At 72.7% G+C, this 57,147-nt stretch carries 48 protein-coding genes and 1 pseudogene; 15 read left to right on the top strand and 34 right to left on the bottom strand.

What is annotated here, in order from left to right:
• Nucleotides 1-224 precede the first annotated feature (224 nt).
• The 4 genes from ACFYL4_RS13810 to ACFYL4_RS13795 all read right to left on the bottom strand — a co-directional run bounded on the left by ACFYL4_RS13810 (nucleotide 225) and on the right by ACFYL4_RS13795 (nucleotide 2,503).
• Entirely contained in the window at nucleotides 225-482 is a 258-nt protein-coding gene (locus ACFYL4_RS13810) for a hypothetical protein (RefSeq protein WP_357768694.1), read from the bottom strand.
• 74 nt (nucleotides 483-556) lie between these two features.
• A complete protein-coding gene (locus ACFYL4_RS13805) occupies nucleotides 557-1,363 on the bottom strand; it encodes a polyprenol monophosphomannose synthase (protein WP_387518580.1) in 807 nt (268 codons plus the stop codon).
• 140 nt (nucleotides 1,364-1,503) lie between these two features.
• Complete coding sequence (locus ACFYL4_RS13800; protein WP_387518579.1) at nucleotides 1,504-2,310, bottom strand: DeoR/GlpR family DNA-binding transcription regulator; 807 nt, start codon at nucleotides 2,308-2,310, stop codon at nucleotides 1,504-1,506.
• 58 nt (nucleotides 2,311-2,368) lie between these two features.
• Complete coding sequence (locus tag ACFYL4_RS13795; RefSeq protein ID WP_387518578.1) at nucleotides 2,369-2,503, bottom strand: hypothetical protein; 135 nt, start codon at nucleotides 2,501-2,503, stop codon at nucleotides 2,369-2,371.
• Between the two features lie 102 nt (nucleotides 2,504-2,605).
• On the opposite strand from ACFYL4_RS13795, the gene ACFYL4_RS13790 reads away from it, so the two are divergent.
• A complete protein-coding gene (locus tag ACFYL4_RS13790) occupies nucleotides 2,606-3,385 on the top strand; it encodes a 4'-phosphopantetheinyl transferase family protein (RefSeq protein ID WP_387518577.1) in 780 nt (259 codons plus the stop codon).
• A 22-nt stretch (nucleotides 3,386-3,407) separates the two neighbouring features.
• On the opposite strand, the gene ACFYL4_RS13785 is transcribed toward ACFYL4_RS13790, so the two are convergent.
• On the bottom strand, nucleotides 3,408-4,562 hold the full coding sequence (locus tag ACFYL4_RS13785; RefSeq protein WP_387518576.1) for an acyl-CoA dehydrogenase family protein: 1,155 nt from the start codon (nucleotides 4,560-4,562) through the stop codon (nucleotides 3,408-3,410).
• A 265-nt stretch (nucleotides 4,563-4,827) separates the two neighbouring features.
• Here ACFYL4_RS13785 and ACFYL4_RS13780 point away from each other — a divergent pair, with 265 nt between their 5' ends.
• A complete protein-coding gene (locus tag ACFYL4_RS13780; RefSeq protein WP_387518575.1) occupies nucleotides 4,828-5,796 on the top strand; it encodes a LysR family transcriptional regulator in 969 nt (322 codons plus the stop codon).
• Nucleotides 5,797-5,823: 27 nt separating this feature from the next.
• Here ACFYL4_RS13780 and ACFYL4_RS13775 read toward each other — a convergent pair whose 3' ends face one another.
• From ACFYL4_RS13775 to ACFYL4_RS13760, 4 genes are read right to left on the bottom strand one after another with little or no spacing between them, the layout of a single operon-like run.
• Nucleotides 5,824-6,291, bottom strand: a complete 468-nt coding sequence (locus ACFYL4_RS13775; protein WP_387518574.1) for a hypothetical protein — start codon at nucleotides 6,289-6,291, stop codon at nucleotides 5,824-5,826.
• The gene (locus ACFYL4_RS13770) at nucleotides 6,288-6,905 is read right to left on the bottom strand and encodes a hypothetical protein (RefSeq protein ID WP_387518573.1); all 618 of its coding nucleotides are present in this window, start codon (nucleotides 6,903-6,905) and stop codon (nucleotides 6,288-6,290) included. The genes ACFYL4_RS13775 and ACFYL4_RS13770 overlap by 4 nt, the downstream gene beginning before the upstream one ends.
• Nucleotides 6,902-7,936 carry an enediyne biosynthesis protein UnbU gene (locus tag ACFYL4_RS13765; RefSeq protein ID WP_387518572.1) on the bottom strand — a complete coding sequence of 345 codons (1,035 nt, stop codon included), beginning with the start codon at nucleotides 7,934-7,936 and terminating at the stop codon, nucleotides 6,902-6,904. The genes ACFYL4_RS13770 and ACFYL4_RS13765 overlap by 4 nt, the downstream gene beginning before the upstream one ends.
• Nucleotides 7,933-9,837, bottom strand: coding sequence for an FG-GAP repeat domain-containing protein (locus tag ACFYL4_RS13760; protein ID WP_387518571.1), 1,905 nt, complete (start codon nucleotides 9,835-9,837; stop codon nucleotides 7,933-7,935). The genes ACFYL4_RS13765 and ACFYL4_RS13760 overlap by 4 nt, the downstream gene beginning before the upstream one ends.
• Nucleotides 9,838-10,059: 222 nt before the next feature.
• On the opposite strand from ACFYL4_RS13760, the gene ACFYL4_RS13755 reads away from it, so the two are divergent.
• Nucleotides 10,060-12,501 carry an ABC transporter gene (locus ACFYL4_RS13755; RefSeq protein ID WP_387518570.1) on the top strand — a complete coding sequence of 814 codons (2,442 nt, stop codon included), beginning with the start codon at nucleotides 10,060-10,062 and terminating at the stop codon, nucleotides 12,499-12,501.
• Nucleotides 12,502-12,611: 110 nt separating this feature from the next.
• Here the strand turns inward: ACFYL4_RS13755 and ACFYL4_RS13750 are convergent, their stop codons facing one another.
• The 3 genes from ACFYL4_RS13750 to ACFYL4_RS13740 are packed head-to-tail and all read right to left on the bottom strand — an operon-like array spanning nucleotide 12,612 to nucleotide 14,839.
• Nucleotides 12,612-13,379 (bottom strand): ABC transporter permease, encoded by a 768-nt coding sequence (locus ACFYL4_RS13750; protein ID WP_387518569.1) that lies wholly within the window; start codon nucleotides 13,377-13,379, stop codon nucleotides 12,612-12,614.
• Between the two features lie 44 nt (nucleotides 13,380-13,423).
• Nucleotides 13,424-14,407, bottom strand: coding sequence for an ATP-binding cassette domain-containing protein (locus ACFYL4_RS13745; RefSeq protein WP_387518568.1), 984 nt, complete (start codon nucleotides 14,405-14,407; stop codon nucleotides 13,424-13,426).
• Nucleotides 14,408-14,461: 54 nt separating this feature from the next.
• Nucleotides 14,462-14,839: a DUF3052 family protein gene (locus tag ACFYL4_RS13740; RefSeq protein WP_387518567.1), complete on the bottom strand. Its 378-nt coding sequence runs from the start codon at nucleotides 14,837-14,839 to the stop codon at nucleotides 14,462-14,464.
• A gap of 280 nt (nucleotides 14,840-15,119) precedes the next feature.
• Here ACFYL4_RS13740 and ACFYL4_RS13735 point away from each other — a divergent pair, with 280 nt between their 5' ends.
• Genes ACFYL4_RS13735 through ACFYL4_RS13705 form a run of 7 tightly spaced genes read left to right on the top strand, consistent with a single transcriptional unit; the run spans nucleotide 15,120 to nucleotide 22,661 of the window.
• Nucleotides 15,120-16,385 carry an ester cyclase gene (locus ACFYL4_RS13735; protein ID WP_387518566.1) on the top strand — a complete coding sequence of 422 codons (1,266 nt, stop codon included), beginning with the start codon at nucleotides 15,120-15,122 and terminating at the stop codon, nucleotides 16,383-16,385.
• Between the two features lie 13 nt (nucleotides 16,386-16,398).
• On the top strand, nucleotides 16,399-17,907 hold the full coding sequence (locus tag ACFYL4_RS13730) for a Dyp-type peroxidase (protein ID WP_387518565.1): 1,509 nt from the start codon (nucleotides 16,399-16,401) through the stop codon (nucleotides 17,905-17,907).
• Nucleotides 17,904-18,347, top strand: coding sequence for an SRPBCC domain-containing protein (locus ACFYL4_RS13725; protein ID WP_387518564.1), 444 nt, complete (start codon nucleotides 17,904-17,906; stop codon nucleotides 18,345-18,347). The genes ACFYL4_RS13730 and ACFYL4_RS13725 overlap by 4 nt, the downstream gene beginning before the upstream one ends.
• The gene (locus ACFYL4_RS13720) at nucleotides 18,344-19,567 is read left to right on the top strand and encodes an AarF/UbiB family protein (protein WP_387518563.1); all 1,224 of its coding nucleotides are present in this window, start codon (nucleotides 18,344-18,346) and stop codon (nucleotides 19,565-19,567) included. The genes ACFYL4_RS13725 and ACFYL4_RS13720 overlap by 4 nt, the downstream gene beginning before the upstream one ends.
• A 31-nt stretch (nucleotides 19,568-19,598) precedes the next feature.
• Complete coding sequence (locus tag ACFYL4_RS13715) at nucleotides 19,599-20,978, top strand: KR domain-containing protein (RefSeq protein ID WP_387518562.1); 1,380 nt, start codon at nucleotides 19,599-19,601, stop codon at nucleotides 20,976-20,978.
• Nucleotides 20,979-21,013: 35 nt separating this feature from the next.
• Complete coding sequence (locus ACFYL4_RS13710) at nucleotides 21,014-21,841, top strand: SRPBCC domain-containing protein (RefSeq protein ID WP_387518561.1); 828 nt, start codon at nucleotides 21,014-21,016, stop codon at nucleotides 21,839-21,841.
• On the top strand, nucleotides 21,831-22,661 hold the full coding sequence (locus tag ACFYL4_RS13705) for a helix-turn-helix transcriptional regulator (protein WP_387518560.1): 831 nt from the start codon (nucleotides 21,831-21,833) through the stop codon (nucleotides 22,659-22,661). Before ACFYL4_RS13710 ends, ACFYL4_RS13705 begins: the two co-directional genes overlap by 11 nt.
• A gap of 55 nt (nucleotides 22,662-22,716) precedes the next feature.
• Here the strand turns inward: ACFYL4_RS13705 and ACFYL4_RS13700 are convergent, their stop codons facing one another.
• The 4 genes from ACFYL4_RS13700 to ACFYL4_RS13685 form a co-directional block, all read right to left on the bottom strand.
• Complete coding sequence (locus ACFYL4_RS13700) at nucleotides 22,717-23,970, bottom strand: AarF/UbiB family protein (protein WP_387518559.1); 1,254 nt, start codon at nucleotides 23,968-23,970, stop codon at nucleotides 22,717-22,719.
• On the bottom strand, nucleotides 23,958-25,052 hold the full coding sequence (locus tag ACFYL4_RS13695) for an SRPBCC domain-containing protein (protein ID WP_387518558.1): 1,095 nt from the start codon (nucleotides 25,050-25,052) through the stop codon (nucleotides 23,958-23,960). Before ACFYL4_RS13695 ends, ACFYL4_RS13700 begins: the two co-directional genes overlap by 13 nt.
• An 83-nt stretch (nucleotides 25,053-25,135) precedes the next feature.
• Entirely contained in the window at nucleotides 25,136-25,771 is a 636-nt protein-coding gene (locus ACFYL4_RS13690; protein ID WP_387518557.1) for a DUF6073 family protein, read from the bottom strand.
• 57 nt (nucleotides 25,772-25,828) lie between these two features.
• Nucleotides 25,829-27,136, bottom strand: coding sequence for a HEAT repeat domain-containing protein (locus ACFYL4_RS13685; protein WP_387518556.1), 1,308 nt, complete (start codon nucleotides 27,134-27,136; stop codon nucleotides 25,829-25,831).
• Nucleotides 27,137-27,721: 585 nt separating this feature from the next.
• On the opposite strand from ACFYL4_RS13685, the gene ACFYL4_RS13680 reads away from it, so the two are divergent.
• From ACFYL4_RS13680 to ACFYL4_RS13670, 3 genes are read left to right on the top strand one after another with little or no spacing between them, the layout of a single operon-like run.
• Nucleotides 27,722-28,549: a helix-turn-helix domain-containing protein gene (locus ACFYL4_RS13680; protein WP_387518555.1), complete on the top strand. Its 828-nt coding sequence runs from the start codon at nucleotides 27,722-27,724 to the stop codon at nucleotides 28,547-28,549.
• A complete protein-coding gene (locus ACFYL4_RS13675) occupies nucleotides 28,546-29,502 on the top strand; it encodes a DUF1702 family protein (RefSeq protein ID WP_387518554.1) in 957 nt (318 codons plus the stop codon). Before ACFYL4_RS13680 ends, ACFYL4_RS13675 begins: the two co-directional genes overlap by 4 nt.
• Complete coding sequence (locus ACFYL4_RS13670; protein WP_387518553.1) at nucleotides 29,499-30,200, top strand: TetR/AcrR family transcriptional regulator; 702 nt, start codon at nucleotides 29,499-29,501, stop codon at nucleotides 30,198-30,200. The genes ACFYL4_RS13675 and ACFYL4_RS13670 overlap by 4 nt, the downstream gene beginning before the upstream one ends.
• Nucleotides 30,201-30,238: 38 nt before the next feature.
• On the opposite strand, the pseudogene ACFYL4_RS13665 reads toward ACFYL4_RS13670, so the two are convergent.
• The 3 genes and pseudogenes from ACFYL4_RS13665 to ACFYL4_RS13655 form a co-directional block, all read right to left on the bottom strand.
• Nucleotides 30,239-30,565, bottom strand: a pseudogene (locus ACFYL4_RS13665) (flavin reductase family protein); the annotation flags it as partial.
• A gap of 80 nt (nucleotides 30,566-30,645) precedes the next feature.
• Nucleotides 30,646-31,104 carry an acyl-CoA thioesterase gene (locus ACFYL4_RS13660; RefSeq protein WP_387518552.1) on the bottom strand — a complete coding sequence of 153 codons (459 nt, stop codon included), beginning with the start codon at nucleotides 31,102-31,104 and terminating at the stop codon, nucleotides 30,646-30,648.
• Nucleotides 31,101-36,983, bottom strand: a complete 5,883-nt coding sequence (locus ACFYL4_RS13655) for an SDR family NAD(P)-dependent oxidoreductase (protein WP_387518551.1) — start codon at nucleotides 36,981-36,983, stop codon at nucleotides 31,101-31,103. The genes ACFYL4_RS13660 and ACFYL4_RS13655 overlap by 4 nt, the downstream gene beginning before the upstream one ends.
• 373 nt (nucleotides 36,984-37,356) lie before the next feature.
• Here ACFYL4_RS13655 and ACFYL4_RS13650 point away from each other — a divergent pair, with 373 nt between their 5' ends.
• A complete protein-coding gene (locus ACFYL4_RS13650; RefSeq protein WP_357768707.1) occupies nucleotides 37,357-38,667 on the top strand; it encodes an ABC transporter substrate-binding protein in 1,311 nt (436 codons plus the stop codon).
• Nucleotides 38,668-38,695: 28 nt separating this feature from the next.
• Here ACFYL4_RS13650 and ACFYL4_RS13645 read toward each other — a convergent pair whose 3' ends face one another.
• The 13 genes from ACFYL4_RS13645 to ACFYL4_RS13585 all read right to left on the bottom strand — a co-directional run bounded on the left by ACFYL4_RS13645 (nucleotide 38,696) and on the right by ACFYL4_RS13585 (nucleotide 53,534).
• On the bottom strand, nucleotides 38,696-39,358 hold the full coding sequence (locus tag ACFYL4_RS13645; RefSeq protein ID WP_387518550.1) for a TVP38/TMEM64 family protein: 663 nt from the start codon (nucleotides 39,356-39,358) through the stop codon (nucleotides 38,696-38,698).
• A 32-nt stretch (nucleotides 39,359-39,390) separates the two neighbouring features.
• Nucleotides 39,391-40,485, bottom strand: coding sequence for an AI-2E family transporter (locus tag ACFYL4_RS13640; RefSeq protein ID WP_387518549.1), 1,095 nt, complete (start codon nucleotides 40,483-40,485; stop codon nucleotides 39,391-39,393).
• Nucleotides 40,482-41,900, bottom strand: coding sequence for a sensor histidine kinase (locus tag ACFYL4_RS13635; protein WP_387518548.1), 1,419 nt, complete (start codon nucleotides 41,898-41,900; stop codon nucleotides 40,482-40,484). The genes ACFYL4_RS13640 and ACFYL4_RS13635 overlap by 4 nt, the downstream gene beginning before the upstream one ends.
• A gap of 156 nt (nucleotides 41,901-42,056) precedes the next feature.
• Nucleotides 42,057-42,902 carry a TIGR03943 family putative permease subunit gene (locus ACFYL4_RS13630; RefSeq protein WP_387518547.1) on the bottom strand — a complete coding sequence of 282 codons (846 nt, stop codon included), beginning with the start codon at nucleotides 42,900-42,902 and terminating at the stop codon, nucleotides 42,057-42,059.
• The gene (locus ACFYL4_RS13625) at nucleotides 42,899-43,975 is read right to left on the bottom strand and encodes a permease (protein ID WP_357764288.1); all 1,077 of its coding nucleotides are present in this window, start codon (nucleotides 43,973-43,975) and stop codon (nucleotides 42,899-42,901) included. The genes ACFYL4_RS13630 and ACFYL4_RS13625 overlap by 4 nt, the downstream gene beginning before the upstream one ends.
• A 189-nt stretch (nucleotides 43,976-44,164) precedes the next feature.
• The gene (locus tag ACFYL4_RS13620) at nucleotides 44,165-44,464 is read right to left on the bottom strand and encodes a hypothetical protein (RefSeq protein ID WP_387518546.1); all 300 of its coding nucleotides are present in this window, start codon (nucleotides 44,462-44,464) and stop codon (nucleotides 44,165-44,167) included.
• Nucleotides 44,465-44,556: 92 nt separating this feature from the next.
• The gene (locus ACFYL4_RS13615; protein ID WP_387518545.1) at nucleotides 44,557-46,146 is read right to left on the bottom strand and encodes an alanine/glycine:cation symporter family protein; all 1,590 of its coding nucleotides are present in this window, start codon (nucleotides 46,144-46,146) and stop codon (nucleotides 44,557-44,559) included.
• A 184-nt stretch (nucleotides 46,147-46,330) separates the two neighbouring features.
• Nucleotides 46,331-47,977, bottom strand: a complete 1,647-nt coding sequence (locus tag ACFYL4_RS13610; protein WP_387518544.1) for a DEAD/DEAH box helicase — start codon at nucleotides 47,975-47,977, stop codon at nucleotides 46,331-46,333.
• Between the two features lie 344 nt (nucleotides 47,978-48,321).
• Nucleotides 48,322-49,164 (bottom strand): enoyl-CoA hydratase/isomerase family protein, encoded by an 843-nt coding sequence (locus ACFYL4_RS13605; protein WP_387518542.1) that lies wholly within the window; start codon nucleotides 49,162-49,164, stop codon nucleotides 48,322-48,324.
• A gap of 70 nt (nucleotides 49,165-49,234) precedes the next feature.
• The gene (locus ACFYL4_RS13600; RefSeq protein ID WP_357764302.1) at nucleotides 49,235-49,441 is read right to left on the bottom strand and encodes a helix-turn-helix domain-containing protein; all 207 of its coding nucleotides are present in this window, start codon (nucleotides 49,439-49,441) and stop codon (nucleotides 49,235-49,237) included.
• Nucleotides 49,442-49,722: 281 nt separating this feature from the next.
• Nucleotides 49,723-51,321, bottom strand: a complete 1,599-nt coding sequence (locus ACFYL4_RS13595; protein WP_387518540.1) for an ABC-F family ATP-binding cassette domain-containing protein — start codon at nucleotides 51,319-51,321, stop codon at nucleotides 49,723-49,725.
• A 266-nt stretch (nucleotides 51,322-51,587) separates the two neighbouring features.
• A complete protein-coding gene (locus ACFYL4_RS13590; RefSeq protein WP_387518538.1) occupies nucleotides 51,588-52,937 on the bottom strand; it encodes an AI-2E family transporter in 1,350 nt (449 codons plus the stop codon).
• A gap of 189 nt (nucleotides 52,938-53,126) precedes the next feature.
• Nucleotides 53,127-53,534 carry a YccF domain-containing protein gene (locus ACFYL4_RS13585; protein WP_357764308.1) on the bottom strand — a complete coding sequence of 136 codons (408 nt, stop codon included), beginning with the start codon at nucleotides 53,532-53,534 and terminating at the stop codon, nucleotides 53,127-53,129.
• A gap of 834 nt (nucleotides 53,535-54,368) precedes the next feature.
• Between ACFYL4_RS13585 and ACFYL4_RS13580 the strand changes: the two genes are divergently transcribed.
• Nucleotides 54,369-54,668: a WhiB family transcriptional regulator gene (locus ACFYL4_RS13580; RefSeq protein ID WP_017588640.1), complete on the top strand. Its 300-nt coding sequence runs from the start codon at nucleotides 54,369-54,371 to the stop codon at nucleotides 54,666-54,668.
• A gap of 128 nt (nucleotides 54,669-54,796) precedes the next feature.
• Here the strand turns inward: ACFYL4_RS13580 and ACFYL4_RS13575 are convergent, their stop codons facing one another.
• Both ACFYL4_RS13575 and ACFYL4_RS13570 read right to left on the bottom strand, forming a co-directional pair.
• Entirely contained in the window at nucleotides 54,797-56,113 is a 1,317-nt protein-coding gene (locus ACFYL4_RS13575; RefSeq protein WP_357764311.1) for a phosphoribosyltransferase family protein, read from the bottom strand.
• Between the two features lie 158 nt (nucleotides 56,114-56,271).
• Nucleotides 56,272-56,832 (bottom strand): GNAT family N-acetyltransferase, encoded by a 561-nt coding sequence (locus ACFYL4_RS13570; protein WP_357764313.1) that lies wholly within the window; start codon nucleotides 56,830-56,832, stop codon nucleotides 56,272-56,274.
• Between the last annotated feature and the right edge of the window lie 315 nt (nucleotides 56,833-57,147).

The following is a 57,147-nucleotide window of genomic DNA, read 5'->3' as shown; positions in this document are numbered from 1 at the left end:
GACCATGCGCGCGTCGGGTGACGGTCCGGGCGTCGCAGGACCGTCCGCGCGTCCGGGGCCCGGGCGAGGCGCCCGCACGGAGTAGCGCGGGTGCCCGGGGCCCGGGCGAGGCGCCCGCGCGGAGTAGCGCGGGTGACCGGCGGCGCCGGTGCGGCCCCCGCCGCCGGGAGACGGCGGACGCGGCCGGGCCCCGGGAACGCGGCGGTTCCCGGGGCCCGGCGGGCTCAGGACTCGTCCTCCTCGTGGACCGCCTCCGCCTCGGCACCGGGTTCGTCGAGCTCGAAGTCCTCGCGCGGGATGACGTCGTCGCGCTCCTCCCGCACCTCCTGGTCGATGCCGCGCTCGGTGGCGGCGCTCTCGTCCTCGAAGGTGTACCCGTACACGGGCGCGTCCGGGTTCTGGCGGCTCTCGGCCTCGGCGATCTCGCTCTCCTGGGGGTCCTCCCCCATGTCGGCGTCCACGTCGTAGGGCTGTTCGGACATGTGGTCCCCCTCGCTCATCGTCCCGACCCCCGCAGGATCGCAGGTGAAGGGGCGCGCGCCCAAGGGGGACACGGTCAGCGTCTGGCGTTCTCCGCACGGCGCAGGCGCAGCGGGCGCAGCGCCGCCTCCAGGGCGACCGCCCCGTCGAGCTTGCTCTGGCCGACGACGCGGTCCTCGAAGTGGATGGGGATCTCCATGATCTTCTGCCCGCGCCGGAACGCCCGGTAGTGCATCTCGACCTGGAAGGCGTAGCCGGTGCTCTCGATACTCGCCAGGTCCAGGACCTCCAGGGCGGGGGCGCGCCAGATCTTGAAACCGGCGGTGACGTCCTGGACGGGGATCGACAGCACCCGCTTGACGTAGGTGTTGGCCCACCCGCTGAGCAGGCGGCGGCGCAGGCCCCAGGCCTGGGAGAGGCTGCCGCCGGGCACGTACCGGCTGCCGATGACCACACCCGCGTTGGTGGAGTGCAGCGTGCCCAGGAGCTGGGGGACGTACCCCACCGGGTGGCTGAGGTCGGCGTCCATCTGCACGACGTACTCGGCCCCGTCGGCCAGGGCACGGGTCATGCCTTCCACGTAGGCGCGGCCGAGCCCGTCCTTGCGGGTGCGGTGCACCACGCAAAGCCGACCGCCGAGCTCCGCCGCGAGCTTGTCGGCGACCTCGCCGGTGCCGTCCGGGGAGTTGTCGTCCACCACGACGACCCGCAGCCGGGGCAGGTCCAGCGCCATGAGCTGCGCCACCAGGACCGGCAGGTTCCCGGCCTCGTCGTAGGTGGGCACGACCACGGTCAGGGCCGAGCTCCGCCAGGGCTCGGGCAGCGCCACCGGTTCGGGGGTGATCCGCACCGGAGCGGTCGGGGGCGTCGGGTCGGTGGGCATGCGCGGCGACTCCTGGGGTGGGTGGACGTCGGGTCTGGCAGGGGGCGTCCAGGATCACTCATGGAACGCTCACCACACAATAGGTGTGGCCGGTACGGTACGCGCCTGCCTCCAGGGCCGGACCGCGGGCCCCCGGTACGTCACTGGCCGCGTTCGCCGGCGACCACGGTGACGTGGACGAGGGCTCCGGTCTCCTCCAGGGTCATCAGCACCTCGGGGTCGGCGCTGCTGTCGGTGACCAGGTGGGCGATCTCCTCGGGGGCGACGGTCGGCACCATGGTGTCCGCGCCGACCTTGGTGTGGTCGGCGAGCACGATGGTCTCCTCCGCGCAAGCGGACAGCGCCCGGTCCACGCTGGCCACCGCGGGGTTGGGGGTGCTCAGCCCGCGATCGGCGCTGACCCCGTTGCCGGACAGGAAGGCGCGGTTGACCCGCAGGCCCGCCAGGGACTCCTCGGCGGCCGTGCCGACGAGCGCCCGGGTGGGGGCGTACAGGGTGCCGCCGGTCATCACGACCTCGATCCCCGTGGCCCCGGCGAGCACGTCGGCGACCCGGAGGGAGTTGGTGACGACGGTGAGGTCGCCGTGGCCCAAAAGCGCCCGGGCGAAGGCCTCGGCGGTGCTGCCGGGACCGATGGTGACGGCGTCGCCGGGACGTACCAGGCGGGCCGCGACGGCGGCGATGGCGGCCTTCTCGGCGGCGCACTGCCCGCTCTTGCCCGCATAGCTCTGTTCGTGGCCGATCCGGCCGGGCAGCGCCGCTCCGCCCCGGCGGCGGTCGAGCAGGCCCTCGGCCTCCATGGCGCGGACGTCGCGCCGGACGGTGACCTCCGAGGCGCGGACCTTGGCGGCGAGGTCGCGCAGGGACATGCTGCCGTTGGCCCGCACCAGTTCCAGGATGCGTTCCCGGCGTTCGGCGGCGAAGGCGGGACGGCTCTCTTCGGTCATGGGTACGGGCCCACCCTTTCCGTGCTGGTCGTGGCGCACGGCGGGGGGCCGCGCACACCTAGAGTACGGAGCGGTCCCGGGTGGGGTGCGCCTCGCCCTCCGGCCTGTCGGAGAGGAGGGTGACGAGGAAGAGCACGGTGAGGGCGACGAGGCCGACGAGTGCTCCGGCACCGAGCATCATGACGACGGACATCTGGGCCTCCAAGGGGGCGGGCTGACCTGCCACTTACCGGATGCCCCGTTTGGCTTGGGCTCACACCACCGATCGCCGGGAAGATCGGCGACAATGGGGGGCATGACGCTCAGCTCCGCGCCCCTCGACTCCACGGTGTGGTGGGCCCACACCTCCTCCGCGAGCGAACGCCTGCTGCGGTTGCTGGACCGCTCCGAACGCGAACGCCAGGAGCGCTTCCGGCTCCAGGCCGACCGCGACCGCCACCTGCTGGGGCGGGCCCTGTCCCGGCTGGTCCTGGCCGACCGGACCGGCTGCGCCCCGGAGCGGGTCGCCTTCGAGCTGCGCTGCCGGTCCTGTGAGGACAAGGCGCGGACCGGCGCGCAGGCGCCGCCGGGCGTGCGCGAGGAGCCGCACGGCAAGCCCGTGCCCACGGGAGCCGCCCTGGGGTGGGAGGTCTCGGTCAGCCACTCCGGTGAGTGGGTGGTGCTGGCCCTGGCCCGGGAGACGCCGGTGGGCGTGGACGTGGAACGGGTCTCGGAGGCGCGGGACCTGGCCGGGTTGGCCGGGTACGCGCTGGCCGACAGCGAGCAGGAGGCGTGGAAGGCCATGCCCGAGGCGGACCGGACGGCGGCGTTCTTCGGCTACTGGGCGCGCAAGGAGGCGCTGCTCAAGGCGACCGGGCTCGGACTGTCCGGCGGTCTGCGCCGGGTGGCGGTCAGCGCTCCGGACGCGCGGGCCCGGCTGCTGTCCTGGGAGGGCGGCGGCGGCCCGGGGGCGGCGTGGCTGTCGGACCTGGACGGGGGCCCGGAGTACCGCGCGGCGCTGGCGGTGCTCACCGATCGCGAGGTGCGGTTGACGGTGCACCCCGCCGACCGCACCGCCGACCTCCTGCGGGGGTGACCGGACCGGCCCCGGCCGGGCGTCAGCCCTCCTTGGCCAGGTGGCGGCTGATCACCAGGCGCTGCACCTGGTTGGTGCCCTCCACGATCTGGAGCACCTTGGCCTCGCGCATGTAGCGTTCGACCGGGAAGTCACGGGTGTACCCGTAGCCGCCGAACACCTGGACGGCGTCCGTGGTGACCCGCATCGCGGTGTCGCTGGCCATCAGCTTGGCCATGGCGGCCCGCTTGCCGAAGGGGCGGCCCGCGTCGCGCAGGCGTGCCGCGGACAGGTAGAGCTCCCGCGACGCGGCGACCTGCGTGGCCATGTCGGCCAGCAGGAAACCGATCCCCTGGAAGTCGCCGATCGCCCCGCCGAACTGCTGGCGCTCCCGGGAGTAGGAGACCGCGGCGTCGAGCGCGGCCTGGGCCAGCCCCACCGCGCACGCGGCGATGCCCAGGCGGCCGGAGTCCAGTGCGGCCAGGGCGATCCCGAACCCCTTCCCCTCCTCCCCCACCAGCGCGTCCCCGCCCAGCTCGACGTCGTCCAGGAGCACGCCCGCGGTGGGCGAGGAGCGCATGCCCATCTTGTGTTCGGGTGCGGCCGCCCCGAGCCCGGGGGTGTCCGCCGGGACGTGGAAGCAGCTGATGCCGCGCGGGCCCGAGTCCGGGGCGCCGGTACGGGCGAACAGCGTGTAGTAGTCGGCCCGGCCCCCGTGGGTGATCCACGCCTTGGCGCCGTTGACCCGGTAGCCCTCACCGTCGCGTTCGGCCCGGGTGGTCATCGCGGCGGCGTCGGAACCGGAGGAGGTCTCGGACAGGCAGTAGGCGCCCAGGAGTTCGCCGCCGACCATCGCGGGGAGGTGGGCGGCCCGCTGCTCCGCGCTACCGAAGGCGGCGAGCGGGTAGCAGGAGAGCGTGTGGACGCTGACGCCCAGGCCGACGGCGAGCCAGCCCCGGGCCAGCTCCTCCACGACCTGGAGGTAGACCTCGTAGGGCTGGTCGCCGCCGCCGTACTCCCCCGGGTACGGGAGCCCGAGCAGTCCGGCCCGTCCCAGCGTGGTGAAGACGTCGCGGGGGAAGACCGACCCCTCCTCGTCCCCGGCCGCACGCGGGGCGATCTCCTTGTCCACGAGTTCCCCGGTCAGCTCCAGGAGCTGTTCGGCCTCGGGTGTGTGCAGCGTGCGTTCGACCGCCATGAACTCTCCCACTGTCGCGCGCGCAGGTGCGCCTCGGACCGACCGGCTCCGCGGGTTCCCGTCGAAGTAGTAGGTCGTCCAACTATATGGTGACGCACGGCACCTTATCCCAACGAACCACGCGGAGGGCGCGTCAGGCCCTCCGGAACGGCCTCGTTGGACGAACACCGCCCGACAGGGACACATCACCAGACGGGACGCGCGCCCCACCGCGCCCGACCCCCACGTCTGTACACGGAGGCCCCCGGCGGCCTAGATTCCACGCATGGACCTCGAACTCCGCCATCTCCGTACGATCTGCCTCCTGGCCGACACCGGCAGCGTCACGAAGGCGGCCGCAGCGCTGTCCACGTCGCAGCCCGCGCTGACGACGCAGTTGCAAAGGATCGAACGCGAGGTGGGCGGGCCCCTGTTCCACCGGGGGCGCTCGGGCGTGCGCCCCACCGAGCTCGGCGATTTCGTCCTGGTCAGGGCCCGCGCGGTGCTCCTGTCCATGGACGACCTGACGCACGACATCACGGCGCGCGGGGCCTCGCCGAGCACGCTGCGCGTGGGCGGGGTCGGCCCGCTCACCGTGGAGCTGTCGGCCCGGCTGCCCGAGGTCTTCCCCGGCGTCCCCGTGCACGTGCGCACCGAGTACTCGCCCAAACTGGTCACCGACCTGGTACGGGCCGGCCGGCTGGACCTGGGCACCACCATCGACTACGTCGACCGCGACCTGCCCACTGACGGCCCGCTGGCCTGGGCGATGCTCGCGGTCGACCCCCTGCACGTGGCGCTGTGGGCCGACCACCCGCTGGCGCGGGAGACCTCCGTGCGCCTGGAGGACCTCGCCGAGTGCCCGTGGGCGCTGACCCCGCCGGACGGCACGGGGTGGCCCGAGTGCTTCTACCTGGCGTGCCAGCGGGCCGGGTTCAGCCCCGAGGTGCCCTACCGGCTGTACGAGAGGTCGGAGATCCGCGACCTCATCGCCCGCCGCCGGGCGGTCGCGCCGTGCCAGGCGGACTTCGAGTCGGGTCGAGGCGTGGTCGTCCGACCGCTGGAGGGGGCGCCCATACAGCTACGGCACCTACTGGTCTGGCGCCGCGACAGCCCGGTCGACCAGGCCTCGGACGGCGTCGCCCGGATCGCCCGCGAGATCCTCGACCGCACGCCCCTGGGCGGTGCTCCCCACGGGAACCGGTACGCGCACGACGCCGACGAGCGCCCGACCGTTCGGCCCGACCGTCCGTGACCGGTGGGTCAGCACCGCCTCCGTCCCTCAGGTCCCCGGACCGCCCGGGGGCGGCGCGGCCCGCCCCGCCCGGCGCGCCCGCACCAGAGTCACCGTCGACCAGGCCGCCATCGCCCCGCCCACCAGGATCAGCAGGGCGGTGGTGATCCACTCGTAGGACCCGTCCGGGTGATACACCCGCGTGACCGAGCCGATGTCCACGGCGGCCGCGCTGCCTCCCAGCGCGCAGTCGCCGTCCCCGCCCGCAAGGAACACCCCGGCGAGCTCCACGCTCCCGTCGTCGGAGCGGTAGTCGCCGACGCACGAACAGGACTCGTGCCCCAGGTGGCTGACGCACTCGACGGAGCTGGCCGTGAACCGGCCGGGATCGCCCTCCCCGCGCGCCACGTTCACCGCGCGTTCGGCGTTCCCGGCACCGAGCCAGACCACGAGCACCGCCAGGACCAGCACCACCAGCGGGAAGGCGGCCGGACCGCGGCCGCCCGCGACCCTCACCGGCCCGTCCCCGACGGGTCGGTGCCCCCGACCGCGTCCGCGGGTGCGGCCGGTCTGACCGGATGGGCGCACGCGCACACCCTCTCCTCCCGCTCCTCGGGACCGGGCCGGGAGTGCAGGTACATGGCCACGACCATCGGCGCGAAGACCACCGCGTTGTAGAACAGGTGCAGTTCCAGGCGCGGTGCCACCAGCTGGATGAGGCTGGTGGGCGCCTCCCGGCCCGCGATGTTGGTCCCGCCCAGGGCCTGGACCAGGAGCAGCAGGTGCTCGAAGTGGTGCCAGACCTGAATACCGGTCGTGATCTTCCACCAGGTCCGTGAGCGTCCGGTGAAGCCCGGCATGAGAATCAGCAGCCCCACGAGCATCACCAGGGCGTAGCCGTAGTGCATCCACTCCGAGGTCACCAACCACGGGAACGGGATACCGAGCACCCCCCGGGCCTCCTCCAGGGGCCAGTCCAGGACGTACACCTGGACGGCCTGGACCAGGTGTTCGGCCCAGTGGGCGACCACCACCACCATGAACAGCCACAGGCAGGTGCGGTGGTGCCGGGTGTTCATGCCGTCGAGCCCCCGGCGGTACCCCCTGGCCATGTGCTCCCGTACGGTCATCGGTCACTCCCTGCGAGTGTCGGGGCGGCGGAGGCGCCGCGTGTGAGGAGGGGTTCGGCGAGCAGGAGCGCGCCGCGCAGCGCGCACACGATCACCAGGGCGAAGAAGAGCCCGAACACGACGTGCCAGGTGACCAGCAGGCCGTAGACCGCGGCGACCGCCACCCCGAAGACCACCTGGTTGCGCGGCCGGTGGGGCGTCGTCCCGGGGTCGGTGATCATGTAGTTGGTGAACAGGATGAAGGCCAGCCCGGTCATCGGCAGCAGGGCCGCGACCAGCGCGTGGTCCAGGATCAGCCACCGCACCACGGCCTGGGCCGCGAACCCGCCGACCCAGCCGAGGATGAGGGGCCAGCGGCCGCTCAGCCGCACGTTCAGCATCGTCCCGGCCATGAGGACGCCCAGCGGCAGCAGCCAGTCGAGGGCTCCGGTGATGTTGTTGGTGAAGTGGTAGGGCGGGGCGATCCCGACCCAGGGGAACAGCACCAGCGTGACCGCGATGCCGAAGTTGGACGGGTTGAGGAAGTGCCTCCTACGCCCCTTCACGGGGATGCGCAGCAGGTGCTTGCCGACCACGGCGACGGTGATCGCGAACAGGTAGGGCCAGAGCGACTCGTTGCCGAACAGCAGGATCGCGCAGGCCAGACCGGCGATGTGGGTGGGGAGCAGATAGGTGACCAGCGCACCCGGCCCGCCCGCGTACCCGGGGGCGCGCCCCTCGGCGCGCGCGCCCAGGGTCTCCATCACCAGGTCGACCGCGTAGCCCGTGAGGACGGCCGCGACGGGTGTGATCGGGGACTGCTCGAAGCCCAGGAGCAGGTGCCCCAGGACCGTGAAGACGGTGATGCTGGTGGCGAACATGCGCAGCGCCATGACGCGCCGGTCGGGGCCGGTCCGCGCCCCCGGGGCGGAACCCGGGGCGGACGGCGCGGGGGAGGGCCCGGTCGCGGCGGCCGCGCTCTCCTGGTCGGGTCGGTCCGCTGCGGGACCGGCGGAGGGGTCGGGGGGCGTACCCGGCCGTGTCACTGTCATCGGGCGGTCACCGTTCCGTCGTCGTCGAGCTGCAACGTGTGGGTCCCGGGCCCCAGGTCGGCGTCGGCGGTGTGCACGGCACCGTCGGTACCGCGCCACGAGACGCTGACCGGGAGGGTCCCGGTCTCGGGAGCGGCCAGGTGCAGGAGGTCGGCCGACACCCCCGTGTGACCGTTGGCCGGGAAGAGCTGTCGGGTCTGGTCGGGCGCTCCGCCCTCGCGGACGGTCACCCGCGCGCCCAACGCGGGCCGCCACTCCCCCTCCGCCGCGCTGGCGGGGACGAGCAGACGCAGGTTGATACCGGGCGGGGCGTCCGGGGCCTCGTTGATCAGGACCCGGGAGTCCTCCCACTGGTTGGCGACCAGGACGTCGAGCAGGCCGTCCCCGTTGACGTCCCCGAAGGCGAAGGCGCGGGAGACGTCGGGGACGTCCAGCCCGAGCTGGGCCGCGGCGTCCGAGTAGCGGCCGCGCTCGTCACGCACCCAGAAGGGGTTGTGCTCGTGTCCGGACAGGTCGTCGCCCGGCTGGAAGTTGGGCCAGGCCCAGGGGTAGCGCAGGAGCTCGTCGTTGGCCAGGGCGAGTTCCTGGAGCTGCGGCCAGCGGTCCGTGTCGCCCTTGAGGAACCCGGTGGCCTGGAACAGCTCGTCCGTGCCGTCGTTGTCGAAGTCCCCCGCCCGGACGTCCCAGGACCACCCGCTGCGCGAGAGGCCGAGCGCCTCGCTCTCCTGCCGGTAGGGCACCCGCCCCTCCAGGAGGTCGGCGCCCTCCCCGGTGGGCACGAACGCGAAGTTGCTCTCCTGGAGGGCGTACTCGCTGGTGATGTTGCTGACCACCATCGTGGGCAGCTCGGCTCCCGCGTCGTAGGTGAAGGTCACCCCCATGCCCTTGAACGAACCGTTGCCGAGGACGCTGGACTTGGGAGTGAACATGTCCCGGTCACCCCGGACGGCCTCCAGGGACAGCGCACCGGGCTCGGACCGGTTGACGAGCAGGTGGTCATTGCCGAAGTCGTTGGCCAGGTAGACGTCGGGGAGCGCGTTGCCGGTCAGGTCCTGGAACCCGAAGGCCAGCGTCCACCCGGTGGTCGCCGCCTCGGGCAGGGCCGTGCTGGCATCGGTGAGGACCGGCGGGGTGTCGGGCTCCCCCGTGGGCTCGGTGAGCAGGATGCGGTTGCGCCCGGCGTTGGCGGCCAGCCCCATGCTGTCCTGCATCTGCATGCGGGTCTCGTCGTCGGCGCCCGGGTCCAGCACGCGGGCGCCGTCGGGGAAGTAGTTGCCGACGACGATGTCCAGGCTGCCCGAACCGTCGAGGTCGGCCACGTTGAGGGCGGTGGTGTTCCAGACCTGCATGGGCTGGACCAGCTCGTGGGAGGTGAAGTCGTCCGCGGTCGGCGGGCCCTGCCCGTCCCCGGTGTTCAGGAACAGCACCGGGGAGCGGCCCCAGTAGTAGACGATCAGGTCGGTGTCACCGTCCTCGTCGATGTCGGCGGGCACACAGCCCATGGGCGCCATCGTGGCGTCGTAGGGCAGGTCGGGTACGAGCTCCACGACCGGGTACTCGTCGGCTCCGCTGCCGGGCACCGACCGCAGGGTGACGCTGTCGTCGCGTGGGTCGACCAGGCAGGCGTCGGCCGGCCGCCCCAGGTCGCGTAGGTCGGTCAGGGCCACCGCCGCGCCCACCGCGGAGATCCAGCCCCGGAAGTGCTCCAGGTCCGGGGCGACCTCGCGCTCGCTGCGGGCGTCGCGGGGTGCGGAGTTCAGGTCGAGTGTCGTGAAGGAGAACGGGGCGGCCAGCTCGGCGGCCTCCGCCTCGTCGGGGGTGGGCCGGACCGTCATCACGGCCAGTCCGACGACGAGCACGACGGCGAAGGCGACCCTGGCCAGGAGGAACGTCAACCTCATCGGGTTCTCCTTGGAGAGGACGGGAGTGTCCTCGGTGGTCGTTGGGACACGCCCATCGTGGGTCGCGGCGGGGGTGCCGTCCTCTTCCGGATTGCTGTTCCGGCCGGTTCCGCACGGGGGAAGAAGAACGGGGCGCGGGCCGGGAGGAGAGCAACCCAGGAGAAGGGGGCGCGTCCTAGGCTGGACGATCGGTGTACACGGAAAGTGATCGGGAGGCCGCCGGTGGCGGAGACGACGGAGGGGCACCGGAGCGGTGGTCCCGACCTGCTGCGGGTGCGCGGTGCCCGGGTGCACAACCTGCGCGGGCTGGACGTGGACCTGCCGCACCGGGCGCTGGTGGCGGTGACGGGGGTGTCGGGTTCGGGGAAGAGCTCGCTGGCGTACGGCACCGTCTACGCGGAGGCCCAACGGCGCCACCTGCAACCGCTGTCGGCGTTCACGCGCCAGCTGGTGGGCGGTTCCCTGCGCCCCGAGGTGGACTCGGTGACCGGGGTGTGCGCGGCGGTGTCGGTGGCGCAGTCCCGGGGGTCGACCAACCCGCGCTCCACGGTCGGCACCGCCACGGACGTGCACGATTACCTGAGGTCGCTGTTCGCGGCCACGGGCAGCTCCGACGGGTCGGCCGGTCCCCCCGAGATGACGGCCCGGGCGTTCTCCTTCAACTCCTCGGCGCACGCCTGCCCGGAGTGCGACGGGATGGGCACGGTCCCGCTCGGAGACCCGGGGCTGGTCGTGCACGACCCCGGGCTGTCGCTGGCCGAGGGGGTGCTGCGCCCCTGGCAGGACTCCCGGGCGGCGTTGGAGCACGAGTTGTCGCTGCGCTTCGCGGAGTCCCTGGGGGCCGACCCGTCGACGCCGTGGGCACGGCTGGACCCGGAGGTGCGCAGGCGGCTGCTGCACGAGGAGGGCGCGGCGCTGCGGGCGGAGCTGACCATCCGGGGCACCCCGACCGTGCGGGAGACCCGGTTCCAGGGCGTGGTGCCCTGGCTGGCCACGGCGCTGCGGAACGCGTCGGGCCAGGCCGCCCGCGACCGGGCGTCGCGGTTCATGTCCGACCTGACGTGCGGGGCCTGCGGAGGCGGGCGTCTGTCCCCCGCCCAGCTGTCGGTGCGCGTGGCCGGGCACACGATCGCCGACGTGTGCCGGATGGAGATCGGCGACGCCCTGGCGTACGCGGACGCCCTCACCTCGGACCCGGCGGTCCCGGCCGGGGCCGCCCAGGGGGTGGCGGAGCTGCGCACCCGGCTGGACCACCTGGTGGGGGTGGGGTTGGGCTACCTGACCCTGGACCGGTCGGTCCCGTCCCTGTCCGGCGGGGAGGCGCAGAGGGTCCGGCTCGCCACCCACCTGGGCATGGAGATGTTCGGGCTGATGTACGTGTTCGACGAGCCCTCCGCCGGACTGCACCCGCGTGACACCCGTCTGCTCCTGGACGCACTGCGCCGGCTGAGGGACCAGGGCAACACGGTGCTGGTGGTCGAGCACGACCTGGAGATCGTGGCCGCCGCCGACTGGGTGGTGGAGGTCGGGCCCGGGCCCGGCGCGGACGGGGGGCGCCTGGTCTACTCGGGCCCGGTGTCCGGCCTCGGGTCCGCGCCGGGTTCGGCGACCGCCCCGTTCCTGGCGGCCCGGAGCTCGGACGCCTCGGCGATCCGCCGGACCACGCCGGACCCTGGCTGGGACTTCGCGGAGTTCACCGGCGCGGAGGCCCACAACCTGCGTTCGGTGTCGGTCCGGTTACCCATGAACGCGCTCACGGCGGTGACCGGGGTGTCGGGGGCGGGCAAGAGCTCGCTGCTCGGCCACGTGGTCGGGCCCGCGATGGCGGCCGCCTCGGGGGACACCACCCGCCCGGCGCCACGGTGTTCGGGTGTGTCGGGCCTGGACGGCGTCCGCAGGCTGGTGACCGTGGACCAGTCGCCCATCGGACGCTCGCCCCGGTCCAACGTCGCCACCTACGCGGGGGTGCTGGACCGGCTGCGGAAGATGTTCGCCGCCTCCCCGGAGGCCCGCGAGGAGGGATTGGGCGCGGGAGCGTTCTCCACCAACAACCCGGGCGGGCGGTGTCCGGCCTGCGAGGGCGCGGGCGTGGTTCAGGTCGAGATGTTCTTCCTGCCCGACGTCCAGCTGTCGTGCGAGGTCTGCGGGGGCCGCCGGTTCACTCCCGCGGCCCTACGGGCGACGGTGCGCGGGTACACCGTGGCGGACGTGCTGGACATGACGGCGGCGCGCGCGGCGGAGGTGTTCTCGGACGTGAGGGGTGTGGCGGGTCCGCTGCGCTCCCTGGTGGACGTGGGTCTGGGCTACGTCCTGCTGGGCCAGTCGGCCACGACCCTGTCCGGCGGTGAGGCGCAGCGGGTGAAGCTGGCCCGGGAGTTCGCCGGGGGCACCGCCCCGGGCACCGTGTACCTGCTGGACGAGCCGACCAACGGGCTGCACGCGGCGGACGTGGCACGGCTGGTGACGGTGCTGCGGGAACTGGTGGCGGGGGGCGGGACAGTGGTGACCGTGACCCACGACGCCTCGGTGATGGCGGACGCGGACTGGATCGTGGAACTCGGAGACGGCGGCGGGGCCAGCGGAGGCAAGCTGGTCGCCCAGGGCGTGCCGGGCGCGGTGGCCCGTGAGGGGACCCACACCGGCGCCGTGCTGGCCCGGCTCTGACACGGTGCCCGGGTTCCCTTCCACGGGGGCCGGAGCACGGCGTCCTTCCCCGGCCGCGCGGCCGGGGAAGGACGGGATGAGGGGGAGGACGGGATGAGGGGGACGGGCGGTCAGACCGGCGAGTGACGCATCGAACGCACACCCACCAGGAGACCGATCCCGGCGACCACCAGTGCGGCCACGACGCCCCACCCGACGTCGGCGGTGAGAATCTCGCCGGAGAACAGGGCGCGCTCCGCGGTGACGACGTAGGTGAGCGGGTTGAACGCGGCGACGGTCGCCAGCCACCCGGGGCCGACGTCGACCGGCAGCAGGATGCCCGACAGGATCAGGACCGGGAAGAGCAGGGTCTGCTGGATGCCCCAGAAGGCCCAGTCCTGCCTGCGGACGGCGATCGCCAGGGCGTAGGAGAGGGCACCGAGCCCGATGCCGAGCACCCCCAGGAGCAGGACGCCCAGGACGGTGCCCCACAGGTGGGGGGAGAACCCGAAGGGCATGGCCACCAGGACGATCACCAGGGCCTGGAGCACCAGCGGCGCGAACTCCTTGAGCGCGCGCCCCACCAGCATGGAGCCGCGGGACATCGGGGTCACCATGAGGCGTTCGTGCGCACCGGTCTGGATCTCGGTCAGCAGGTTCGACCCCATGGTGGAGGTACCCACCAGGCTGATCATGACCATGATGCCGGGGACGAACCACTGGAGGGCGCTCTGCCCGCCGAAGACGGCGTCGTCCACGGCGCCGCCGAGCAGCGGGCCGAACAGCCCCAGGAACACCAGGGGTTGGATGAGGCTGACCACGAGGAAGAGGGGTCCGCGCAGGATCGGCCGGAGCTCGCGGCTCGTGACGGTCGCGATGTCGGTCAGTAGTTTGGGCATGGATCGGTCCTTAATCTCCGGGGCGACGGGGGTGGGGCGGCGGATCAGTCGCCGTCCTCGGACCGGTACCGCTGGTCGCCCTCCCGGAGGGAGCGCCCGGTCAGTTCGAGGAACACGTCGTTGAGGGTCGGCTCGGCCGCGGTGAGCCTGCGGGCCTCGACACCGGCCCTGCCCAGGGCGCGCAGCAGGACCGGCACCGTGGTCTCACCGCTGTCCGAGCGCAGCCGGAGGGTGTCGCCGTCCGCGTGCGCGTCCCGCACGCCGTCCAGCTCCGCCGCGATCTTGGCGGCGCGCCGGGCCTCGTCGGCGCCGTCGAGGCCGACGGCGATCCGGTGGCCCACGTGGTCGCGCTTGAGCCGTTCGGAGCTGGCGTCGGCGATCACGCTGCCGTGGTCGATGACCAGGACGCGCTCGGCGTGGGTGTCGGCCTCCTCCAGGTAGTGGGTGGTGAGCAGGATGGTGGTGTCGAACGCCGTGCGCAGGCGGGCGACGTGTTCCCAGAGGTTGGCCCGGTGGTGCGGGTCCAGGCCGGTGGTCGGCTCGTCGAGGAACAGCAGCGGGGGGCGCGGGACGAGTCCCAGCGCCAGGTCGACGCGGCGGCGCTGGCCACCGGACAGGGAGCGCACGGGGCGCCTGAGGACGGCGCCCAGGTCGAGCATGTCGACCAGTTCCTCGGAGCGGCGGCGGATCTCGTCTCGGGGCAGTCCGTAGGCACGGCCCTGGGCGTGGAGTTCGTCGTCCACGCGCTGCTCGTGCGCGGCGCCGTTTCCCTGCCCGACGAAGCCGATCCTGCCGCGGACGCCGGTGGGGTCGTCGGCGACGTCCACGCCGTCGACGGCGGCCGTGCCCGAGGTGGGCGGGACCAGCCCGGTCAGGACCCGCAGCGCGGTGGACTTGCCCGCGCCGTTGGGTCCCAGCAGCGCGACGATCTCACCCTTCGCCACGGAGAAGGTGACGTCCCTGAGGGCGTCGACGTGCTGGTCCCGGCCGACGCGGAACCTGCGGCTCAGCTTGTTGACACGAATCATGGTGCTCCTGGGTCGGGCGCACGGCGCCGGTTCCGCCGCGCGCGGGAACGGCGGTCAGGACCGCTTGACGCGGTTGGCCGACCAGCCGTCGCTGAGGGAGACCCCGTAGACCGCCTTCCAGCCCGCGTTGACGGCCTCCTCCATGACGACGGTCCGGTTGAGTTCCCTCTTGCCGCCGCCCTTGGGGTAGGAGAGCCAGACCACGGTGGTGTCGGGGACCCCGGGCAGGTGCTCGGCCAGGTTCTTGCGCAGTTCCTCCAGCGTCTCGGAGAACAGGTGCAGCAGGTCCGGGGCGGCCCCCGGTTCCTCGGTCACCTCGGCGCCCGCGGGCAGCTCGCCGAGGAGGTCGGCGTAGTCCTCGGGCGCACCGTGCGCGACGACCAGGAAACCGGGCTTGACACCGAGTTTCGCGGCTCCGCTTTTCTCTGCCATGAATTCCTCCTGGTGAATGCGCTCGACCCTTTCGTTGCAGCCTGTGAAAGGAGTCGTCCGGGGTGGTCGGATTCTCACGATACCGCTCGGGAACCCCTACGCACCGTGTTCGACTTCTCCTGGATTGCGCTCCTGTGAAGCGCCCCTCCCCCACGACTTCGACCTGGTGTTTTCCCCGTGCCCGCCAGCCAGCAAGCCGCGAGAAGGAATGGAACCGGGGGCGGCCGTAATGTCGAGAAGAATCCCATCCCGTCACGAAGCGGACGGGGAAAGGAGAACCATGAGCGAGTCGAGCAGACCCGAAGTGGTCAACGGCATCCGCCGGTGGGTGCAGGAGGTCTTCAACGAGCACCGGGTGGACCAGGTCCAGACGTTGAAGGTGGCCGATTACGTCGACTGGAATCCGTATCCGGGGCAGGACGTCGCGCTCCACGGATTCAAGAACGTCCTGGAGGAGTTCTTCGCGTCGTTCCCGGACTTCCGTTACGACGTGGACGAGGAACTGTTCGAGGGCGACAGCGTGGTGTGCGTCGGCAAGTGGTACGGCACCATGCAGAACGATTTCATGGGGCTGCCCGCCTCCGGTGAGCTCATCACCGCCCGCCGCACCGACGCGGTGCGGTTCCACGGCGACAAGATGACCGAGCGCTGGGGGGTGGGCAACGAACTCCGGATGCTGCGTTTCCTCGGGGTCGCCCGCACCGACGCCGAGGTGGAGGCCGCCGACTCCTTCGAGGACGCGGTCCGCCTCTACGCCGACCGGGTCCTGGGCGGGTTCGACCTGGCCGCCCTGGACGAGCTGGTGGACGTGGACGCGGTCTCGGACGCGGCCGGGTCGCTGGTGCACCTGTGCGTGGTGGGCGCCCTGGACGACCTGTCGGTGACCGTGCGCGAGACCGTCGTGGAGGGCGGCTCCGCCCGGGTCCACGCCACGGTCGGCGGCCGCTTCGCGCGGGCCCTGTGGCGCACCGAACCCACCGGGGCCGAGGTGGCCTTTCCGCTGACCCTGACCCTGGAGGGTGAGGGGGCGCGGATCACCTCGGTGTCCGCTGACTACGACCTGGCCGAGATGGCCCGGGTCCTGGGTGCGGCCGCCGACGCCCCCCGGACGCAGGAGACCACTCCCACCGGGACGCCCGGCGACGGCAGGTTCGTCCTGCGGGCCTTCGTCCAGGAGGTCCTCAACGGACGCGACGTGTCGGCGATCGCCCGGCTCGTCGCCCCCGGCGCCACCGACCTGCACCAGGAGACCGTCACCATGGCGGCGTTCCTGCACGCCTTCCCCGACTACCGGTTCAACATCGAACGCGTGGTCACCGACGGCTCCCGGGTGTCGCTGCTCGCCGCCTTCGCCGGGACGCACCGGCGCCCGCTGCTGGGCCACGAGGCGACCGGGACCGGAGCCATCACGCGCTCCATCGACGTGTTCACCGTGGAGGAGGGACGGCTGTCGGAGATCATCTACGGCTTCGACATCTACTCGCTGCTGACCCGGCTGGACATCTTCCCCGAGAAGGGCCGCTACCCGGGCACCGCCGCGAACTGACCACGGGACACACGTGAGCACGAACCCCACGGGTGACCGGACGGACCGGGAACCGGTCCTGGACCTGCACCAGATCCAGGGCAACATCCTGGTTCCGTTCGGCACCCCGTTCCAGTCCTTCCTCTACCTGGCCCTGGACCGGGCGCACGCCTCGGCGTGGGTCGCACGGACGCTCCCCGAGATCACCTCGACGCGGTCGCTGATCGACGCCCACCGCGCGGGCGGCCCGCGCGCCGCGGTCGGGCTGTCCCTGTCGGCCTCCGGCCTACGGGCGCTCGGCGCTCGCCCGGACGCGCTGCTCGACGTCCCCTTCCAGGACGGGCTGGCCGCACGCTCCACCCTGCTCGGCGACCCGCACGACCCCGACGACCCGGGGACGGCGCGTCACTGGCCCACGGGCGGACCGGACACGACGGCGGACGCGCTGCTGGTCGTGGGAGCGGACACGGCCGAGGCCGTCGGCGCCCTCACCGGTCGGCTGCTGTCCGGCCCGGGCGCGCCCCGGCTCCTGCACCACGACCGCTGCGCGACGCGGCCCGGTCCCGACGGCGACCGCGAGCACTTCGGGTACCGAGACCCGGTCTCCCAGCCCGCCGTGCGCGGGGTGGCGGCCGACACGGGAGAACCCCTGTGCCCGGTGTCGGACCCGGCCAGGCCGGACGAGGCACTCCCCGGCCAAATGCGGCTCTGGCCCGGCGAGTTCGTGTTCGGGCACCCCGGGCAGGACCCGGTGGCGTTCGCGCCACCCGGACCGGTGGCCTCCGGCGGCCCCGGCTGGACCGACAACGGGTCGCTGCTGGTGGTGCGCCGGTACCGCCAGGACGTGGCCGGGTTCCTGAAGTTCGCCGCTCGGACCAGCGCCGAACTGGAGCGACGGGGGTTCCCGGGGTGGTCCCCGGACGCGGTGTCGGCCCGTCTGTTCGGACGGTGGCGCGACGGCACCCCGCTGAGCGTGAGCCCCAAGGGGCCGGACCCGTCGGTCAGCGCCTGCCCGTCGGCCGTCAACGACTTCGGGTTCACTCCGCTGCGCGGTCCGGTGGACGACACCGCCGGGCACCGCGTCCCCGTCGGCGCGCACATCCGCAAGGCCTACCCCCGCGACCACGCGACCGACCTGGAGACCCTGGCGGGTATCGAGACCCACCGCCTGATGCGCCGGGGCGTGCCCTACACCGGCGCGGACGGCGAGACCGGGATGGCCTTCGCCTGCTACCAGACCTCGATCGAGCGCCAGTTCGAGTTCGTGGTGCGCTCCTGGCTCAACAACCCCTACCAGCAGCACGAGGGCGACAACCACGACCCGGTCGTGGGCCGCCCGCACCGCCCCGTGGGCGACGCCGTCCCCCGGGAGTTCGTGTTCCGTGTCCCCTCCGACGACCCGGAGGGGACCGCGGTCCGGATACCGATGCCCCGGCACTTCACCGTCCCCCGGGGCGGCGGCTACTTCCTGACCCCCTCGCTGTCGGCCCTGGAGACCCTCTCCGCGCCGTCCCCGCACCGACCCCTGGGAGGCCCCCTGTGACCGCGACCTCGCCCGCCGTGGAGGTGGAGGCCCGCCCCGACGCGCGCCGCATCGTCCTGACCCTGCCGCTGGACGCCCCGAGACCGCGCGTGTGGGCCGCGCTGACCGAGCACGCCTGCGTGAGCCGCTGGCTGACACCGGTCGTGCCGGACCCCGACGCGGACCACCGCCACCTGCTCACCTTCGAGCACGAGGGGGTCACACACACCAAGGCCCTGGCCGTGACCGTCTGCGAACGGGAGGAGCGCCTGGCAGGCACCCTGCACGACCCGGGCTTCCCCGACTCCTCCCTGGAGGCGCGGATCGACGGCGCGCGGCTGGTCCTGACCCACGACGAGGTGCCGGAGGAGCTGTTCGCGGGCTATGAGGCGGGGTGGGCGTACTACCTGGGCAACCTGCACGCCCTGCTGACCGACCCCGCCCCCGGGGAGCGCCGGTGATCCGCACCGGTGCCCGTGTGGCGGTGATCGCGGTCCGCGCGGTGGCGGCCGGCTGCCGCGTCCTCCCCCACGCGGTGCGGTGGTACCGGTCCCCCCGCGCCCCGGGGCGCGCCCCCGAACACGTGGGCGGCGCCGTCGCCGACCTGTGTGCCGGTCTGGGACCGGCGTTCGTCAAGCTGGGCCAGCTGGTCTCGACCCGTGAGGACCTCCTGCACCGGGAGACCTGCCGGGTGATGCGCGAGCGGCTCGCTCTGGGCCACGGGCTCGGCCGCGGCGGCACGACCGACGCCTCGGCCGCCCGCCGCGCGGGGAGCATCGCGGTCGTGGAGCGGCGGTCCGGACCCGACGGCGACGTGGCGGTCAAGACCTGTCATCCGCGCGTGCGCGAGCGCCTGGAGGCCGACCTGGACGTCGTGGAGGCCGCCGCCCGCCTGGTGGCGCGACTGCCCGTGTGCCGTGGCGTACCGGTGGTCGGGCTGGCGGTCGACTTCTGCGCGGTCGTGCGCCGCCAGACCGACCTGGGCGCGGAGCGCGCGGCCCTGGAACGGTTCGCCGTCCTGGAGGACCGCCATCCGGTGGTCTTCCCCCGCCCCCTGGGCGACCCCGCCGACCAGGGCCGCGACACCCTGGTCATGGAGTGGCTCCCCGGCCAGGAGGAGGCGGCGGACCACCATCCGGGCGCCCGGGGAGGCCGCCTGCTGCTCACCCTGGTGTTCGAGATGCTCTTCACCGCCGGGGAGGTCCACTGCGACCTGCACCCCGGCAACTGGTGGTTCCTGGCCGACGGACGCCTGGCGGTCGTGGACGGCGGGTTCACCTACAGCCTCGACCAGAAGACGCAGGAGCACTTCACCGAGTTCTTCCTGGGCATGGCCGCGGGCAACTCCGAGGTGTGCGCCGACCACGCGCTGGCGGTGAGCATGAACCCGGTCTCGGCCGAGGACGAGAGGGGGTTCCGGCGGGAGCTGGACCGGCTCATCAGCGACGTGCACGGCATGACGGCGGGCTCGTTCAGCCTCGCCGCGTTCATCGCGGACTTCTTCCTCATCCAGCGCCGGTACAACGCGTACTCCCAGACCTCGTTCGTGTTCCCCCTGGTGGCGCTCCTGGCCGTGGAGGGCCAGGTCAAGCAGGTCTGCCCGGAACTCAACTTCCAGGCGGTCGCCCATCCGGTCATCCTCCGGGGACTGTTGGCCCGCAACCGCAAACCCACCTGGTGACCCACGCCCGCATACCACGGAGTGATCCACAGTGCCCCCACCCGCGATCCCGGTGACCTCGGGAGGCGTCTCGCACCCCGCCGACCTGGTCTTCCACGACGCCTGCGGGCCTCCGTCCGGCACGGGTCCGCGTCCCGTGCGCGCCTCCTTCGACACCGGCCCCGGCCGGGTGCGGGTGCGTACCGGGGGCCGGTGGTCGCCGGGGGACGGCGCTCGGCTGCTCGCGGCGATCCGGGCGGCGCGGCGGGACCGCCGTCCCCTGGAGGTCGTCGAGCACGGCATCCCGATCTCCGGGGTGCTGGCGGCGGCCGCCGCCGAGTCCCCGCGCCTGCGCGTGCGCGTGCGGTCCGTGAGCGGCGGTCCCGGAGCCGGGGCCGCGCACGGCCCGGTCGACGCCGGGTCCTGGGAGCACGTCCCGGACCTGCGGTGGCACCCGTTGCCGCCGGGCCCGGTGGTGGTCACCGGGGGGCTGGGCGGGATCGGCCTGCGGCTGGCCGCGGAGTTCGCGGTGCTGGGCCACCCGGTCGCGCTCGTCGACCGGACGGCCGAGCACGAGCTGGGTCCCGAGCGCCGCCTCGCCTTGGAGCGGGTGCGCTCCCTGGCCCCCACCATCGTCGTCGTGGCCGATCTGGACCGGGCCGACCCCGCCGACCTGGCGGGGCGGCTGCCCGACCGGCCGCGCTACCTGGTGCACGCCGCCGGGGAACTGGCGCTGGGACGGCTGGATCGGGCCACGGGGACCGCGCTGGACCGCGCCGCGGCGGGGCGCGGCGGCCAGCTGGTCCGGCTGGTGGAGGTGCTGGGCCGGGGGCCGCTGGCGGCCGTGCTGGTCCTGGGGTCGTCGGAGAGCCGTGCCAGCCACACCGGTTTCGGCGCCTACGGCCTCTCGCACGCCTGTACCCGGGCGGCCGTGCGGGACCTGGCGTCCCGGTTCCCCCGAACCCGGTTCACCGTGGCGGAGTGGACCCTGTGGAGCGAGGTCGGTATGGCGGCCGCGACGGCGGGACCCGGGCTGAGGGCCGCCGGTTTCGCGACCGTCTCCCCCGCCTGGGGCGTACGCGCCGCCGTACGCCTGCTCGGTCAGCCCGTGCCCGAAGGCGAGCGGGGGCGGGCCCGGGTGTTCGCGCTGGGCGGCCCCCGGTTGGACGCGCGCTTCGACGCCGTGTCGGTGGTCGGCGGGGTGGGCGGCGCGGCGATGCTGGGCCCGCGGTCCCCGGAACGCTCCCTGTCCCGTCTGGTGCGGGGGTGTCTGCCGGGGCTGCGCGAGGTCGACCTGGACCCGCCGCGTCCGCGTTCACGGACCCCGAGGGCCCTGCGCGCCCTGGTCGGACCGCGCGGGCTGCGGCTGTGGTCGTCTGCGGTCGCGGACTGGCGGCCGGACGGGGAGTACGAGGCGCTGCTCCCTTTCTGAGGGACCCGCACCCGCGAGGAGGCAGGAGGCTGAGGGTGGAACCGATCCGACGCGCGATACCGCTGCCAGCGGCGGCGGAGCAGGTGTGGACGGCGATCACCGCGCCGTCCCAGGTGGGCCGGTGGCTGGGCGGGCTGGACGAGGACGGCACCCCCGGGGTGCGGCACGCGTGGATCTTGGCGACCGACGCCGTGGAGCACGTGCGCCTGTGGGTGGAGCACGTGGACCCGGGCCGCGCGCTGACCCTGCGCTGGTCGGAGTTCGGGGTGGAGCCGCCCAGCCGGGTCCACCTGACCGTGGAACCGGGGCCGGTCGGCGCGGTGCTGCGGGTACGGGAGAGCTTCCCCTGGCCCCGGTCGGTGCCGAGGGTGAGCCGCGAGGTGTTCTGGGACGACTGTGCGGAGCGCCTGCGCCGCCACCTGGACCCGGCGGCCACCGTCCCGCAGGGGGTGCGCGCGATCGAGCTCGACGTGCGCGTTCCGTCCTCGTCCTGGCTCCCGCTGCACCGGGGCAACGTGTTCCTGTGGCTGCCGGTGAGCGGGCCCGGGTACCCGCCCACCTCGTTCTACGTGGTCGACGAGGCGGGACCGTGGCGGTTCCCGATCCGCCGGGTGGAGGACTACTTCGACGAACGTCTGACCCTGTCCGTGGACGTGGGTGCCGGGCTGACCCGCGCGGTCGTGCGCACCCGCCACGACGGAACCGGTGTGGTGCTGTCGGTCCGGCACACGCACTGGCCCGCAGAGGCGGGCCTGCGGGGTAAAATGACCCGATTGCGCGACGTGTTCGAGATCACCTGGCGCGAGAGCCTGGCCCGGGCCGTGAGCGCGGCCGGTGGCGAGGGAGGACCCCGTGTCCGTTGACCAGACGACCGCACGGCCGACCGCCCAGGGGCTGTCGGCGCAGCGCGAGACCGTGTTGCTCACGGTCGCGGCGATCCGCGAGGACCTGGCCGCACCGCACCTGCTGGCCGACATGGCCGCCTCGGGCTTCTACAGCCAGTTCCACTTCCACCGCTTCTTCACCCGGCACACCGGCACGACCCCCGGCCGGTTCCTGACCGCGCTGCGGATGCAGGAGGCCAAGCGGCTGCTGGCCCACACCTCGGCGACGGTCATGAGCGTGAGCGACCAGATCGGCTACCAGAGCATCGGATCGTTCACCACCCAGTTCACCCGGCTGGTGGGCACCTCGCCGGGCCGGTTCCGGGAACTGGTGGACACCCTGGCCGGGCACCGGCTGACCGACCCCGACCTCGACCGCGCCCGGAGCGCCGACCAGCGGCCGCTGGACTGCTCCCTCTCCGTCGCCGAGGGGGTCGGCTCCGACCTGACGGGCCGGGTGTCCTTCGTGGGGCTGTTCGACGCGGGCCTGCCCCAGGGAGGCCTCTCCGGGTTCGGGATCGTGCAGGGCTCCTCGGGCACGGTGACCGCCGGTGCGCCGGCGGGACCACGGCCCGGCCAGCGGGAGCTGTTCCTGATGTCGCTGCCCGCGAGCGCCGGGCTCACCGACCTGGCCGTCGGCGGGGGTGAGGGGTTGCTGGTGAGCCGGGGCCATGTGGCGGACGGGGGCGAGGGCGCGGACCTGACCCTGCGCGAGACCGGTCCGCTGGACCCCCCGGTGGTCTCCGCGGCACCCGCCCTGCACCTGCGCTCGTTCCTGGGACGCGGGCCCCGCCGCTGAGCCGCGGGCCCCGCAGGCGCGGCCCGCGACTGCGACCGGGGCGCGGGGCCCGGTCTCAGAACCCGTTCTGGATCTCCACCGTGGGCATGAGGTCGCGCAGGGTCCCCTCCACCACCAGCAGGGCCGACAGCGGGAACACGAACTCCGCGCGGGAGTGCACGCCGTGACGCGTCTGGAGCTCGAAGACCCCGTTGCCGAACTCGGCCATCGTGAACACGGTGCCGTCCCCGCTGTGCGCGGCCACGTGCGCCGCCATGTCCGAGACGAAGGCCTCCCGGCGCGCGTCGTCCACGGGTTCCAGGGCCGTCTCCACCATGATCTCGCCGCAGGTGCGCCCGTCACCGAGCGCCACCGCCCGGAAGAACCGGTCCAGGTGCGCACGGGTGGCTTCGCGGACCCGCACCGCGTACCCGGCGTCCAGCAGCACCACCGCGCCGTTGCCGTGCACGTAGAGGTTGCCCGGGTGCAGGTCGCAGTGGACGAACCCGTCCTCGAAGACCATCCGCCGCACCGCGCGCAGGGCCCGGCGCGCGGCGACCGCCTGCGCCGTGGCGGAGAAACCGCCGGGCGGCGCCTCCCCCAGTCCGGGCACGTAGTCGGTGACCAGCACGCTCGGACCGCACAGCCGGGGGCGCAGTCCGGGGATCAGCACGCCGGGCATCCCGGCCAGGTGCCCTTCCAGGGTGCGGTGGTGGTCGGCCTCGGCGGTGTAGTCGGTCTGGGCGAGGATCGCGGCGCTGACGTGGTCGACCAGGTCGGCCAGGGGACGTCCGCCGGTGCCGTCGAGGCGGACCGCGAGCGCGGCGGCGCCGCGCAGCAGCCGCAGGTCGGCGGCCATCACCCGGTCGACCCCCGGTCTGCGCAACTTCACCGCCACCTCGTCAGCGCCGTGGCGGCCCAGGTAGACGCAGCCGACCGTGCCCGACCCGAGCAGGACGTCGGTGACCTCGACCTCGGCGAGTGCGGGCACTTCGGCCCTGGCCCGGGCCAGGGCCCGCTCACGGCTCCGACGCGACATGGGGCGGGACCGGTCGTGCAGCACCGAGAGGGCGTCGGCCCACTCGGGGCCGATCATGTCGCGCCGGGCTCCGACCAGCTGCCCCGCCTTCGCGGCGGTGGGGCCCAGCGCCTGGAGACCGCCGGTCACCGCGCGGGCCAGCCCCCGGCGGGCGCCCGGGCGCCCGCCGAGGACCAGACCGATCCCGGCCCCGGCCAGGGCGGCCGCCGCCGTACCGGCCCCGACCAGGGCGACGGCGCACAGGCGGCGGGCGAGCACGGCCCGGCCCACCCGGGGGCTCAACGGCTCCACGCGTGCGGCCCCGGCCCCTCGGGACCGCCCGTCGCCGGGCCCCCGTCCCTCGGGGCCCCGGGACCGCCGCCCAGCAGCATGGCCAGTCGTTGGAAGGCGGAGGTCCAGAAGGTGACGAGTAGTGCGCGGTCCACGGGGGCGCGGTCGGGCGACCCGAACCGCTCCCAGCCGGAGTGGAACACCTGGAGGACGCTGCGGCCCAGCCCGGCCGGTTCGATCCACAGGTGGCAGGAGAGGGGCCCGGGCCACCCCGGGCGGCCGAGCTCGAACTCCAGGCGCGGCTGGAAGGAGGGGAAGCTCTGGTTGGCCTCGACGTGCTCGACCACCGTGATCCGCGCGACGCCGCTGGCGTCCCCCAGGGTGAACTCGACCTCGCCGCCCCGGTCGAGCGTCCCCGAGCTGCGGCCGAGCCAGAACTGGAGGGCGGGCACGCTCGTCAGCGCCGACCAGGCCTCGAAGGTGCTGACCGGAAGCTCGGTCTGCACGTAGGGGCCCATCCGCCGCCACGTCCAGCGCTGACGCCGACCGGTGCGCAGGTGTTCGGCGAGCTGGTCCAGGATGCCCGGCCAGCCCATCCCGTTCCAGGACCGCCAGTCCGAGGGAGGGTTGGTGGCGCGTTCCACGACGCGCACGCGCACCACGTCCCCGGGCAGTCGGGTGAGCTCCCAACGGACGGTGGTCGCCGGGCCCACTCCGACCCAGCGCCACAGGTACTCCAGGAGGGCGCTCCCCTCGTCAGGGGGTTCGGTGACGGTGGTGCGGCACCAGAAGAACTCGCCGTCCTCGAAGTCCAGGGTGCTCTCCCGGCCGGGCGCGGCCCAGAACTCGTCGGCGTCGGCCAGCCACTGGGCGACGGCGTAGGGGTCGGTGAGGGTCCGCCAGACGTCGTCGAGGCTGTGGCCGCGCACGTGGACGTCGCTGACCAGTTCCTCCCACCGCTGCTGTGAGACGGGGTGGGCCCCGCTGGACCCCAGGGGCGGGAAGTCGAGGACCTCGTGCGGAAAGGGAGGGCCGTCGGGGGGACCGTGGTCCAGGGGCGGCCGGGGGTCGGCGGTCCGGTCGGGCGCGGGCTCCACGGACATGGGCGGTGTCTCCGTTCGGTGGGGGGCGGCGGACACGCGTCTGCGGGCGGACCGGCGGGGGCCGGTCCGCCCGCGGACGGGGGTCAGGCGAAGCGCTCGGGCGGCAGGTAGCCGCCCATGTTGAACTTCAGACTGGTCAGGTAGGCCAGCGGCTGGTCCCAGGGGGTCCGGACGTCGTAGAGGGGGAGCATCCGGTAGATCTGGCCCTTGCCGGGCGCGCCCGCCGGGGGAATGGAGCGCACGTCGTCGATGGTGAGGATGACCGGCTCCCGGTTGAACAGGCGGGTGCCGAGCTTGGGGATGTCGAACATGCAGCCGACCGCCATCCGACAGGCCTTGGCCGAGGGGCCCTCGCCCGCGTAGGGGTCGAAGGGGGTGCGGATCTGCCCGGCGGAGAGGTACTCGGGGTTCAGGGTCACCGTGATGGTGCCCAGCTCCTCGGACGCGCCGGTCATGTGCATCTCGATGAGGTTCGTGTAGACCTCGGCGCCGGACCACTCCTCGTCCGTGGCCGGGGAGCGCACCACGCGGACCCAGCCGTCGAACTCGACGTCGAACTCGCCGACGCCGGGGATCGCGAAGGTGTCCCAGGAGTGCAGCCCGAGGTTGTCGATGCCGGGTTCGGGGGCCTTCCACTTGACGACGGGCGAGCCCTCGTACAGGTTCGGCACTCCGTCGGTGTCCACGGGACGGCCGAGCAGGGTCTTCTTTTCGGACATGGCTTTCTTGCCTTTCACGTGAGGGGGCTCGGGGGGTGGGGACCCTGGGGGGGTGCCTCAGACGCGGCCGGGGCGGTGGTCCGAGCAGGTGCGGCCGGGCTCGTCGGGGATGCCGTCCTGGTCGCTGTCGAGCTCACCGTCGACGGTGCTGTACACGTCGCGGGAGTTGAGGTCGATCTTGCCGTCGCCGTCCCAGTCGTTGAGCTTGCCCTTGAAGGTGCCGAGGATGAAGACGTTGGTCATCGGACCGACCTCGGGGTCGTGCAGGGTCGACAGGATGCCGTTGCCCGGGGCGAGGATCTCGGTGATGCCCTTGTCCACCATGTTCGCGACGTCGGTGTAGCCCCAGCCCTGGAAGCGGCCGCGCACGTAGCGGATGGCGGACTCGCCGCGCACCTTGATGTCGGGGTCCAGGAACCAGGTGCCAAAGCGCGCGAAGCCGATGTCGGTCTGCCGGGTGCCCTGGCTGGGGTCGGCCGCGCGGCCGGACTTGTAGAACGTGCGCGGCACGTGCGACTCGAAGTAGAAGTTGCCCCGGTCCGCGCGGGTGCGGTCGGTGAACCCGCGGAACAGGTAGTTGTCCATGTGGCGGGTGCCGTCCTCGTACAGGCCGTCGATCGTCTTGGCCATGAGGAGCTGGCGTTCGCGCGTGGCGACGTTGGGGCAGGCGTGGGCCTGGCCGTAGACGCGGGCCAGGCCGCGCGGACCGAGGGAGAGCTTTCCCCAGTGCCGGTTGGTGTCGTCCAGCCGGACGTAGAGGTCGCAGTGGATCAGCAGGTAGATGGTCTCGTCGAAGGTGCGCCCCTCGGTGAAGACCGCCTGGCGGGAGTCGAAGGCGGGGTCACCGGTCTGGAGTTCGCTGAGGAAGAGCTTGGACCACTCGGCGATCTCGGGGTCGGGGTCGTCGAGGAAGCGGGACAGGGTGCTCATGGCGTGGGGTCCGCCGAGCTTCTCGATGGCCCAGAGGGTGTCCCACCGGATCTCGCGGTCCTTCTCGGTGCGGACCACCTGTTCGAGGACCTCGAAGACGTCGGCCGGGTCACGGTCGGCGTACTCGAAGACGGCCTGTTCCCGAGCGACCGGGTCGGGGTGGTTCAGGGCGTCGCGGGCCAGTTCCTCGTCGGTCCTGGTGTCCAGGCGCACGGCGGCCTTGTTGAGCGCGTACCCGAAGTCGCTCTGCCAGGCGGCCGGGTCGCCGGCGACCAGGCGCGGGTCCATGCTCAGCGTCGTGCGGTAGGAGAAGTTGAGCGCGTCTCGCTGTTCCGTGGCCAGTTCGGTCAGCGGGGGCTGACCGGCCAGCGCCGCGCGCGCACCGGCGTCCTCGGGGTTCGGTGGCGGTTGTTTGTGCGCCAGGTCGATCGCCATCTGATCTCTCCTTAAGCGGGGTTAATCGGCACCGTGGATTATGTGTCCCAAGATAGGAGAGGACGGACCTCCAGCCCTTCTCATACATTGCGCCGAAGCTCGATAACACAGACAATGGAGATTAACAACACCACCCGGGCAACTTTTCGGCCAACTGCGGAAATGCAACCCCCTCCTCACCCTCCGCGAGAATGCATAACGCTCGGCACCCGAAGCGAAACCGCGTTCCTTCGTGTGATTTCTGAGCACTGGCGGCCCTCAAGGGACCCATGAGCCGAAACCGGCCACAGCCCAGGGAGTTCGATCACAGAAAACCCGCAGAGTAAGCGATCGATCACAGACTTCGGGAGTCGGGCCCCCTTTACCGCCTCCGACCCGGACTTCCACAACTTCCAGAAAGTTCTTTCATCCTCCGAGCCGCATAAAGAGCAATACGGGAGATGTCCGTTCCGTCCTGGATAGTCAAGATTGAGCGACGGGTCCAGTCCTTAACGAACGCGCCGACCACCCTGTGCACCCTGAAACCGGATTCCCCTGGCATCACGAGGAGTAGCATTGCGTGAATCAGTCCGTGAGGCAGTTTTGGTGATCCACAGGCGCTATTCGGAACCCATCACCCTGAACGACATCGCGGCGGAGGTTTTCGTCAGCCCCTTCCACCTGTCCCGAGTCTTCTCCCAGGAGATCGGGGTACCGCCGGGACGGTACCTGTCGGCGGTGCGCATGTTCGAGGCCAAGAGGCTCCTCGTCGCCTCGCGCATGACCGTCTGTGACATCGTCCACAGCGTGGGGTACAACAGCGTGGGCACCTTCACCAGTCGGTTCAGCCGTGCCACGGGCATGACCCCCCGCCAGTACCGGCGGCCGGAGGTCGAACGCGCCCTGGTCGCCGCCTCCGGCGGATTCAGCCGCATGCCCTCGCTCCAGGAACTCAACCGGCCGACCGCCCCGAGCGGAGGGCCCCGGACGGCCACCGGCCCCACCGGGACGCTCAGCGGCGTCGTGGACCTGCCCCGCCACCGGCCCGGAACGAACCTGGTGATCGGCCTCTACCGCGAACCCATCCCCCAGCGGGCGCCCGTCGCCCACCTGGCCCTGCCCGCCACGTCGAGCACCCGGTTCACCTTCCCTTCGGTCCCCGCCGGACCATGGACGGTGATGGCCCTGGCGATGCCCCCGGGCACCTCCGCCGACGGCGCCGACGTCCTCGTGGGCGCGCCCGTGGGACGGGTCACCGTGCACCCCCGCACCGACACCAGGACCCGGTTCACGATGCGCCGCCTGACCAGCACCGACGCCCCCATCGCCGTCACCCTGCGCACCCCTCCCCCGCCGGTGGGGCGAGGGCCCGAGCCCGCCCTGCGGGCGCACCGCCCCGCCGCCGACCCCTCACTCACCGGGAGCCGCACGTGAACCCCTCGGTCCGGGCGCTCCGCCGCCGCGTCCTCACCCCGAACACGGCGCAGACCCTGGTCAGCACGCGCGGCTTCCACCCGGGACGTCCGACCGAGCGCCACATGATCGAGACCGTCGGATCGTCCTTCCTCACCGGGTACGGGCACGCCGTGGAGACCGCCTCCCCCGTCCGGGTCGGCCCGCTGCTGGAGGAGGTCCCGGAGCGCTACCGGGGGTTCGCGTACGAGGGAGCGGCCATGGGGCTCACCGTTCTGGACGCCCTGACCCGGCGCGGCGCGCGTCTGCGGGACTTCCTCGCCGGGGCCGGGGCCCCGCACGTGTACATGGGCTACGTGGGGGCGGGCTGGGCCATGGCCCGCCTGCCCCGGCCGCTGTGGCCCGAACCCCGCGCCTTCGACCCCGTGCTGCGCTGGCTGGTGCTCGACGGCTACGGGTTCCACCAGGCCTACTTCCGCACCGGCCGGTTCGTGGCGCGACACCGCGTCGACCCCCGCCCCGCCCGTTGGAGCGGCGACCCGGGGTACGCGTCCCGCGCCGCGGACCAGGGGATCGGCCGGGCCCTGTGGTTCGTGGCCTGCGCGGACGCCGGCCGCGCGGCCGACCTGGTCGAGTCCTACCCCGCCGACCGCCGGGGCGACCTCTACGGAGGCGTGGGGCTGGCGGCGACCTACGCGGGCGGCGGCGCGGAGGGGCTGGCGTCCCTGCGCGAGCGCGCCGGGGAGCACCGGCGCTGGCTCGCCCAGGGCAGTGCCTTCGCCGCCGAGGCCAGGGTCCGCGCCGGCCTGGTGGTACCGCACGTGGGGGTGGCCACCGCCGCCCTGTGCGGCAGGACCCCCGAGGAGGCGGCCGCGCTGGCCCGGCTGACCCGCACCCGGGAGGAGGACGCCGAGGCCGGGGCGCCCGCCTACGAGACCTGGCGCGCGCGGTTGGCGGAACGGCTGACCCGGTGAGCCCCCGGCGGGTGGACCCCCGGGTGCGCCCCGCCCTGATCAGGGCGGCCGCACTGATCCTGTCCGCCGAGGGCCCGGGGGCGCTGACGACGCGGCGGGTGGCCCGCGAGGCGGGGTGCTCGACCATGGCCGTGTACACGCACTTCGACGGCATGCCCGGTCTGGTGTGCGCCATGGTCCACGAGGGGTTCGCCCGCCTCCACGCGTACTTCGCCCGGGTGGCGCCCACCCCGGACCCGGTGGCCGACCTCGCCCTGTTCGGACGGGCCTACCGTCTCAACGCCCGGGCCAACCCCCACCTGTACGCGGTGATGTTCGGCGCGGCCTCCCTGGGCGGGTTCAGCCTGTCCGAGGAGGACCGCCAGCACGGCCGGTACACGATGGTGGGAGTGATCGAGTGCGTGGGCCGCTGCGTGGCGGCGGGCCGGTTCCGGGAGGCCGACAGCGCGGTGGTCGCGCACCACATGTGGAGCGCCGTGCACGGTCTGGCCTCCCTGGAGCTGGGCGCCTACCTCGTCGAACCCTACGACGCGGACCTGTGCTTCGAGACCCAGTTGTGCGCGCTGATGGTGGGTGCCGGGGACCTCCCCGGCGCGGCCTCCCGGTCGGTCACCGCCTCGGGCGAGACGTTCCGGTCGGTCTTCTCCCCGGCGGTGTCCCGGACTCCCCGTGAGGACGTGGCGCACAACTCCCCGTGAACGAAGAGCAGCGCCTCCGTCCCGGTGCCGGGGAGCGCGGTGACCACCCGGCCCAGCAGGATCGCGTGGTCACCGCCCGGGTAGTGCCGCTCCACCTCGCACTCCAGCCAGCCCAGTGATCCGGTCAGCAGCGGCGCCCCGGTCCGGGGACCGGGCGCCCAGTCGAACCCGTCGAACTGGGCCGCCCCGTCGGGTCGCGACCCGTCCGCGAAGTGGCGGGCGGCCCCGTCCTGCCCCGCTCCCAACAGGGACACCCCGAAGGACCCCGTGCCGGACACCGCCCCGTACAGGCGGGCGTCGAGCGCGACGCAGCACAGCACCAGCGGGGGGTCGAGCGAGACCGACGTGAAGGCGTTCGCGGTCATCCCGTGCGGGGCGTCACCGCCGCAGGTGAGGACCGTGACGCCGGTGGCGAAGCGGGACATGACGCCGCGCAGGCCGCCCATCAGGCGCCCACCGCGGACGCGGACGCCGAGGCGAAGGGCGCGAGCGCGCGCCGCAGTTCCTCGGGGACCCGGGCGGGGACGGTGGCGGTGTTGGGGCCGCGCATGCACGCCACCCTCTGGCCGCCCCGTGCCACCAGCGACTCGCCGCCCTCGTCCAGGCGCACGTAGTCGAAGGAGAAGGCGATCTGTGTCTGGGTCAGCTCCTCCAGGCGCATCCGTACGGCGAGCGCGTCGAAGGCGGTGGTCTCGGCCACGAAGTCGCAGTCCACCCTGAGCGTGAACAGCTTCAGGTCCGCGCGCAGGTCGTCCAGGACGCCGGGGGCGCGCTCCCGGAGGAACATCTCCCGGCACCGCCCCTGCCAGCGCAGGTAGTGGGCGTAGTAGACGTTGCCGACCAGGTTGGTCTCCTCCAGGCCGACGACGTGCCGCATCTCGTAGTAGCCGCGGTGGTCGTTCACGCGTGCGGTTCCTCTCGTGTGGGGTCGGTCGAGTGGGGCGCGCGGTCCGACACCGCGACGACCACGGGGGCCTCCTCGTCCGACAGACGGGTGGACCAGGTGGCGATCCGGACCGGCCCGCAGGACAGGACGGCCCAGCCGTCGGGGTGAGGGCGTTCCAGTGTGAGCCCCCGGGTCGCGGTGCCCGTCTTGCGCAGGCACTCCAGGGCGCTCCACGCCCTGGTCGCGGCCACCGAGAGGTCCTCTCCCGCCTCCTCGGCCAGCAGGTCCGCGACGGCCAGGGCGTCGGGGCCCAGCAGGTCGGCCCACTCGGCCCGCGAACGCGCGACGGCGCGCTCCACGTCGCATCCGAGCGGGCGCCCGCCCGAGACGGCCAGCGTGACCCCGGCTCCGTGGGAGATCGAGACGTGGGCGCCGTCGGTCTCGGGGCGCCCGTCCTCCCGGTACCGGAGCGCGGCGGGCCGGTCCAGCAGTCGCCGCACGGCGAGCTCGGACCGCGCGCGCCGCTCGGCGGCGCTCTCGGGGCCGACTTCGGCGGACGGGGCCGGAGCGGGGTCCACGGCGACCGCGATACCCGGCCCCAGCACCCGTTCCAGGGAACGTTCCAGGTGGGGGCCCAGGAGCACGGGGTGCCAGGGGCCAGCGCCTCCGCGTGCGCGGACCGCCCGCAACCGCAGTCCCTCCCAGCGCTCGACCAGGGCGCCGTCGGCGTCGCGCACGTCCACGTCGTAGACGTGGGAGTCGCCCTCGCGGGCGCGCTCCCGGGCGTCCACGACCAGGGGGCCGCCGTGCGAACGGCCGGGGTCGGCCGGGCGGAGGCGGTCCACGCGTTCGGGGAGGAGGACGGCGTCAGGCACCCCGGTCTGGAGGGCGTGCATGACGGCGTCGCGCGCGCCGGGGTCGGCCAGCACGAGTTCCTGGGGCAGGTAGGGGGCGAACCAGGAGGCCGTCCCGGGGGCGTGCGCCTCGACCTCCGCCACCGTGTGACGGGCGCTCACCCTCTGGTAGGCGCGGAGCCGCTGGAACAGCTTGCCCTGGAAGAGCAGGCCTCCGTAGAGGTCGGCGGCGGGGTCCAGGGCCACGGGCGGGCGCGGCCCGGGGCGCGGGGCCGACCCGGTCGGCCCCTCAGCCGCGTCCGGCGCGGGCCAGCGCAGCACCGCCCGGAAGTGGTCGGTGGCGTACCCGGTCTCCTCACTGCGCACCGCGACGTCGACCGTGTCAGAGTCGCGCAGCAGCGCGGCGACCCGGACGGTGGTGGTTCCGGCGGCCGGGACGGTGACGGGGCGCAGGAACTCGGCGTCCTCCATCAGGGGGACCCCGGTGCGGCCGCTGAGCGCGGCGGCCGTCTGGGCCATCGCCTCCATGCCCAGGACGGCGGGCAGGAGGGAGTCGCCGTCCAGCATGTGGTCGGCCAGGTAGGGGTCGGTGGCGGCCGACAGCTCGGCCTCGGTGACCAGCTCGACCCCCGGGTAGTGCACCGGCGCGCGGTCGACGAAGCGTCCGAGGGGCAACTCCGCCGGACGGCGCAGGGTGGGTGAGGGCCCGGTGCGGCCGCTGACGACCACGACGGGACCGGTGTCGGTGCGGGCGAGGAGCCGGTGCAGCTCCCGTACGCCCTCGTCCACGGAGACGGGGGTGATGCCCTCACGGGCCAGGGCCTCGACCACGCCCATCCGCTCGCCCATGCCCGCGCCGGACCACACCGACCACTCCACGGCCAGGACGCGGGTGTGCGGGTGACGGCGCCCGTGGTCGGCGGTCAGGGCGCTCATGCGGTCGTTGGCCAGGGCGTAGTGGGCCTCGCCGCGCAGTCCGGCGCGGCCGATCACGCTTCCGAAGGTGACCAGGAGCCGGAGCCGGGCGGGGTCGACCGCCGCCAGGACCGCCCGCAGCCCGTCGGTCTTGGGCGCGAGCGCGGCGCGCACGGCGTCGGGGGTGAGCGAGGCGAGCGGGGCGGGTTCGTTGCGTCCGGCGCCGTGGAGGACGGCGGTGACCGGACCCAGCGCGGCGGATCGCTCGACGGCCGCCTCGACCTGCTCGGGACGGGTGACGTCGGCCCGTTCGTACCGGTGGCGAACCCCGGCGGCGGTGAGGCGTTCCAGGTTGGCCGCCAGTTCCGGGTCGGCGGCGGGGTCGGCGCGGCCGAGGAGGAGGAGAGCCGCGCCGTGTGCGTCGGCCAGCGCCCTGGCGCACTCGGCCGTGATGCCCTTGCCGCCTCCGGTGACCAGCAGGACGTCGTCAGGGCCGAGGGCCGGGACGGACGCGTCGTCGTCGCGGACCGGCAGGGGGGTCAGGACCGGAACCGTACGGTTCCCGTCGTCGTCGCGGCGGGCCTCGGTGTAGGCGGTGGTGGCGGCGGCCTCGGCGACCACGGCGCCGGTCAGGACCCGGGCCGCCTCCGGGTCGGTCGGGGCGGTGTCGGGTGTCTCCACAACGGTCACCGGTACGTGGGGGGCCTCCAGGTGCAGGGTGCGGGCGATCCCGGACGCGCGCGGGCCGTCCTGGACGACGACGAGTCGCACGCCGCGCCGCTCGGCCTCCTGGGCGGCGGCGAGAGCGGGCCCGGCCTCCTCGCCCTGGGGGACGAGCAGGACGCCGTCACCGATCCCCGCGGCCGCCAGGGCGGCACGCAGGGGCTCGGCCAGAGGATGGCTCGGTGGCGCGTGTACGGACCACGTGCCGGGGTCGGCGCCGGTCGGGGGCGCGGTGGCGGCCGGGAGCGGCGCCGGTCGGTGGTCGACCCGGAACGACCTCACCCAGGAACCGATCCCGGCGGGCTCCCCCTCAGGCACGGCCCCCGGTCCGGCGGTGTCGGCGAGGCCGTCGATCATGGCGGCGAGGTCGGCGAGGCTGGAGGTGGCGTGGCCGCTGGTCGCCTCCAGGGGCGGCAGGCCCAGGGCCCTCGTGGCCTCGTTGACGATCTGGCCGACGGTGATGGAGCTCAGGTGCAGTTCGTCGAGGGGCCGGGTGTGCTCGGTGACGGTCTCCAACGGGAGTTCGACCCGGCCCGCCACGAGTGCCCGCAGGAGCTGGAGGGTGTCGGTCCCCCCGTCGGGCGGGACGGGTCGTTCGGTGGGAACCGGAGCGGTCTCGGTCCCCGCGCGGTGCGCGGAGACGGTCTCGACGGCCCGCGCCCCGTCCTCGGGGAGGACGGGCGCGGACTCACAGGGGTTGGCGAGGAAGGTGAACGTCCCGGGCAGGGCCCGGGTGAGGCGGCCCCGGAAGAGGCGCTCGGTGTCCACCGGCGCTCCCAGGGCGAACGCGGCGCCCACCGCGCACAGGAGCGGACGCAGGGAGGGCGCGTCGGTGTCGGTCGCCAGCACCGGGGTGTCGGCGGCCGCGCGCGCGGCGAGGTCGGACAGGACCCGGCCGGGCCCGACCTCGAGGAAGAGGTCGGTCCGGTCCGCCACGCGGGTCAGCGCCTCGTGGAAGAGCACGGGCCGCACCACCTGGTCGCGCAGCAGGGGGCGCAGGGGCGTGTCGGACGCGAGGTCGGTACCGGTGACGGTGGAGACCACCCGGCCCTCCAGGGGGGCGAAGGGCAGCTCCGCCAGGAGGCGGTCCAGCTCGGCGGCGGCAGGGGCGACCAGGGGTGAGTGGAAGGCGTGGGAGACGTTGATCCGGGTCGAGGTGAGTCCGCGCTCCCGCGCCAGGGCACGGACGCGTTCGACCCCGGCGACCGGGCCGGAGACGACCGTCTGGTCCGGGCCGTTGTGCCCCGCCACGACCACCTCCGGCCCGGGGCCGCCCGCCAGTTCCCCGAGGAGGCGAGCGACGCGGTCGGGTCCGGCCGCCAGCCCGGCCATGGCACCGTCACCGGACCCCGTGTCCGCCATGGCGCGCCCGCGCCCCTCGGCCAGGGTCAGGAGCTGTTCGGCGTCCATGGCCCCGGCCCAGTGCAACGCGGTGAGCTCGCCGAGGCTGTGCCCCACCGCGGCGGCGCCCGACACCCCGAGCTCGCCGAGCACCGCCAGCGCCGCGAGGGAGCCCGCGACGATCCGGGGCTGGGCCGTCCGGGTGGCGGCCGGGTCAGCGCCCTCGGGCAGGTCCGCGCGCGACAGGACCCGTTCGGCGCGGGGGAAGCGGCGGCGTACCGCGCCACGGCCCCCGTGTCCCGACCCCTGGCCGGGGAAGAGCAGGGTGACACGGGGCGCCCGCGTACGGCGGGCGACGAAGTACCCGGCGGCCGGGGCGATCGCCTCGGTGGCGCCCTCGTCCAGACGGGCGGTGAGGGCCGTGACCGCGCGCGCCGCGGCCCGCGGGTCGGCGGCGACCAGCGCGCAGCGCACGGGCCGTCCGTCCAGACGGGCGGCGAGCTCGGCGGCCAGGTCCGTGAGTTCGGCGTAGGACAGCCGGGGCAGCAGGTCGGCCAGGCGGTCCAGCTCCGCTCTCAGGTCCTCGCGGGAGTCCGCGTCCAGCAGCAGGAGCTCGGCGTCCTGGCGTCCGGCGACCACCGCGCGGGCCCGGGCGTCGGGGCCGGTGGCGTGCCCCGGGGCGGCCTCCAGCGCGACGTGGGTGTTGATCCCGCCGAAGCCCATGGCCGAGACTCCGGCCCGGACGAGGTGCTCGGTCGGCCAGGGTTCGGCGCGGTCGGGGACGCGCAGGGCGGGTGACTCCCCCGTGAGCAGCGGGTGGGGGTCGTGGTGCGCGGTGCCCGGAGGGAGGGTGCCGTGGTGGACGGCCAGGGCGGCCTTGATCAGCCCGGCCACCCCGGCCGCGGCCTTGGTGTGGCCGATGTTGGCCTTGACGCTGCCGAGCGCGGCCGGACGCGAGGGCCGGGGTCCGCGGGCGCGGGACAGCGCGGCGATCTCGGTGGCGTCGCCCAGGGCGGTCCCGGTCCCGTGCCCCTCGAAGTAGCCGACGGTGTCGGCCCCGTATCCGGCCCTGCGGTAGGCGCGGGCGATCGCGAGGCCGTGGCCGGACTCCTCCGGCCTGGTCATGCTGCCGCGGCCGTCGGAGGAGACGCCCCACCCCGTGACCAGCGCGTAGACGCGCGCTCCCCGTGAGAGGGCGTCCTGCTCGCGCATCAGTACGACGGCGCCCGCTCCCTCCCCGGGCCAGAAGCCGTTGGAGGCGCGGTCGTAGACGCGCATCTCCCCGGTGGCCAGGGCGCCGGTACGGGCGAAGCCGACCAGTTCGAAGGGGTCGACGGACAGGTCGACTCCTCCGGCCAGGACCACGTCCAGGTCGCCGTCGTTGAGGGCCCGTGCGGCGGTGGCGACCGACAACAGGGAGGAGGAGCAGGCTCCGTCGACGGTGTATCCGCCGCCGCGCAGGTCGAAGTGGTTGCACAGCCGTCCGGCGATGGTGTTGGAGAGCCCTCCGGCGAGGGTGTCCTCGTCCACCTCCGGGAAGGGCCTCTTGTACGAGGTCTCCAGTTCGGTGAGGAGGTCGGCCGTCTCCTCGGCCGCCCAGCCCCGTTCGCGCAGGGCGGCGGCGACGGTGCGGCGGACGTAGGGCCAGCGCAGGCGCAGGGCGTTGGCGCGCGAGAACTCCCCCGTGAGGCTGTTGCCCAGGACCACTCCGGTGGTGGCTCGGGGCAGGCCCTCACCTCCGGGGTGGCCGGCGTCGGCCAGGGCGCGGGCGGCCGTTTCGAGGGCGAGCCAGTGCGTCATGTCCGTCGAACGGAACGTGCTTCCGGCGATCCGGTGTTTCCTCCGGTCGAAAGCGAAATCCCGCAGGAGGGCGGCCCGGTCGGAATAGAAACGGTCGCGCGCGTCCGGGTCGGGCGACCAGTAGTCGTCCAGGCTCAGGCGTTCGGCGGGGAGCGCGCGGAAGGCCCGACGGCCCGCCAACACGTTCTCCCACAGCTGTTCGGGCGTGTCGGCGTCCGCGTAACAGAGGCCGATGCCCACGATCGCGATCCGTTCGCCGCCCATGGGGCACCTCCGGTCCGTGGGGACAACTGGAATGTCTTCTCTTCGCGCGCTCCAGCATGAATCGGCGCACGTTCGCTTTCTTCTCCGTTTTTGCGAAGCGCGCGCGTTTATGCGGTAACGGCGTTATATTCCGTGGTTCGGCCGCCTCTTTTCCGGAGGGACCGTCGAAGGCGTTCGCGCGACCGGCCGGTCAGCCGTGGGGGTTACCCGCGGTTGCAGGCACCGGGCCCGTTCGTATGATGTTTACCAGCCGGTAACGTACTGGCGAGTAGGCGACGCCGCCTCACTCTCCCTCTCCCGAGCACGAAGCCGCTTTCCCCCACGGGCCGTCAGGCCCCCCGTTGCGAAGGCACAACGAGTTCAGGAATCCACCATGCGCACACTGGGAACAGCCGCCGCGGCACTGGCCGTCGCGGTCCTCGCCGCCTCCTGCTCCGGCACCGAGACGGCCGACGAGGACACCGCCCCCGGCGGCACCACCACGGGGGTCACCGACGACAGCGTCGTCATCGGGACCCACCAACCGCTGACCGGACCGGCCTCCCCGGGGTTCGTGCACGTCTCCGCCGGAGCGAGCGCCGTCTTCGACTACGTCAACGACAACGGCGGCATCCACGGCCGGACGATCGACTACCGGGTCGAGGACGACGGATTCGACCCCGCACGGACCATGGAGGTCACGCGCTCCCTCATCGACGACGACGAGATCTTCGCCCTGCTCGGCGGGCTGGGCACCCCCACCCACGAGTCGGTCCTGGAGGAGCTCAACGACGAGGGCGTCCCCGACCTCTTCGTCTCGTCCGGCGCCCTGGCCTGGGACCAGCCCGAGGAGTACCCCTACAGCTACGGCTTCCAGGTGGACTACTCCAAGGAGGCCAAGGTCCAGGGCGCCTACATCGCCGAGAACTACCCCGGTGACGACGTCGGCCTGCTCTACCAGAACGACGACGTGGGACCGGCCTCCCACGCGGGGATCGAGCAGTACCTGGTCGACGACATCGTCGCCTGGGAGTCCTACGACCCCGGTGTGCCCGAACTCGGCGGCCAGGTCGCCGAGCTCAAGGCGTCCGGCGCCGACGTGGCGGTCTGCTACTGCATCCCGGCCTTCCTCGGCCTGGCGATCCTGGAGGCCGAGGCGATCGGCTACCAACCCCAGTGGGTGGCGCCCAGCTTCGGCGGCGACGTGGCCATCGTCGACCAGCTCATCGGCGAGTACGCCAAGGGCACCCCCGCCGAGGACATCCCCCCGGAGACCCTCACCGACGGGCTCGTCATCACCGCCTTCCTCCCGATGGCGGCCCAGACCGACGACCCGTGGACCGCCTTCTACCGGGAGATCCACGAGCAGTACAACGACGGCGCCCCCTTCACCGACACCACCGTGTACGGCATGGTCCAGGCGACCCTCTTCGCCCAGCTCCTGATGGAGGTCGGACCGGATCTGGACCGTGAACGACTGCTGGAGACGTTGAACTCCCGCGAGTGGACCGGGCCCGGACTGGTGCCGTTCGCGGCCACGGAGAACGACCACAGCGGCTACTCCGGGGTGATGGTCGTCCAGAACCACGCCGGCGAAGAGCCCGAGATCCTCCAGGAGCCCCGGGTCACCGACAGCGACGGCGGAGAGATCCTCCCCTTCGAGTTGGACCGCCCGGACCCCGACGAGGTGCCCCTGTTCCAGTGAGCACGGCGCGGGCGCGGGCCGTACCGGATCAGGCCCGCGCCCGCTCCTCGTCTCCACGGACACGGCGGCGACGCGACCGCGCCCACCAGACCAGCGCGAGGAGGGCGGCGGCCGCGCCGGTGGCCACCGCGACCGGCAGACCCAGGTCGGCCCCGCCCGTACCGACCACCACCATCGCCGCGGTGGCGGGCAGGGAGCCCAGGGCGGTTCCCAGCGCGAACGGCGCGGCCCGCAGCCCGGTCAGCCCGAATCCGTAGTTGACCATCTGGTACGGGATCACCGGGATGAGGCGCAGCTGCACGACCGCCAGGAGCGCGCGCCGTCCCACCAGCTCCTCCAACCGGGTACGGACGCCGTCGGGGAGCCGCCGCGCGAGCGCGTCACCGGCCACGTACCGGGCCACGGCGAACTGGACGACGGCGGCCAGCACGCCTCCCGCGAGCGCCAGGACCATCCCGGCCGCGAGTCCGAACACCACGCCCGCGGCGATGTTCAACGCGGGGCGCGGGACCAGGGCCTGGACGGCCAGGACATAGGCGGCCAGGTACACCGCGGCGCCCCAGAACCCGGCGTCGGCGGTCCACGCACGGACCGCCTCCAGGTCCGGACCGCGCAGGACGGCCCACGCCAGGAGGGCAGCCCATGCCGCGAGCAGGGCGACGCGCCCCACCCGACCCCATCCGATCCTCATTCGTCCCAGGCTAGGTCCGCTCCGGGGGTCGCTCAGCGCTCCTCCAGACGGGGAAAGACCACCTTCTTCAGCACCAGGGTGAGCGCCGCCGCCGTGGGGATGGCGATGAGCGCGCCGACCAGGCCCATCAGGGCGCCGCCGAGCAGAGCCGCCGTGATGTTGACCGTGGGCACCACGTCCACCGCGTGGCGCATCACGCGGGGCGCGATGACGTAGCTCTCGATCTGCTGGTAGACGAGGAAGAACGCCAGCGTGACCAGGCCCATCCACGGGTCGCCGATCGCCACCGCCAGCGAGGCCACCAGGGCACCGATGGTGGTACCGATCAGCGGGATGAGCGCGGTCACCGCCACGACCAGGGCCAGGGTGAGCGCGTACGCCGATCCGGTCAGCCACAGGAACAGGAAGGCCACCACGCCGCCGAGGGCGGCGACCAGCAGCTGCCCGGCGATGAACGCACCGATGCGCTGGACGATCTCGTCCCCGATCTCGCGCACCGCGGCCCGGCTGGAGCGGGGCACGAAACGGTAGGAGACGTCCATGATGCCGTGCAGCGAGGCCATGAAGAAGAGCGTGAGGATGAGGACGGTGAAGGTGGCGAACAGCGAGTTGAACACCACCTGTCCCACCCCGACCAGCCCGCCGAAGATCTGCTGTCCGAAGCTGCCGTCGGAGAGCGCGCTCTCGATCCGTCCGATCACGTTGTAGCGCTGGTCCAGGCCGCGGAAGAACGCCGAGTGCTGGAGCTGGTCCAGGGACGTGGGGAGGGAGGAGGCGAAGCTGCTGACCTGTTGGGTCAGTGGCGGCACGAGCGCCCAGACGAACACGGTCAGGAACAGCACCAGGGCCAGGCAGACCGTGAGGATCGCCGCCCAGCGGGGCAGCCGCAGCCGTCGCAGCGCCTCGATGACGGGATTGAGTCCGATGGCGAGGAAGAGCGCGACCAGGATGTAGACGAACACCGCGCGGGCGCTGACGAGGGCCTGGACGAGCAGCCAGGCGCTGAGCACCCCCAGCGCGCCCACGAAGCCGAGCAGGAAGTAGTTGGGGCGCCGCACCTCCTCGACCGTCGCGAGCTGGCCCGGCCCGGGCCCGCGTTCTGCGGGCGGTCGCTTGCTCGCTGTCACTGGCCCTCCTCCGGCCGGTCGGGGATACGCAGGGTGAACAGGGCGCCGCCGAGCAGGTCGCTGTGCCCCGCCACCAGGGAACCCCCGTAGGCCGCCGCGATCTCACGCGAGATGGCCAGCCCCAGACCGCTGCCCCCGGGGTCGCGTTCCTTGGACTCCGGCAGACGGGCGAAGCGCTCGAAGACGCGTTCGCGGTCCTTGACCGGGATGCCGGAGCCGTCGTCGTGGACCTCGACCACGGCGTCCCCCCGGTGGTGCTGCACGATGACGTCGATCCGGCTCTTGGCGTGGCGTCCGGCGTTGGCGACCAGGTTGGTCAGAACGCGGACGACGCGGAGCCGGTTGACGTACGCGTACACCGGTTCCGAGGCGTGCACGTGGACGTGCGCCGGGTTGCCGCGACCGGAGAACTCCTGGCGTACCAGGGCCGAGAGGTCGACACGCTCGCGCTCCTTCTCGACATCGGTGTCCAGCCGGGCCATCTCCAGCAGGTCGGCGACGATGTTCTCCAGCCGTTCGGTGTCGGAGAGCAGACCGGTGAGCAGCCGTTCCCGGGCGCGCAGGTCGGGGTCGGGGTCGGAGAGCTCGACCTCCAGCTTGGTGCGCATCCCCGCGATGGGGTTGCGCAGTTCGTGGGAGGCGTCGGAGACGAACCGGCGCTGCCGGGTCATGGCCTCCTCCAGGCGGTCCAGGCTGGAGTTGGCGGTACGGGCCAGATGGGCGATCTCGTCGTCGCTGTTGGGAAGGGGAAGCCTGCGGTGCAGGTCGTTGACGGAGATGTGCTCCATCTCGTCGCTGATGAGCCGAACCGGCCGCAGGGCCCGCCCCACCCCGTACCAGATGACGAACCCCGAGCCGAAGACGATCAGCGCCGAGGCGCCGAGCAGCACGAGCTCCAGGACGTTGTCGCCGAGGATGAGCGGTACGCGGGTGGCGGCGAGCACCATGATGTTGTCGCCGTACACGGAGCCGTCGACCACGTAGCCGACCACCTGGAAGCAGTCGCCCGTGTCGTCGTCGGGGATGGCCTCGCACGTGGTGTCGTCCACGCGGAAGTCGTCGGGGGCGGGGTCGTGATCGTTCAGGGGCGGCAGGCCGCGCAGCGCTTCGCTGGAGGCCAGGACCTCGTTGGTCTCCCAGTCGACCACCTGGAGCCGCACGATGGGTTCGGAGGCCGGAATCGTGCCGTCATAACGCTCCGTCATGATGTGGTCGGCCACGTGCCGAGCGCCCTCGGCCGCCCTGTCCCGGAGCTCGCTGAGCGTGACCTCGCGGATCAGCAGGACGGAGCCGCTCAGGAGAAGGCCGATGACCAGGGCCAGAATGACGGCGGCGCCGAGCGTGACCCTGGCTCGGATGCTGCGCGGACGGAGTGCGAGCCGGGGCCTCCAGGACGGGTCGTGCGGTTCTGCCACACAGCCATTGTTACTCAGCGCAATAGGAAACCCAGGAATGAGCACCGGTGTGGCGACCGAAACTCACGAACGCACGCCAGATCCCGATTCGTACCCTTCGCCGCGCGCCGCTCCGCGCGTGGTGCCGCGCGCGGAGCGGTGCCTGGCGGCACGAGGCTACTCGTAGGGGTCCGGCGGGTGGGTGACCTCTTCGACCCAGGTGGTCGTGATCTCGTGCTGGGACACGTCGTACAGGTCGCCCTCCGGCTCGACCCAGGTGCCGCGCACCGTCCACCAGGTGTCGGCCTCCGGTGCCGGGTGGTCGGTGATCAGGACCTTGTTGACCACGGCGTCGGCGGCGCAGCACGCCATCTGGAGCCGGGCCAGGTACCAGCCCTCGCCGTCCTGGGCGGGCACGGCGAACCCGGTGAGCTCGACCTCGCGCCCCGCCAGCTCCCGGTCCTCGTCGATCCAGGCGCGCATCACGAACTGCTGGACGTCGAGCGCGACCACCTCCCCGGGTGCGGCCTGGCCGAGGTCGTCGGAGAAGCGCGATCCGGAGCGCTCGTCGCGCGGCGGCGGACCGGACGAGGCCCCGGTGGTCTCCACCGTGTAGGAACCGAGCGCGGGGGGCGCCACGACGAACACCGCCACCACGGGGAGCAGAAGCAGCCAGGCCACCCGGGGGGCCACCGAGTGGTCGTGCCCGTGGCCGTCCCCTCCGCCGTTGCCGTACTCGGCCGCGGCGTGCTCGAGTTCCGAACGCCCGGGGTCGGCGTCGGCGGTCGCGGTGGAGGCGGAGCCCTCGGGGACCGCGTCCTCCTCGTCCAGGGCGTGGACCTCGCCCCGTAGCTCCGCGGCGACGACCAGGACTCCGAGGAGCACCATCACCACACCGGCGGCGATGAGGAACGGGCCGAAGCCCGCCTTGACCCAGTTCAGGTACAGGTTGGTGGGGATCGTGCTGGTCAGCGCGGCGGCACCGAGCAGGACGAGCGTGATGCCCTGGGCGATCCGGTTCACAGGAGGACGGCTCCGATCAGGAAGGTGCTGAGCAGCCCGACCACCAGACAGATCGGGGCGAAGCGGGCGACGAACCGCCAGCCGAACACCCCGGCCTGCATCGCGATGAGTTTGAGGTCGACGATCGGGCCGATGACCATGAAGGCGAGCTTGGCGGTGGGAGAGAAGTCGGTGAGGCTGACCGCGACGAAGGCGTCGGCCTCCGAGCAGATGGAGAGCAGGATCGCGAGCAGGGCGAGCACCAGTACCGAGATCACCGGCGCCTCGGCCACGGCGAGCAGCCACTCGCGGGGCACCATGACGTTGAGGGTGGCGGCCGCGAGGGCGCCGACGACGAGGTAGCCGCCCGCGTGCATCATGTCGTGCAGCATCGACTCGCGGAAGACCTGCCACTTGGAGGCCCCCGGGGCGTGGGTGCGTGAGGGCAGGCGCAGCCAGTCGGCCTTCCCGAAGCGCACCCAGATCCAGCCGATGACCACCGAGGCCAGCAGTGAGGCCACGAAGCGGGCCAGCACCATCTCAGGCTGCCCCGCGAAGGCCACGGCCGTGGCGATCATGACGATGGGGTTGATGGACGGCGCGGCCAGCAGGAACGTGAGGGCGGCCGCCGGAGCGACCCCGCGCTTGATGAGGCTCCCGGCGATGGGCACCGAGGCGCACTCGCACCCGGGGAGCAGCGCCCCGGACACACCGGCCACGGGGACCGCGCGGCCCGGCCGGTCGGGGATGAACCTCCGGTAGGCCGAGGCGGGCACGAACGCGATGAGCGCGGCCGACAGGGCCACCCCGAAGACCAGGAAGGGCAGGGCCTGGAAGCTGATGGCGGTGAAGATGGTCGCCCAGGCCAGGAAGGCCTGACCGGTCATCTCGTCGGTGAGCCAGGAGTGCGCCAGGGCCATCGCGGTGATGAGGAGGGCGAACAGCCACACCGTTCCGGTGCGGCGCGGACCGGTCGGCCGCCCCCAGTCGGCGGGGGGCAGTTCGTCGCCGTGGTCGTGCCAGTCGCGGGAGACCGGGTCTGCGAGCGAGCTGGCGGGCGCGGAGTCGCGCTCCGGTGTGGTCCGTTCGGACACGGGGGTGCTCCGTGGGTTTCGGTTGGGGACTCCCCGAATGGTAACCGAAAACGATTTTCGTTTGTACGCCCGATCCGATCCTGTGGACCGCTGTCCGGGTCCCGGTCCTCGTCGGCCTGTGCATCCGGCCGGCCGTGAGCGAGTCCCGGGGCTCCGACCCGACCACCGCGCTCCCCGGGCCCGGGAGCGCTAGGGAGTCCCGCCGCGGATCAGCTCGAGGCACTCGTCCCGCAGCCGGTCCGCTTCGGCGGACGCGCCGAAGGCCCGGGAGCTCAGGGCCGCGGCGAACCTCCGCTTGCGTTCGGTGATCCGCTCGACCACCGCCGGGTCCGGGACCTCCTTGGCCAGTTCCTCGTGCCTGAGCCCGGACAGCACGCCGATCGCGTCCCGCACGAGGTCCGCGAGGATGTCGCGGTCGACGACCTCCTCCTCCCCCAGACGGGACCTCGGCAGGTCGGAGAGCGGTAGGGAGTCGTCGTCGGATCGCACGGGGCCACCTCGGTTCGCCGGACAGGGTCCGGCGAACGGTATCAGGCGAGCACCGGAACAGGCCACGTCCGGGTGTCCCTCGGCGCCGGGTGTCAGCCCCGGTCCCCCTCGGAGCCCGCGCCGTCGGACCGGTCGTCCCCGTGGTCCCCGTCCGGGCCATGCAACCCCTCGCCACCGGAGCCCGGCTCCTCCTGCGGCTCCGCGTCGCTCGGCGCGGAGCCCTCCCCCAGCTCGACCTCCTCCGGCAGCGGGCCGCCGGACTCGCCCCAGCAGTGCACGTTCCTCAGGTCGGGCATCTTGGCCAGGGTGAACTGCGGGTCCAGCCCGTTGCGGAGCTGACCGCTGTAGTCGCGCAACAGGCGGAAGGCGACCGTCGACAGCGGGGCGATGGCCAACAGGTTCACGGTGGCCATCACGCCCATGGCGATGTCCGCGAGGTTCCACACCACGGTCAGCGGCGCCACACAGCCGATGAAGATGGAGGCCAGAACGGCGGCGCGGAAGTAGCTCAGGTGCCGGTCGTCGGCGTCCAGGAACTGGAGGTTGGACTCGCCGTAGTAGTAGTTGCCCAGCAGCGAGGTCCACGCGAGCAGGAACAGGATGACGGTGAGCGCGTGGATCGCCCAGCCGCCGAGCGAGCTCTGGAGCGCCATCTGCGCGACCACGATCGGCTCCTGTCCCGGAGCGAACTCGGTGCTGTAGAGGAGCACGATGAACGCGGTCACCGAGCAGACCAGCCAGGTGTCGAAGTACACGCCCAGGGTCTGGACGAGCCCCTGCTTGGCCGGGTGGGAGACCGAGGCGGTGGCGCCGGCGTTGGGGGCCGATCCCAGGCCGGCCTCGTTGGAGAACATGCCGCGCCGCATGCCCCACAGGACCGCCGTTCCGACGCCGCCCGCCGCCACCTCCCGCAGGCCGAAGGCGTGGGCGAAGATCGTGCCGACGACACCGGGCACCTCGTCGATGTTGACGATGACCACGGCGACGCCCAGGAGGATGTAGAGGATCGCCATGAGGGGCACCAGCCCCTGGGCGACGTGGGCGATGCGCCGCACACCACCGAAGATCACCGCACCGGTCAGGGCGGCCAGTCCGACGCCGATCACCGCGTCGAACCAGAAGCCGGTGGGGACGCCGAACTCCCCGACGGAGGTTCCGATCGCCCCCGTGATGCCGTTGGCCTGGACCGAGTTGAACACCAGGCTGAAGGTGACGGTGATGATGACCGCGAAGAGCACGCCCATCCAGCGGCGTTCGAGGCCGTAGAGCATGTAGTAGGCCGGACCGCCCCGGAAGCCGGTGCTGGTCCGCACCTTGTACAGCTGGGCGAGGGTGGACTCCACGAACGAGGCCGCGCCCAGGACCCCGGCCATCAGCCACATCCAGAACACCGCGCCGGGGCCGCCCAGCATGATCGCCAGCGTGACGCCGACGATGTTGCCGGTCCCCACCCGGGAGGCGGCAGAGAGGGCGAAGGCCTGGAACGCCGAGATCTCCCGCCCTCCGTCGGGGGCCGTCCCCGGGCTGCTCCGCATGACGCGGAACATCTCCGGCAGGAGACGGATCTGGACGAACCCGGAGCGCACGGTGAAGTAGACGGCCAGGATCACCAGGAGCGGGATGAGGAAGAAGGTCCAGAAGAAGTCGTTGAGGGCGACCAGGGCGTTGTTGAGAACGGTCACTCGTTCCCCTTCGAGCGGTGTACGGCCCCGCGTTCGGCATCGGGGTTTTCCGGCCAACTGTCCACTTGGGAAGGGGCCGCGGCCGCCTGGGACACGCGATGGGGTGGTAAAGGACCGTAAACCATGACGAGGCGGGCCCGACCAGTGGTCGGACCCGCCCCGGGTGCCTCGCTAGCGCCGAAACCTAGTGCTGGGAGGCGGAGTCGTAGCGGTCGTTGCGGTCGTTGCGACGCGGGCCGCCACGGTAACCGCCGCGGGAGTCCCCGCCACGGTAACCGCCACCGCCGCGACGGTCGCCGCCACGGTAACCGCCGCCCTCACCGCCACCCCGGTAGCCGCCCTCACCACGCGAGTCGCCGCCGCGGTAGCCGCCGCCACCCCGGTAGCCGCCCTCGCCACGGGAGTCGCGGTCACGGTAGCCGCCCTCGCCACGGTCGTTGCGGCGGTCGCCGCCACGGTAACCGCCGCCCTCACCGCGCGAGTCACGGTCGCGGTAACCGCCGCCGCCCTCGCCGCGCGAGTCGCCGCCACGGTAACCGCCGCCACCCCGGTAGCCGCCGCCACCGCCACCGCGGTAACCGCCACCGCCGCCGCCACGGTAACCGCCACGGCGGGGGCCGCCACGGCCGCGACGCTCACGGACCGGCTCCGGCGGCTCGATCCACGGCTCCCAGCTGGGCTCCTTGGCACCGGTCACCTCGGAGAGCAGCTCGTCGCCGGGGTTGACCAGGTGCTGCTTGGCGTCGACGCCCGCGTCGCTGAGCAGGCGGCGGGCCATGCGGCGCTGGTTGGGAGCGACCAGGGAGACCACGGCGCCCGAGGAACCGGCGCGGGCGGTGCGCCCGCCACGGTGCAGGTAGTCCTTGTGCCCGGTCGGGAGGTCGATGTTGACGACCAGGTCGATGCCGTCGACGTGGATGCCGCGAGCGGCGACGTCGGTGGCGACCAGGGCCTGGATCTTGCCCTCACGGAACTTGGCCAGGGTGCGGGTGCGCACGCTCTGGGTCTTGCCGCCGTGCAGCGAGGCGCAGGGCACGCCCGCCTCGATCAGCTGTTCGCTGATGGTGTCGGCGCGGTACTTGCTGCGCACGAACAGGATGGTGCGGCCGTCGCGCGCGGCGATCTGGGCGACGATCTTGTTCTTGTCGCGGGGCAGCACCTTGAGCAGGTGGTGCTCCATGGTGGTGACCTGCGAGACCGGCGGGTCCACGGAGTGGGTGCGCGGGTCCTTCATGTAGCGGCGGACCAGCTTGTCCACGTCACCGTCGAGGGTGGCGGAGAACAGCAGGGTCTGGCCGTCGGGGCGCACCTGGTCGAGGAGCTCGCTGACCTGCGGCATGAATCCCATGTCGCACATCTGGTCGGCCTCGTCCAGCACCGAGATCTCGACGTCGCCCAGGTCGCAGGCGCCCTGGTCGATGAGGTCGGTGAGGCGGCCGGGGGTGGCGACCAACAGGTCGACACCGCGTCGGAGCTCGTTGATCTGTCGGGTGTAGGAGCTGCCGCCGACGACGTCGCCGACCTTGACACCCAGGACGCGGGCGTAGATGCGCAGGGCGTCGCGCACCTGGTGGGCGAGCTCGCGGGTCGGGACCAGGATCAGGGCCCGGGGGCGGTTGGCGGCGGCGCGGCGCTCGGCGCAGCGCATCAGGACCGGCAGGCCGAAGGCCAGGGTCTTGCCCGATCCGGTGCGCCCGCAGCCGAGGACGTCACGGCCCTCGATGGCGTCGGGGATGGTCGCGGCCTGGATCGGGAACGGGTTGGTCACACCGTTCTTGGCCAGCTCGTCGACGATGTCCTTGGGAAGCCCCAGGCTGTCGAAAGCGGGCATTACGGCAGTGTCCGTCGTCAAGTGACGTGTACCTTCCTCATCGTTTGGCAGCGTTTCGAGGAAGGCTCCACACGGTCACAGCGGACCCAGCGAAGAAATCACACAAACGCGCCTGATCACACGCGGAAGCGGCCCGATCTGTGTGGGCTCGTGTGCTCTTCGGGTCAAGAGTGATGTCGACCGGTGCCGACACGCTCTCCGCGTCTTGGCGGCCCGGCGCGCTCGGATGCGCGCGGCATTCATCGACCGCTTGCAGCAGCGTACTAGAGATCCTCCGGAAGCGGGGACGGGATGGGGGTTTTTCACCGGTGATACCGGTCTCTCCCGCCCCGTCCCCGGGCCGGTCAGGCCTTCGGGGCCATGGCCGCGGCGAGGGCGGTGAGCCGCTCCACCTGCGCGGCGCGCTCGGCGGCGCACTGCTCGTCGAGGGTGTTGCCGGGGGCCTGCAGGAGGAGCGCCTTGGTCGCGACGGCGGCGTCGGGGTTGGTCGCCAGCAGCGCGGCGACGGCGTCGTTCACGGCCCCGTCGAGCTCGTCGACGCCGACGACGAGGGTGGCCAGGCCGAGTTCGCGGGCCTCCTCGGCGCCCACCTTGCGCGCGGTCAGGCAGATCTCGGTGGCGCGGTGCACGCCGACGATGTCCACCAGGGGCTTGGTCCCGGTGAGGTCCGGGACCAGCCCCAGGGCGGGCTCCTTCATGCAGAACCGGGCGTCGTCGGCGAGGATGCGCAGGTCGCAGGAGAGCGCCAGCTGGAACCCGGCGCCGATGGCGTGACCGCGTACCGCCGCGATGGTGACCAGGTCGGGGCGGCGCAGCCAGAGGAAGCCCTGCTGGAGTTCGCTGATGTAGGCGTCCAGGTCGGCCTCGTCGGCGGAACCGTCGGCGAGCCCGGCGACGATGGAGCGTTCGCCGTCGACGCCCTCGGGGGTGAACATGTTGAGGTCGATCCCGGCGGAGAAGATGTCCCCCTCACCGGCGATGACGACAATTCGGACATCGTCGGGGAGTGCCTGGCCGATGTGGGCCAGGGTGGTCCAGGTGCGCCCGGTCATTGCGTTGCGGCGCTCGGGGCGGCTGATCGTGACGCGGGCCACCGCTCCCTCCACCGCGAGCCGCAGACCGGCCCGGCCCAGCTCCTCCTCGGTGGGCAGGTCCCGTCCTGCGGGTGCTTGCGGGTCCTGTGCCATGGGTTCCTCCGTCGCGTGGGGTGTCAGTGGATCGACCCTACTCGCCGGTAACCCATCCTCACCACTGGGATCAGGCCTTGCGTGTCGCTCCCCCGCGCCCGCGCAGCTCCACCCCGGCCTCGCTCAGCAGGCGGTGGACGAAGCCGTAGGAACGGCCGGTCGCGGCGGCCAGGCTACGGATGCTCTCACCCTCGTCGTAGCGGCTCCTGAGCCGTGCGGCCAGTTCGGAGCGGTCCTCCCCCGACACCCGGGTGCCCTTCCTCAACGCGTCACTCACAGATCTCTCCCCTTCCACGGAGGCGGTCCTTCCCGCCGTCCGGAACCACAGCCATGATCGGACATCCCGCTCACACGCCGCCACATTCGATCGGCGGCACGCCGGACGGCGCGGGTTTCGGAAAGGTGCAAACCAGGGCCGAAACGTGGTGATGTGAACCTCCCGCGATTCCGGACGTCCACCGGGGCGCGCGCATCGCCCGTACGGGCCCGTCCGACGCACGCGGGACCCCGGCCCGTCCACGGGCCGGGGTCCCCCGGGAGACGCGGCGGGCCGGCGGGTCAGGCGAGCGCGATGAGGTCCTCGAAGTCGGCGTTCCACACGTCCTCGACACCGTCGGGCAGCATGATGACGCGCTCGGGCTGGAGGGCCGCCACCGCGCCCTCGTCGTGCGTCACGAGGACGATCGCGCCCTTGTAGTTGCGCAGGGCCGCCAGGATCTCCCCACGGCTGGCCGGGTCCAGGTTGTTCGTGGGCTCGTCGAGCAACAGCACGTTGGCGCTGGAGACCACCAGGGTCGCCAGGGCCAGCCGGGTCTTCTCCCCGCCGGAGAGCACACCCGCGGGCTTGCTCACGTCGTCACCGGTGAACAGGAACGACCCCAGGGTCTTGCGCGCCTCGACCTCGGGCAGGTCCGGGGCCGCGCTCATCATGTTCTCCAGCACGCTCCGGTCCACGTCCAGGGTCTCGTGTTCCTGTGCGTAGTAGCCGAGCTTGAGGCCGTGCCCCGGGACGACCTCGCCGGTGTCCGGTTCCTCGACGCCGCCGAGGAGTCGCAGCAGGGTCGTCTTGCCCGCGCCGTTCAGGCCCAGGATGACCACCCGGCTGCCCCTGTCGATGGCCAGGTCCACGCCCGCGAAGATCTCCAGCGAACCGTAGGACTTGGACAGCCCCTCGGCCATCAGCGGCGTGCGGCCACTGGGCGCCGGGTCCGGGAAGCGCAGCTTGGCGACCTTGTCGGACTGGCGCACCCCCGCGACCCCGTCCAGCAGCTTGTCCGCGCGGTTGAGCATCTGCTGCGCCGCCCGTGCTTTGGAGGCCTTGGCCCGGAACCGGTCCGCCTGCTTGCGCAGGGTGTCCGCCTGCTTCTCGGCGTTGGCCAGCTCCCTGCGGCGGCGGCGCTCGTCGGCCTCGCGCTGGGACAGGTACAGCTTCCAGCCCATGTTGTAGATGTCGATGGTGCTCCGGTTGGCGTCCAGGTAGAACACCTTGTTGACCACGTGCTCGACCAGTTCCACATCGTGGCTGATCACGATGAGCCCGCCCTGGTGGTGCTTGAGGAAGTCGCGCAGCCAGACGATGGAGTCGGCGTCCAGGTGGTTGGTGGGCTCGTCCAAAAGCAGGGTGTCCGCGCCGCTGAACAGGATGCGGGCCAGCTCGATCCGGCGGCGCTGACCACCGGAGAGCGTGTGCAGCGGCTGGGACAGGACCTTGTCCGGCAGACCCAGGCTGGAGGCGATCGCGGCGGCCTCGGACTCGGCGGCGTACCCGCCCAGCACGTGGAGGCGCTCCTCCCAGCGGGCGTACTGGCGCACGCCCTTGTTACGGGTCTTCTCGTGGTCGCTGGCCATCTTCTTCTCGGCCTCGCGCAGACCGTTCAGGGCCTCGTCGATCCCGCGCGCGGACAGGACCCGGTCCTTGGCGATCACGTCGAGGTCGCCGGTGCGCGGGTCCTGCGGGAGGTAGCCGATGCTGCCGGAGCTGGTGACCGTGCCGCCGGTGGGCAGCCCCTCGCCCGCGAGCACCTTGGTCATGGTGGTCTTGCCCGCACCGTTGCGGCCCACCAGTCCGATCCGGTCCCCCGCGGCGACACGGAAGGTCGTCGGCTCCAGCAGGAGTCGAGGTCCGACGCGCAGTTCGAGGTCGGTGGCGATCAACATGGGTGGGGCATCCTCAAAGGTGGTCCGGCGGGTTCGGGGCGGTCGGGACACGCGCGGCACCGCCCCCGAAGGGGCTGGTTCGGCGGTGGCGCCGCGACGGGGCGGCGGCGGACGTGTCCTCGGGACCGGCCGACCCAGCCTAACGGCAAGGAGCGGGGGCGGCGCGAGGCGTTTTCCTCACGGCGCGATCCGGACACGGGTGCGCCCCCGACCCACACAACGGGGCCGGGGGCGCGACGCATTCCCGCGAGGGGCGCGGGGCCGCGTCACTCCCGGGGCTGGTCCTCCCCACGCGGGCCCTGGCCCGAGGGGTGATCCGGGGCGGGAGCCGCCGCGACGACCGCGGTGTCCTTCTCCGCTGACGGCTCCGAGGCGGACTCGGCATCCCCGTCCGCCTCCTCCCCGTGCTGGACGGGCGGGCGGTTGCGCAACAGGGCGGCCAGCACCGCCGCGACCGGGGTGGCCAGGAACATGCCCGGGATGTTGCCCAGGATGCCGCCCGCCGTGATGGAGATCAGGACGATGGGCGAGGGCAGTTCCAGGGCCTGTCCGTAGATCCGGGGGGCGAAGATGCTGCTCTCCGCCTGCTGGACCACCACGACCGCCACCACGATGATCAGGGCGACCACCCAGCCCTCGGCGACCAGGGCCACGAGGGCGGCCAGCAGACCGGTGAGGAAGGCGCCGATGACCGGGAGGAAGGCGCCGACGAAGGTGAGCACGATCAGCGGGATGGCGAGGTTCATGTCGAGGAAGATGAGGAGGAAGATCCCGATGCCGACGGCGTCGATGACGCCGACCATCGCCACGCCCCGCACGTAGCGCCCCATCACCCCGTAGGCGACCCCGCTGGCGTGCCGCAGGCCCGGGCGGGACTTGGGCGGCAGCAGCGTGACGAACCAGTCGACCAGCTTGTCACCCGAGTGCACGAAGTACACGGTGAGGGCGATGACCAGCACCAGGCTGATCAGGATCTGCAGGACCGCGGCACCGGCGGTCCAGGCGCCGTTGACCAGCTCCTGGGTGTTGTCGGTGATCATGCCCTGGACCTGGTCCCAGGCGTTGGTGAACGCGTTGGTGAGGAAGGCGGGGTCCGCCTCCAGCCCGAAGGGGAGTTCGAGCTGGAGCTCCTGGAGGCCGGTGAGCGCGCTGGAGACGCTGGCGATCATCCCGTCGAAGCCCTGGACCGCGGGCTGGATGATCATCGTGATGACGCCGCCGAGAACGACCAGGGCGGTCAGGACCGCGATGGCGGTGGACGAACCCCGCCCGAGCCCCTTGCGCCGGAGCCAGTTGGCCAGCGGCATGAGCAGCGCGGTGATGAACACCGCGATGATCACCGGGAGGGTGACGACAGAGAGGTAGATGACGGCGTAGACGAGCAGGCCCGCCACCACGCCGATGATGAGCATCCGCCAGGCGACGTCGCTGACCACCCGCAACAGGTCGCCCGCGCCGACGTCCTCGGGTTCGGGGGCGGGTTCCTCGACCACCTCGGGTTCGGCTTCGGCCGCCTTCTCCCGCTCCTCCAGTTGGGCGAGGCGCTCGGCGCGGGCTCTGCGGGCGACGAGCCACTTGTTCAGGAGCGCCCACACTCCCGGCCGCTGGGCTTGCACATGGACTCCGATCTCTGGGGTTTCCACGGGTGACCGCTCGCGCGGCGACCGGTGGTGACACTGGTGCGGGGGATGTGGGAGGGGATGTCAGGGAGATGCTCCGGCGGGCGTTCTGGTTCCACCGGTCACGATGACGCCGGCCGGTCCTCGGGACCGGCCGGCTCGCACGGGCCCGCGAGCCCGGTCGGATCAGAACTGCCAGGGCTCGCGGGGGTGACCGGCGCGCACGATCTCGTTGCCGAACGGTGCCAGCGCCACGGGGATCATCTTGAGCGAGGCCCACGCCATCGGGATGCCGATGATGGTGACCGCCAGGGCCAGCGCGGTGGTGATGTGGCCGATGGTCAGCCACCAGCCCGCGACGATCAGCCAGATGACGTTCATGACCGTGGTGCCGCCGCCCGAGCCGGGCTTGCGCACGAGGTCGCGGCCGAAGGGCCAGATCGCGTAGCTGGCCATGCGGAAGGACGCGACACCGAACGGGATGGTGACGATCAGGAGGCAGCAGATGAGCCCGGCGACGACGTAGCCGACCGCCAGCCAGAATCCGGCGACGAAGAGCCAGATGATGTTCAGGATGAGCCTCAAGAGGGCCACGGTGTTCGTCTCCTTGGTTCGGTCCCGTGATGGTCCGGTCCCGTGAGCGGGTGGTGCGCGTTTTCCGCCGAGGAGGGCGGAAGAGGAGGCGCACCCTGTTTTCTATCGTCTGGGACGCGGGCGCACCATGACCTGTTCCTCCCCGGTTCCCCTGATCCTTCCCCTAAGGGACGGCACGCGCCCCGGGGCCGGTCCGCCGACGGGCGAAGCCGGGCCGGGGGGCGAGCCGGGCCGGGTGTGGAGGAGGGAGCGGGGGGAGGGTGCGCCACGGGGCACCGGGCGACGGACCGAGCCTACTGGCACGGGAGTTCGGCCTCCGAACGCCGTCGCGCTGCGTGAGGACATACGGTCACACCCAATCTCGCGAGCGCGGGTAGACCGCAATGTGATCGGCGCATCAGGAGGACCCCCTAGGCAGGAGGGACATCGCACCATACGATGTGCTGTGTCCTTCGCAAGGCGGTAGATCTTGCGGTTTGCGACAAAATCCGACAGACAACCAGAGACCGGACGCCAAGCATCAGGTTTCGGTAACGGTTGGATGAGCAATTTCCCCACCCCCCGTGCAGGATCGGGAGTGGGGATGGCATGATTACGTACCGGCACAGACGGAGACTGTCACCGCCTCCGCGGCCGTTCGCGTGAGAGCACCCCTTCATCGGCAGGCATCGCCTCTGTGATGGCGCTTCTCGTGGTCTCAGCCACACCGGGGAACAACGCCAACACCGCTCGACGTTCGCGTCTTGCGGGGTGCCTCACGCCGCATGACCAACTTTTGGTGACTGCAGCTTTTTCAGACAGCTTACTAGTGATTTCAGTAGAGGTGGTTCAAGCATGTCTCAGGTACGTCGGCAGGCCGCGCTGCGCCCCCGCCCGAGCTGGGGGTGGCAGGATGCCGCCGCGTGCCGGGGCGAGGACCTTGTGCTCTTCTTCGGCCCGGATGGCGAGCGCCAGCCGGAGCGGGAGATTCGCGAGCGCAAGGCCAAGGAGATCTGTGCGGCCTGCCCGGTTCGGACCGACTGTCTGGACTACGCGATCTCGCGTCCGGAGAAGTACGGAACCTGGGGCGGCCTGAACGAGGACGAGCGCGCCTCCGAGCGCCGTCGCCGCATGCGCCGCGCCAACGCCGCCTGAGCGTCCTTCCGCCGAGCGGATCTCTCTCCCGCTGGCCCCGGCCCCGATAACCCGCGGCGCCCCGACGTAGTACGTCGAGGGCGCCGCGGGTTTTCCCGTCTCGACGGCCGCCCCCGAACCGCGATCGCTCACCCGCCGCCCGGCAGGTGCCGGTCGAACCAGTCGAGCGCGTCCGCCGTGACCCGCCGCCACCCCGGGTCGCCCCTCAGCAGACCCTCGGGCCCGGACACCACCCTGAGCTCGGAGGGACCGCCGAGCCGCCCCCGTGTCCACTCACCCAGTTCACGGACGAAGGAGTCCCCGCTCTCCAACAGGATCAGGGTCGGCGCGCGCACCGAGGACAGGTGCGGCTCCGCCAGGTCGGCGCGACCTCCGTGGACCACCACCGCCGCCACGTCCCGCGGGTGCTCGGCCGCCGTCACGAGCGCGGCCGACGCCGCCTCCCCCGAGCCCAGCAGACCCACGGGACCCTCGGCCGCTTCGGTGGAACCGCGCACCCACGAGACCGCCGCGCCCAGCCGCTCCCCCAGAGCCCCCGGATCGGTCTCCGTACCGCCGTCCCCGCCCCGGGCGGCCCGCTCCTCAGCTGTCAGCACGTCCAGCAGCAGGGTCGCGTAGCCCGAGCGGCGCAGTGCCGAGGCGCCAGCACGCCACCGGGGGTCGCCGTACCCGTCGCCGAAGGCCATCACCACCGCCCCGCGCGGCGCCGACGGCACGGTGAGTTCGCCGTCCAGGAGGACCCGCCCCGCGCGCACGCGCACGGCCCGGGGGACCTCCTCCCCGCGTCGGAGGCGTTCGCGCTCGGACAGGATGGAGACGACGTCGCTGTCGGAGAGCTGGTCGAATTCGCGGTACCACTCCCCCACCGCCTGGAAGTTCTCCGGTGCGGTCAGCACCACCAGGTCGTCGGCGTCCTCCCGCAGCGCCTCCAGTGCCTCCGGGGCCGCGACGGGAACGGCCAGGACCAACCGCGCCGGACCCGCCTGACGCAGCATGCGCAGGGCCGCCCGGGCGGTGCCGCCGGTGGCGACCCCGTCGTCGACGACCACGCAGTCGCGCCCGGCCACGTCAGGGAAGGGGCGTTTCCCCCGGTAGGCGCGGCGCCTGCGGTCGAGTTCGTCCCGTTCGGACTCCACCGTGCCGGACAGCGCCTGGCGCGGGACCCGCATCCGGGCCAGCGCGAGGTCGTCGTAGAGGATCTGTCCGTCCTCGGCGATCGCCCCCACTCCGGTCTCGGGATGACCGGGCAGACCGATCTTGCGGACGACCAGAACGTCGAAGTCGGCGTCCAGGCGCTCGGCGAGCTCCGCCCCGACCGGCACACCACCACGCGCCAGGGCGAGCACGATCGGGTCGTTGACGGCGTGGGGACGTACCCGCTCCGCGAGGCGTCGCCCCGCCTCGGAACGGTCGGTGAACGGAAGTGAGACGGGTACCGGGTTCATGTCCTCACCGGCGCCGGGACCGCGGAGCCCCCGCGCCGCTCCTTCCGGAAAGTGTGGAGTGAGCCGCTGGAACAGTGCTACCGGCATACCCCGCCCCCCACGGGTCACAACCCCGAAGCGGGGCAAAATGAGCGCCCGCGTCCTCCGGGAGACCGAGGTCAGCGCCCCCGCCGACCGCCTCGTAGAACCGCCATGAGCAGGGCGTCGTGGCGCCGCCCCTCCCACAGGAGGGCGTCGCGCAGGCGCCCTTCGACGTAGAAGCCGCAGGAACGGTAGACCGCGATGGCGCGCATGTTGAAGGCGTAGACGTACAGCCAGAGGCGGTGCAGACCGATCCGTTCGAAGGCGTACTCCACGACCAGCTGGGTGGCCTCCCGCCCCAGGCCCCGCCCCGCGAACTCCATCGCGGACAGGGCGATGCGGTACCCGGCCGTCTCGTTCTCCGGGGAGACCGCGTAGACGGACAGCTCACCGAGGTAGCGGCCGTCCTCGGGCGCGACGATCGCCAGGTCCATCCGGTCCGAGCGACCCCCGCGGCTCTCGCACCACTGACGGGCCTGTTCGTAGGTGATGTGGCCGTGCGCGCCGGTGAGTCTGCGGACCTCCTCGTCGAGGCCCGCCGCGAAGTAGGCGTCGGTGTGTTCGGGGCCGAGGGGGACCAGTCGTACGCTCTTCCCGTTCAGCGTGGGCGTGTCTCGCAGCGCGCTCGTTCTGATCATGTGATCTTCCGGTTCCGGCCGGGACGGTCGGGGCACGGCGCGTCCCGGTACGAGGGAGTCAGCGGGCAGGGGCGCCAACGCGGGAGCGGGCCGCGGGGGCTGGCCGGTGTCAGGGGCCTGTGGTCGGGTCGGGGAGTCGGTTGGGGACCGGAGTGCGGGGAGGGAGCCGGGGAGCGGGTGTGACCTCCGAGGTTCCACGTTGACGAGGGCGGACCCCCTATGTAAAACGGCTCCGGGTCGCATGGCAAGCCCGGCTGCCCGGCACCCGAGAAAAGGCTGTCCACCGGAACCGCCCCCCGGATAGCATCCGCACGC

Source organism: Nocardiopsis sp. NPDC006938 (genome assembly GCF_042869555.1).
Lineage (GTDB): Bacteria > Actinomycetota > Actinomycetes > Streptosporangiales > Streptosporangiaceae > Nocardiopsis.
Note: the sequence above shows the minus strand (reverse complement) of the source record. Positions and strands in the feature narration are given on the sequence as shown.

Coding starts and splice junctions, on each gene's coding strand:
- ACFYL4_RS13810 (WP_357768694.1), bottom strand. CDS start 482: ATGTCCGAACAGCCCTACGACGTGGACGCCGACATGGGGGAGGACCCC.
- ACFYL4_RS13805 (WP_387518580.1), bottom strand. CDS start 1,363: ATGCCCACCGACCCGACGCCCCCGACCGCTCCGGTGCGGATCACCCCC.
- ACFYL4_RS13800 (WP_387518579.1), bottom strand. CDS start 2,310: ATGACCGAAGAGAGCCGTCCCGCCTTCGCCGCCGAACGCCGGGAACGC.
- ACFYL4_RS13795 (WP_387518578.1), bottom strand. CDS start 2,503: ATGTCCGTCGTCATGATGCTCGGTGCCGGAGCACTCGTCGGCCTCGTC.
- ACFYL4_RS13790 (WP_387518577.1), top strand. CDS start 2,606: ATGACGCTCAGCTCCGCGCCCCTCGACTCCACGGTGTGGTGGGCCCAC.
- ACFYL4_RS13785 (WP_387518576.1), bottom strand. CDS start 4,562: ATGGCGGTCGAACGCACGCTGCACACACCCGAGGCCGAACAGCTCCTG.
- ACFYL4_RS13780 (WP_387518575.1), top strand. CDS start 4,828: ATGGACCTCGAACTCCGCCATCTCCGTACGATCTGCCTCCTGGCCGAC.
- ACFYL4_RS13770 (WP_387518573.1), bottom strand. CDS start 6,905: ATGACCGTACGGGAGCACATGGCCAGGGGGTACCGCCGGGGGCTCGAC.
- ACFYL4_RS13765 (WP_387518572.1), bottom strand. CDS start 7,936: ATGACAGTGACACGGCCGGGTACGCCCCCCGACCCCTCCGCCGGTCCC.
- ACFYL4_RS13760 (WP_387518571.1), bottom strand. CDS start 9,837: ATGAGGTTGACGTTCCTCCTGGCCAGGGTCGCCTTCGCCGTCGTGCTC.
- ACFYL4_RS13750 (WP_387518569.1), bottom strand. CDS start 13,379: ATGCCCAAACTACTGACCGACATCGCGACCGTCACGAGCCGCGAGCTC.
- ACFYL4_RS13745 (WP_387518568.1), bottom strand. CDS start 14,407: ATGATTCGTGTCAACAAGCTGAGCCGCAGGTTCCGCGTCGGCCGGGAC.
- ACFYL4_RS13740 (WP_387518567.1), bottom strand. CDS start 14,839: ATGGCAGAGAAAAGCGGAGCCGCGAAACTCGGTGTCAAGCCCGGTTTC.
- ACFYL4_RS13735 (WP_387518566.1), top strand. CDS start 15,120: ATGAGCGAGTCGAGCAGACCCGAAGTGGTCAACGGCATCCGCCGGTGG.
- ACFYL4_RS13695 (WP_387518558.1), bottom strand. CDS start 25,052: ATGTCCGTGGAGCCCGCGCCCGACCGGACCGCCGACCCCCGGCCGCCC.
- ACFYL4_RS13690 (WP_387518557.1), bottom strand. CDS start 25,771: ATGTCCGAAAAGAAGACCCTGCTCGGCCGTCCCGTGGACACCGACGGA.
- ACFYL4_RS13685 (WP_387518556.1), bottom strand. CDS start 27,136: ATGGCGATCGACCTGGCGCACAAACAACCGCCACCGAACCCCGAGGAC.
- ACFYL4_RS13655 (WP_387518551.1), bottom strand. CDS start 36,983: ATGGGCGGCGAACGGATCGCGATCGTGGGCATCGGCCTCTGTTACGCG.
- ACFYL4_RS13650 (WP_357768707.1), top strand. CDS start 37,357: ATGCGCACACTGGGAACAGCCGCCGCGGCACTGGCCGTCGCGGTCCTC.
- ACFYL4_RS13645 (WP_387518550.1), bottom strand. CDS start 39,358: ATGAGGATCGGATGGGGTCGGGTGGGGCGCGTCGCCCTGCTCGCGGCA.
- ACFYL4_RS13610 (WP_387518544.1), bottom strand. CDS start 47,977: ATGCCCGCTTTCGACAGCCTGGGGCTTCCCAAGGACATCGTCGACGAG.
- ACFYL4_RS13605 (WP_387518542.1), bottom strand. CDS start 49,164: ATGGCACAGGACCCGCAAGCACCCGCAGGACGGGACCTGCCCACCGAG.
- ACFYL4_RS13595 (WP_387518540.1), bottom strand. CDS start 51,321: ATGTTGATCGCCACCGACCTCGAACTGCGCGTCGGACCTCGACTCCTG.
- ACFYL4_RS13580 (WP_017588640.1), top strand. CDS start 54,369: ATGTCTCAGGTACGTCGGCAGGCCGCGCTGCGCCCCCGCCCGAGCTGG.
- ACFYL4_RS13575 (WP_357764311.1), bottom strand. CDS start 56,113: ATGAACCCGGTACCCGTCTCACTTCCGTTCACCGACCGTTCCGAGGCG.
- ACFYL4_RS13570 (WP_357764313.1), bottom strand. CDS start 56,832: ATGATCAGAACGAGCGCGCTGCGAGACACGCCCACGCTGAACGGGAAG.